General features: G+C 68.5%; 46 protein-coding genes (2 of these 46 cut by a window edge). 31 read left to right on the top strand and 15 right to left on the bottom strand.

The window, feature by feature from the left end:
- Positions 1 to 2,416 carry the 3' portion of a S41 family peptidase gene (locus ABIB51_RS14105; RefSeq protein ID WP_354189023.1) on the top strand. It extends 1,166 nt beyond the left edge of the window, so the window shows 2,416 of its 3,582 coding nt (coding positions 1,167-3,582); the start codon falls outside the window, past its left edge; the stop codon is at positions 2,414 to 2,416.
- A gap of 94 nt (positions 2,417 to 2,510) precedes the next feature.
- Here the strand turns inward: ABIB51_RS14105 and ABIB51_RS14100 are convergent, their stop codons facing one another.
- Entirely contained in the window at positions 2,511 to 2,939 is a 429-nt protein-coding gene (locus tag ABIB51_RS14100) for an OsmC family protein (RefSeq protein ID WP_354189021.1), read from the bottom strand.
- Between the two features lie 126 nt (positions 2,940 to 3,065).
- Here ABIB51_RS14100 and ABIB51_RS14095 point away from each other — a divergent pair, with 126 nt between their 5' ends.
- On the top strand, positions 3,066 to 3,203 hold the full coding sequence (locus ABIB51_RS14095; RefSeq protein WP_354189019.1) for a hypothetical protein: 138 nt from the start codon (positions 3,066 to 3,068) through the stop codon (positions 3,201 to 3,203).
- 72 nt (positions 3,204 to 3,275) lie between these two features.
- On the opposite strand, the gene ABIB51_RS14090 is transcribed toward ABIB51_RS14095, so the two are convergent.
- The 4 genes from ABIB51_RS14090 to ABIB51_RS14075 form a co-directional block, all read right to left on the bottom strand.
- A complete protein-coding gene (locus tag ABIB51_RS14090) occupies positions 3,276 to 3,626 on the bottom strand; it encodes a hypothetical protein (protein WP_354189017.1) in 351 nt (116 codons plus the stop codon).
- Positions 3,627 to 3,779: 153 nt separating this feature from the next.
- Entirely contained in the window at positions 3,780 to 5,516 is a 1,737-nt protein-coding gene (gene sucB, locus ABIB51_RS14085) for a 2-oxoglutarate dehydrogenase, E2 component, dihydrolipoamide succinyltransferase (RefSeq protein WP_354189015.1), read from the bottom strand.
- 126 nt (positions 5,517 to 5,642) lie between these two features.
- The gene (gene lpdA / locus ABIB51_RS14080) at positions 5,643 to 7,028 is read right to left on the bottom strand and encodes a dihydrolipoyl dehydrogenase (RefSeq protein ID WP_354189013.1); all 1,386 of its coding nucleotides are present in this window, start codon (positions 7,026 to 7,028) and stop codon (positions 5,643 to 5,645) included.
- Positions 7,029 to 7,263: 235 nt separating this feature from the next.
- Complete coding sequence (locus ABIB51_RS14075) at positions 7,264 to 8,790, bottom strand: leucyl aminopeptidase (RefSeq protein WP_354189011.1); 1,527 nt, start codon at positions 8,788 to 8,790, stop codon at positions 7,264 to 7,266.
- Between the two features lie 329 nt (positions 8,791 to 9,119).
- Between ABIB51_RS14075 and ABIB51_RS14070 the strand changes: the two genes are divergently transcribed.
- The 4 genes from ABIB51_RS14070 (at position 9,120) to ABIB51_RS14055 (ending at position 14,381) form a co-directional block, all read left to right on the top strand.
- Entirely contained in the window at positions 9,120 to 10,058 is a 939-nt protein-coding gene (locus ABIB51_RS14070; RefSeq protein WP_354189009.1) for a proteasome assembly chaperone family protein, read from the top strand.
- Between the two features lie 34 nt (positions 10,059 to 10,092).
- Complete coding sequence (locus ABIB51_RS14065) at positions 10,093 to 11,424, top strand: MFS transporter (protein WP_354189008.1); 1,332 nt, start codon at positions 10,093 to 10,095, stop codon at positions 11,422 to 11,424.
- Between the two features lie 83 nt (positions 11,425 to 11,507).
- Positions 11,508 to 12,779, top strand: a complete 1,272-nt coding sequence (locus ABIB51_RS14060; protein ID WP_354189006.1) for a DUF4192 family protein — start codon at positions 11,508 to 11,510, stop codon at positions 12,777 to 12,779.
- Positions 12,780 to 13,058: 279 nt separating this feature from the next.
- Entirely contained in the window at positions 13,059 to 14,381 is a 1,323-nt protein-coding gene (locus tag ABIB51_RS14055) for an RNA polymerase sigma factor (protein WP_354189004.1), read from the top strand.
- Between the two features lie 193 nt (positions 14,382 to 14,574).
- Here ABIB51_RS14055 and ABIB51_RS14050 read toward each other — a convergent pair whose 3' ends face one another.
- The gene (locus tag ABIB51_RS14050; protein ID WP_354189002.1) at positions 14,575 to 14,796 is read right to left on the bottom strand and encodes a DUF7455 domain-containing protein; all 222 of its coding nucleotides are present in this window, start codon (positions 14,794 to 14,796) and stop codon (positions 14,575 to 14,577) included.
- Between the two features lie 223 nt (positions 14,797 to 15,019).
- On the opposite strand from ABIB51_RS14050, the gene ABIB51_RS14045 reads away from it, so the two are divergent.
- On the top strand, positions 15,020 to 17,128 hold the full coding sequence (locus ABIB51_RS14045; protein WP_354189000.1) for a DNA gyrase/topoisomerase IV subunit B: 2,109 nt from the start codon (positions 15,020 to 15,022) through the stop codon (positions 17,126 to 17,128).
- Between the two features lie 26 nt (positions 17,129 to 17,154).
- Here ABIB51_RS14045 and ABIB51_RS14040 read toward each other — a convergent pair whose 3' ends face one another.
- Positions 17,155 to 18,153, bottom strand: coding sequence for a M56 family metallopeptidase (locus tag ABIB51_RS14040; protein ID WP_354188998.1), 999 nt, complete (start codon positions 18,151 to 18,153; stop codon positions 17,155 to 17,157).
- Positions 18,154 to 18,159: 6 nt separating this feature from the next.
- Positions 18,160 to 18,546, bottom strand: a complete 387-nt coding sequence (locus ABIB51_RS14035; protein ID WP_354188996.1) for a BlaI/MecI/CopY family transcriptional regulator — start codon at positions 18,544 to 18,546, stop codon at positions 18,160 to 18,162.
- A 292-nt stretch (positions 18,547 to 18,838) separates the two neighbouring features.
- Here ABIB51_RS14035 and ABIB51_RS14030 point away from each other — a divergent pair, with 292 nt between their 5' ends.
- The 4 genes from ABIB51_RS14030 to ABIB51_RS14015 are packed head-to-tail and all read left to right on the top strand — an operon-like array spanning position 18,839 to position 26,131.
- Positions 18,839 to 20,434: a cytochrome ubiquinol oxidase subunit I gene (locus ABIB51_RS14030; protein WP_354188994.1), complete on the top strand. Its 1,596-nt coding sequence runs from the start codon at positions 18,839 to 18,841 to the stop codon at positions 20,432 to 20,434.
- A 36-nt stretch (positions 20,435 to 20,470) separates the two neighbouring features.
- Positions 20,471 to 21,520: a cytochrome d ubiquinol oxidase subunit II gene (gene cydB / locus ABIB51_RS14025; protein WP_354188992.1), complete on the top strand. Its 1,050-nt coding sequence runs from the start codon at positions 20,471 to 20,473 to the stop codon at positions 21,518 to 21,520.
- A 6-nt stretch (positions 21,521 to 21,526) separates the two neighbouring features.
- Complete coding sequence (cydD, locus tag ABIB51_RS14020; RefSeq protein ID WP_354188990.1) at positions 21,527 to 25,102, top strand: thiol reductant ABC exporter subunit CydD; 3,576 nt, start codon at positions 21,527 to 21,529, stop codon at positions 25,100 to 25,102.
- A 21-nt stretch (positions 25,103 to 25,123) separates the two neighbouring features.
- Positions 25,124 to 26,131 (top strand): GNAT family N-acetyltransferase, encoded by a 1,008-nt coding sequence (locus ABIB51_RS14015; protein ID WP_354188988.1) that lies wholly within the window; start codon positions 25,124 to 25,126, stop codon positions 26,129 to 26,131.
- A 15-nt stretch (positions 26,132 to 26,146) separates the two neighbouring features.
- Here the strand turns inward: ABIB51_RS14015 and ABIB51_RS14010 are convergent, their stop codons facing one another.
- Positions 26,147 to 26,665, bottom strand: coding sequence for a DinB family protein (locus ABIB51_RS14010; RefSeq protein ID WP_354188986.1), 519 nt, complete (start codon positions 26,663 to 26,665; stop codon positions 26,147 to 26,149).
- 152 nt (positions 26,666 to 26,817) lie between these two features.
- Here ABIB51_RS14010 and ABIB51_RS14005 point away from each other — a divergent pair, with 152 nt between their 5' ends.
- On the top strand, positions 26,818 to 27,201 hold the full coding sequence (locus tag ABIB51_RS14005; protein WP_354188984.1) for a VOC family protein: 384 nt from the start codon (positions 26,818 to 26,820) through the stop codon (positions 27,199 to 27,201).
- Between the two features lie 76 nt (positions 27,202 to 27,277).
- On the opposite strand, the gene ABIB51_RS14000 is transcribed toward ABIB51_RS14005, so the two are convergent.
- Positions 27,278 to 29,806: a DNA gyrase/topoisomerase IV subunit A gene (locus ABIB51_RS14000; protein ID WP_354188983.1), complete on the bottom strand. Its 2,529-nt coding sequence runs from the start codon at positions 29,804 to 29,806 to the stop codon at positions 27,278 to 27,280.
- Positions 29,807 to 29,873: 67 nt separating this feature from the next.
- On the opposite strand from ABIB51_RS14000, the gene ABIB51_RS13995 reads away from it, so the two are divergent.
- The 3 genes from ABIB51_RS13995 (at position 29,874) to ABIB51_RS13985 (ending at position 34,671) form a co-directional block, all read left to right on the top strand.
- Entirely contained in the window at positions 29,874 to 32,576 is a 2,703-nt protein-coding gene (locus ABIB51_RS13995; protein WP_354188982.1) for a bifunctional acetate--CoA ligase family protein/GNAT family N-acetyltransferase, read from the top strand.
- 102 nt (positions 32,577 to 32,678) lie between these two features.
- On the top strand, positions 32,679 to 33,422 hold the full coding sequence (locus ABIB51_RS13990; protein WP_354188981.1) for a DUF5998 family protein: 744 nt from the start codon (positions 32,679 to 32,681) through the stop codon (positions 33,420 to 33,422).
- A complete protein-coding gene (locus ABIB51_RS13985) occupies positions 33,382 to 34,671 on the top strand; it encodes an alkaline phosphatase family protein (RefSeq protein WP_354188979.1) in 1,290 nt (429 codons plus the stop codon). The genes ABIB51_RS13990 and ABIB51_RS13985 overlap by 41 nt, the downstream gene beginning before the upstream one ends.
- Before the next feature lie 81 nt (positions 34,672 to 34,752).
- On the opposite strand, the gene sepH is transcribed toward ABIB51_RS13985, so the two are convergent.
- Positions 34,753 to 36,117, bottom strand: a complete 1,365-nt coding sequence (sepH, locus tag ABIB51_RS13980; RefSeq protein ID WP_354188977.1) for a septation protein SepH — start codon at positions 36,115 to 36,117, stop codon at positions 34,753 to 34,755.
- A 326-nt stretch (positions 36,118 to 36,443) separates the two neighbouring features.
- Here sepH and ABIB51_RS13975 point away from each other — a divergent pair, with 326 nt between their 5' ends.
- Positions 36,444 to 36,743, top strand: coding sequence for a DUF4193 domain-containing protein (locus tag ABIB51_RS13975; protein WP_354188975.1), 300 nt, complete (start codon positions 36,444 to 36,446; stop codon positions 36,741 to 36,743).
- A gap of 19 nt (positions 36,744 to 36,762) precedes the next feature.
- Here ABIB51_RS13975 and ABIB51_RS13970 read toward each other — a convergent pair whose 3' ends face one another.
- A complete protein-coding gene (locus tag ABIB51_RS13970) occupies positions 36,763 to 37,251 on the bottom strand; it encodes a DUF3093 domain-containing protein (RefSeq protein ID WP_354188973.1) in 489 nt (162 codons plus the stop codon).
- Positions 37,252 to 37,396: 145 nt separating this feature from the next.
- Here ABIB51_RS13970 and dut point away from each other — a divergent pair, with 145 nt between their 5' ends.
- The 4 genes from dut (at position 37,397) to ABIB51_RS13950 (ending at position 39,868) form a co-directional block, all read left to right on the top strand.
- On the top strand, positions 37,397 to 37,927 hold the full coding sequence (gene dut / locus ABIB51_RS13965; RefSeq protein WP_354188971.1) for a dUTP diphosphatase: 531 nt from the start codon (positions 37,397 to 37,399) through the stop codon (positions 37,925 to 37,927).
- A gap of 159 nt (positions 37,928 to 38,086) precedes the next feature.
- Positions 38,087 to 38,806: a DUF3710 domain-containing protein gene (locus ABIB51_RS13960; protein WP_354188969.1), complete on the top strand. Its 720-nt coding sequence runs from the start codon at positions 38,087 to 38,089 to the stop codon at positions 38,804 to 38,806.
- Positions 38,799 to 39,152, top strand: a complete 354-nt coding sequence (locus tag ABIB51_RS13955; RefSeq protein WP_354188967.1) for a single stranded DNA-binding domain-containing protein — start codon at positions 38,799 to 38,801, stop codon at positions 39,150 to 39,152. The genes ABIB51_RS13960 and ABIB51_RS13955 overlap by 8 nt, the downstream gene beginning before the upstream one ends.
- On the top strand, positions 39,149 to 39,868 hold the full coding sequence (locus ABIB51_RS13950; protein WP_354188965.1) for a DUF3159 domain-containing protein: 720 nt from the start codon (positions 39,149 to 39,151) through the stop codon (positions 39,866 to 39,868). The genes ABIB51_RS13955 and ABIB51_RS13950 overlap by 4 nt, the downstream gene beginning before the upstream one ends.
- Before the next feature lie 102 nt (positions 39,869 to 39,970).
- Here the strand turns inward: ABIB51_RS13950 and ABIB51_RS13945 are convergent, their stop codons facing one another.
- Both ABIB51_RS13945 and ABIB51_RS13940 read right to left on the bottom strand, forming a co-directional pair.
- On the bottom strand, positions 39,971 to 40,723 hold the full coding sequence (locus ABIB51_RS13945) for a potassium channel family protein (RefSeq protein ID WP_354188963.1): 753 nt from the start codon (positions 40,721 to 40,723) through the stop codon (positions 39,971 to 39,973).
- Positions 40,724 to 41,395 carry a potassium channel family protein gene (locus ABIB51_RS13940; RefSeq protein WP_354188962.1) on the bottom strand — a complete coding sequence of 224 codons (672 nt, stop codon included), beginning with the start codon at positions 41,393 to 41,395 and terminating at the stop codon, positions 40,724 to 40,726.
- Between the two features lie 131 nt (positions 41,396 to 41,526).
- On the opposite strand from ABIB51_RS13940, the gene ABIB51_RS13935 reads away from it, so the two are divergent.
- The 11 genes from ABIB51_RS13935 to ABIB51_RS13885 all read left to right on the top strand — a co-directional run bounded on the left by ABIB51_RS13935 (position 41,527) and on the right by ABIB51_RS13885 (position 56,279).
- Entirely contained in the window at positions 41,527 to 43,503 is a 1,977-nt protein-coding gene (locus tag ABIB51_RS13935; protein ID WP_354188960.1) for an APC family permease, read from the top strand.
- Positions 43,500 to 44,861, top strand: a complete 1,362-nt coding sequence (locus ABIB51_RS13930) for a class I SAM-dependent RNA methyltransferase (RefSeq protein WP_354188958.1) — start codon at positions 43,500 to 43,502, stop codon at positions 44,859 to 44,861. The genes ABIB51_RS13935 and ABIB51_RS13930 overlap by 4 nt, the downstream gene beginning before the upstream one ends.
- Positions 44,862 to 45,032: 171 nt before the next feature.
- Positions 45,033 to 47,843 (top strand): aconitate hydratase AcnA, encoded by a 2,811-nt coding sequence (gene acnA / locus ABIB51_RS13925; protein WP_354188956.1) that lies wholly within the window; start codon positions 45,033 to 45,035, stop codon positions 47,841 to 47,843.
- 146 nt (positions 47,844 to 47,989) lie between these two features.
- Entirely contained in the window at positions 47,990 to 49,963 is a 1,974-nt protein-coding gene (gene dxs / locus ABIB51_RS13920) for a 1-deoxy-D-xylulose-5-phosphate synthase (RefSeq protein WP_354188954.1), read from the top strand.
- Positions 49,964 to 50,055: 92 nt separating this feature from the next.
- Positions 50,056 to 50,613: a hypothetical protein gene (locus ABIB51_RS13915; RefSeq protein ID WP_354188952.1), complete on the top strand. Its 558-nt coding sequence runs from the start codon at positions 50,056 to 50,058 to the stop codon at positions 50,611 to 50,613.
- A 70-nt stretch (positions 50,614 to 50,683) separates the two neighbouring features.
- Complete coding sequence (locus ABIB51_RS13910) at positions 50,684 to 50,902, top strand: helix-hairpin-helix domain-containing protein (protein ID WP_354188950.1); 219 nt, start codon at positions 50,684 to 50,686, stop codon at positions 50,900 to 50,902.
- A 36-nt stretch (positions 50,903 to 50,938) separates the two neighbouring features.
- Complete coding sequence (locus ABIB51_RS13905) at positions 50,939 to 51,916, top strand: aldo/keto reductase (RefSeq protein WP_354188948.1); 978 nt, start codon at positions 50,939 to 50,941, stop codon at positions 51,914 to 51,916.
- 66 nt (positions 51,917 to 51,982) lie between these two features.
- Complete coding sequence (locus tag ABIB51_RS13900) at positions 51,983 to 52,996, top strand: nucleoside hydrolase (RefSeq protein WP_354189035.1); 1,014 nt, start codon at positions 51,983 to 51,985, stop codon at positions 52,994 to 52,996.
- A gap of 115 nt (positions 52,997 to 53,111) precedes the next feature.
- Entirely contained in the window at positions 53,112 to 53,945 is an 834-nt protein-coding gene (locus tag ABIB51_RS13895) for an ECF transporter S component (RefSeq protein ID WP_354188946.1), read from the top strand.
- Between the two features lie 16 nt (positions 53,946 to 53,961).
- Entirely contained in the window at positions 53,962 to 54,735 is a 774-nt protein-coding gene (locus ABIB51_RS13890; protein WP_354188944.1) for an energy-coupling factor transporter transmembrane component T, read from the top strand.
- Between the two features lie 8 nt (positions 54,736 to 54,743).
- Positions 54,744 to 56,279, top strand: a complete 1,536-nt coding sequence (locus ABIB51_RS13885; RefSeq protein ID WP_354188942.1) for an ABC transporter ATP-binding protein — start codon at positions 54,744 to 54,746, stop codon at positions 56,277 to 56,279.
- 162 nt (positions 56,280 to 56,441) lie between these two features.
- On the opposite strand, the gene ABIB51_RS13880 is transcribed toward ABIB51_RS13885, so the two are convergent.
- Positions 56,442 to 57,671 carry the 3' portion of a 3-hydroxyacyl-CoA dehydrogenase NAD-binding domain-containing protein gene (locus tag ABIB51_RS13880; protein ID WP_354188940.1) on the bottom strand. 948 nt of this gene lie beyond the right edge of the window, so 1,230 of the gene's 2,178 nt are visible here — the last part of the coding sequence; the start codon falls outside the window, past its right edge — the gene reads right to left on this strand; the stop codon is at positions 56,442 to 56,444.

The following is a 57,671-nucleotide window of genomic DNA, read 5'->3' as shown; positions in this document are numbered from 1 at the left end:
GCAGCAGGAAGCCGCCGACACCGGCGCCGACGCCGGCGCGGCGCTGCCGCAGCCGGTTTCCGCCGCGGCCCTCACCCGGCCCGACTCGGTTGTCCCCGTCCCCGTCCCGGTCCCCGCCGCGCCCACGGCCGCCCCCGCACGCAGCACTGATCAGGACGCTGCCGACACCGCCGGTTCCGACGCCGTCGACGCCGCGCCTGCTCCGCATGCCGCCTCCGTCGGGCTGACCAGGATCGACTTCCCCAAACCGAACCGGGCCAGCGCCATCGAGGCCAGCCCGGACGGCACCTGGCTGGCCGTCGGCACGGCCTTCGGGGATATCTACCTCGCCGACACCCGCACCGGGACCATGTCGCTGGTGAGCAGCATCGGCGAAGGCAGCATCGACGGCTTCAGCTGGTCCCCGGATTCGGCGTGGCTGGGCTGGTCCGAGCCGGTCACGTCCTTCGGCTCCCGCAGCCGGCTGCGTCTCACGAAGGTTGACGCCGCCGGTGCCGGCGCCCAGAAGCGCACCATCATCGAGGTCACCGACGGCCGCTTCCGCGACGAATCGCCGTCCTTCACCCCGGACGGCAAGTTCCTGGCCTTCCTCTCCAACCGCAGCTTCGACCCGGTCTACGACGGACACTCCTTCGACCTGTCCTTCCCCAGCCCGATCAAGCCCTACCTTGTGGCCCTCGCCGCCGACACCCCGTCCCCGTTCGGCCCCACCGTTGACCTGACGGCCGAAGCGGAGTCCGAGGATGTTCCTGCCGGGACCCCTGCCGACGGCGCCAAGGACACGGTCCCTGCCGTCCGGGTCGACGCCGACGGCCTGGCCCACCGCGTCATCTCCGTTCCGGTCCCGCAGGGCAACTACTCTGACCTCACGGCCACCGACGGTGCCCTGCTCTGGCTGGACAGCGAGCTCACCGGCGCCACCGGCGAAGGCCGCGCGAGCCTGGAGGACAAGAACGCCGCGCCGTGCCTGGTCCGGTTCGATCTGGCCAAGCGCCGCACCGCCACGATCGTGGAGGCACTGGACAGCTACCGTCTCTCCGGCGACGGGGAGAAAGTGGTGTACCTGCAGGACAAGCAGATCCGCGTCGCCCCGGCCGGGGCGAAAGCGGACGAGGAGTCCGGCCAACTGGTCAAGGTGGACCTCGGCCGGATCCGCGTGCAGCTGGAACCGCTGCGGGTCTGGGGACAGGCCTTTGACGAGACCTGGCGCCTCCAGCGGGACTTTTTCTGGACCGAGGACATGGCCGGCCAGGACTGGGATTCCGTGCACGCCCGCTACCGGCCGATCGTGGACCGGCTCGGCTCGCACGACGACCTCGTGGACCTGCTCTGGGAGCTCCACGGCGAGCTCGGCACGTCCCACGCCTACGTCCGTCCCGTCGCTCTCACCGAGAACGGCAGCAACGGCCAGGGCCGGCTCGGCGCGGACCTCGCCTTCACCGGTGCCGGCTGGGAAATCACCCGGATCCTGGCCGGGGAATCCTCCGACCCGCTGGCCACGTCCCCGCTGACCCGTCCGGGCGCGGACGCCAAACCCGGCGACGTGCTCCTGGCCATCGACGGCGTGGAGCTCACGGAAACCCGGACCCCCGCACTGCAGCTGGTCGGCGCGGCCGGCCGCGCCGTGGAACTCACCCTGCGCAACGGGGCCGGCCACGGCGCGGCGGCCGGCAAACAGCGCCGTGTGGCCGTGGTGCCGGTCAAGGACGAGGAACGGCTGCGCTACCAGGAATGGGTTGCCGCGAACCGCCGCACCGTCCGCGAAGCCTCGCAGGGCACCTTCGGCTACCTGCACATCCCGGACATGCTCGCCAACGGCTGGGCCCAGCTGCACCGCGACCTCGACACCGAAACGGCGCTCGACGGGCTGATCGTGGACGTCCGGCGCAACCGCGGCGGGCACACCTCGCAGCTCGTGGCCGAACTCATCGGGCGGAAGGTCACGGGCTGGAGCATGCCGCGCGGCGAGAAGCCGCGGACCTACCCGCACCACGCACCGCGGGGCCCGGTGGTCATCCTGACCGACGAGTTCGCCGGATCCGACGGCGACATCATCACCCAGGTCTCCAAGCTGCGGGGGATCGGCCCGGTCATCGGCACCCGCACCTGGGGCGGCGTCGTGGGCATCGACAACCGCTTCGCCCTCGCGGACGGTACGGGCGTCACGCAGCCGCGCTACGCCACGTGGTTCTCCGGCGGCGTGGGCTGGGGCGTGGAAAACTTCGGCGTCAGCCCCGACATCGAGGTGACCTTCCCGCCGCATGCGTATGCGGCCGGAACCGACCCGCAGCTCGAATACGGGATCGGCGCACTGAAGGAAATGATCGAGGAACTGCCCACGGACCGGCCGCCGCTCCGCGAGGGCTACCGGAAGGTGCGGCCTGCCCCGCTGCCCGCCCGCCGGCCCCGCAGCTAGGTCCCGGCGCCCGCGGGCGCACAAGGCCAAATGTGAAGGCCCCCGTTCCCTGACCTGCAGGGAACGGGGGCTTTCGGCGTTGGCGCGTCAGGCGCTAGGAGGCAAGAGTTGCGTCCAGGGTGATCTTGATGCCCGTGAGGGCAGCCGAGACGGGGCAGCCCACTTTGGCTTCCTCAGCGATGCGCTGGAATTCTTCTTCTGTGATCCCGGGGATCCGCGCGCTGACGGTCAGGTGGCTGTCCGTGATGCCCGTGCCGGGCACGAAGGTGACATCCGCCTTGGTGTTGACTTCCTCGGGGTTGTGGCCGGCCTGCGCGACGGCGAGGCTGAAGGCCATGGAGAAACAGGCCGAGTGCGCGGCGGCGATCAGCTCCTCAGGGCTGGTCTTGCCCTCGGAAGCCTCGGCGCGCGCCTTCCACGTGACATCGAAGTTGCCCAGTCCGGAGCTGTCCAGCGTGGTGTTGCCGGCGCCCGTCATCAGGTCGCCGTTCCATACAGTGTGTGCGGTGCGTGTTGCTGCCATGTCCACTCCTCGTCGTTGTGAATCCGCGGCCCGGCGAAGCGCCGGACCGTGGCGTGTTCAATCCTGCCGTGTCCAATCCTAGGGATTCGGCGCCGCCCGCGCACGGGTGTCCGCTCTGAGAGGATTGTGACCGCGTACAGTGCACTCACGGAAATCACTGAACCCGGTGCGGCGCCCCCGTCTCGCATCGCCACGATCATGGTCAACGCCGTGGACGTGATGCAGGATCCCGAGGGCAACGAATTCTGCATCGCCGGCGACTGACGGTCCGGCATGACGAGGGCGGCGACGCACCCGCAAGGGGTGCGTCGCCGCCGTCGTTAAGGCAGGCGGGGACTACTGCCAGAGCGTGGCGACGGCCACGTTGAGCAGTGCCAGGCCGCCGACGCTGTGGGCGAGGGCCCTGCTGACCGGCTCGTCCTTCTTGTACTTGCGGCGGCCGATGAACGCGAGCACCACGACCACGAGGGCGATCCCGAACTTGATGCCCAGCTTGGCGTAGTTGGCATCCTTGTCCAAAACCGGGATGAGCCCCATCATGACGATCCCGGTGAGGAGCTGCAGGGCCGCGCCGTCGAACTGGCGGGGGTGGACGGTGGGCTGTTTCATCTGGCCGATCCAGATGCCGACGATCATGGCGGCGCCGATGATGTGCAGGAAGACCATGACGTTATAGACGATGTTCATGGCATCAGTGTAGCCAGAGTCTTCTACGCACTGTAGTAGGACCCGCGGGGCGGTTCCGGGACGGAACAACAAAGACGGCGACGGCGGTACGGGCACTCCGGTGGTTTCCCACCGGCGCCCGCACCGCCGTCGCCGTCGGTGTGGTGTTGGACCCTAGAGGCCGAGGTCGGCTTCGAAGGCGCCTTCCTCAAGGCGGGCCTTCAGCGTCTGCAGGAAACGTCCCGCGTCGGCGCCGTCGACCAGGCGGTGATCGTACGTCAGGGAGAGGTACATCATCGACCGGATGGCCAGCGAGTCATCGCCGTTCTCGTCGGCGACCACCACGGCACGCTTGACGATCGCGCCGGTGCCCAGGATGGCAACCTGCGGCTGGTTGATGATCGGGGTGTCGAACAGGGCGCCCACGGAACCGATGTTGGTGATGCTGAAGGTTCCGCCGGAGAGCTCGTCCGGGCCGATTTTGCCGTTGCGGGTGCGGTCGGCGACGTCGGCGATCTTGCCGGCCAGGCCGGCCAGGTTCAGGTTGCCGGCGTCCGAGATGACCGGAACCAGCAGGCCCTTGTCGGTGTCCACAGCGATCGCCAGGTGCTCGGCGTTGTGGTAGGTGATCTCCTGCTTGTCCTCGTCGTAGGAGGCGTTGACCTTCGGGTGCTGCTTCAGGGCCTCGGCAACGGCCTTGGCGATGAAGGGCAGGAACGTCAGCTTGGAGCCGTTCTGGGCCTGGAAGGAGTTCTTGGCCTTCGCACGCAGCTTGGCGACCTTGGTCATGTCCACCTCGTGGACCTGGGTCAGCTGGGTGGAGATGTCCAGCGACTCGCGCATCCGGCGGGCGATGACCTGGCGGATCCGGGGAGCCTTCTGCACGGTGCCGCGGAGCGAGGGCAGGTCCGCGGAGGGCCGTGCCGCGGGTGTTGCGGACGCTGCCGGAGCTGCTGCCGCGGGGGCCGGAGCCGCCTTGGCCTCTGCTGCTGCCAGCACGTCCTGCTTGCGGATGCGGCCTCCGACGCCGGTGCCGCTGAGGGAGGAGATGTCCACGCCCTGCTGGTTGGCCAGCTTGCGGACCAGGGGAGTCACGTAGCCGGACTCGGCCGGAGCGGCAGCCGCGGGGGCTTCGTGCTTCGGGGCTTCCTGCGTGGGAGCCTCGGCCGGGGCGGCTGCCGGTGCCGGGGCGGCTGCGGGAGCCGGAGCGGCGGCGGGGGCCTCGGCCTTCGGCCGCTCAGCCTTGGGGGCTTCGGCGGCGGGAGCTGCGGCGGGGGCGGCCGCGCCGGAACCGATGACGGCCAGGACGGAGCCGACCTCGGCCGTTTCGTCCTCGTTGACGCGGATTTCCTGCAGCGTGCCGGCAACCGGCGACGGGATCTCGGTGTCGACCTTGTCGGTGGAGACCTCGAGCAGCGGCTCGTCGACCTCGACGGTGTCGCCGATGCTCTTCAGCCAGCGGGTGACGGTTCCTTCGGTCACGCTTTCACCCAACGCGGGGAGCGTGACTTCGTGGCCTTCGCCGGCCGGGGCGGCAGCCTCGGCCGGCGCAGCGGGGGCCTCGGCGGCAGGGGCCGGGGCTTCGGCTGCGGAGGGGGACTCCGCGGGGGCTTCCTCGGCCGGGGCTGCTTCGCCCGCGCCTGCGGACGGGGCAGCTTCGGCTGCGGAACCGGAGCCGTCGCCGATCCGCACGAGCGGTGCGCCGACTTCAGCGGTCTCGTCTTCGGCGACGAGGATTTCCTCGATCACGCCGGCGACCGGAGAGGGGATCTCGGTGTCTACTTTGTCGGTGGAGACCTCGAGCAGCGGCTCGTCCACCTCTACCCGGTCACCTACCTGCTTGAGCCAGCGGGTGACGGTTCCTTCGGTGACACTCTCACCGAGGGCGGGCAAGTTAACGGATTCAGACATGTCGTCCCCGTTCTCCTTATTGATCTTTAGTGCGGATGATTGCTGCCTTGGTCGAGCTTAGTGCACCCGGCATTTCGGGCCGGGTGCACTGCGCTCGGAGTTCTTGCGGTGGTGCGGGCGGAACTGCTAGCCGTGAAGGGGCTTGCCGGCCAGGGCCAGGTGCGCCTCGCCCAGCGACTCGTTCTGGGTCGGGTGGGCGTGGACCAGTGCGGCCACGTCTTCCGGGTACGCTTCCCAGTTCACGATCAGCTGGGCTTCACCGATCTGCTCGCCCATGCGGGCGCCGATCATGTGCACGCCGACCACGGGGCCGTCCTTCTGGCGGACCAGCTTCACCAGGCCCGTGGTGCCCAGGATGGAGCTCTTGCCGTTGCCGGCGAGGTTGTATTCCTGGGTCTGGATCTGGTCGTCACCGAACTTCTCCTTGGCGGCCTTTTCCGTGTAGCCGACCGTGGCGATCTCGGGATCGGAGTAGGTGACCTTGGGGATGTTGACGTCCTCGACGATGACCGGCCTCAGGCCGGCGATCTCTTCGGCGACGAAGATGCCCTGCTGGTAGCCGCGGTGCGCCAGTTGCACGCCGGGGACGATGTCGCCGATGGCGAAGATGTTGCCGACGCCGGTGTGCAGGCGCTCGTTGGTGATGACGAAGCCGCGGTCGATGGTGATGCCGGCGTCTTCGTAGCCGAGGTTCGCCGTGACCGGGCCGCGGCCGACGGCGACCAGCAGGAGGTCGGCTTCGAAGGTCTTGCCGTCCACGAGGGTGACCTTGACGCCGTCGTCGTTCTGCTCGACGCCCTGGAAGAAGACACCGGTGGAGAACTTGATGCCGCGCTTCTTGAAGGCGCGCTCGAAGGCCTTCACGATCGTTGCGTCCTCATTCGGGACCAGCGAGGGGAGGCCTTCGACGATGGTGACGTCGACGCCGAAGGACTTCCAGACCGAAGCGAACTCGACGCCGATGACGCCGCCGCCGAGGATGATCGCGCTCTTGGGGATGTAATCCATGGTGAGGGCTTCGTCGGAGGTGATGACCTTGCCGCCGATTTCCAGGCCCGGCAGGGTGCGGGAGTAGGAGCCGGTCGCGAGGACAATGTTCTTGCCCTTGTACGCGGTGCCGTTCACGACGATGGTGTCGGTGCCCTGGAGCTTGCCTTCGCCCTCAATGACCGTGATGCCCTTTTTGCCCTTGATGAGGCCCTGCAGCCCCTTGAACTTGCCGGCAATGATGCCGTCCTTGTAGGCGTTGACAGCCGTGATGTCGATGCTGTCGAGCGTGACGTTGACGCCGTACTTGGCCGAGTCACGGGCATGGTCGGCGAGCTCTGCGGAGTGCAGCAGCGCCTTGGTGGGAATGCAGCCGTTGTGCAGGCAGGTGCCGCCGAGCTTGGCCTTTTCGATGAGGCCGACGGTGAGTCCAAGCTGAACAGCCCGCAGGGCAGTTGCGTAGCCGCCGCTGCCGCCGCCGAGTACCAGGATGTCGAATTCTTGCGCAGTTGCCTGATCGGCCACTAAAACGCTCCCTCGCGTGAACGATGACACGAGAGTACGCATCATCTGGTCTTGGAACCGTCTGCCGTGATTGTGCCGGCCGGCCGGTTCCCTTTCATTTGTCACTACCAAAGTTCACCTTAGCGAACCACTAATACATGCTCCACCTTGCCATGGCGTTTGTGGTGCGCTTGTGTCCAGTGTCACGCGGCTTTGTGGCCAGGGTCATTCCCCGGCCACAAAGCAGCGCGGACGCCTAGACGGTTTTGGCCAGGACATCCTCGACGTACGCCACGAGGGTCCGCACCGTGGAGCCGGTGCCCTGCTTGTGGTTGTAGCCGTAGGGGCTGCCGTTGTTGAACGACGGTCCGGCGATGTCGATGTGCGCCCAGGGGATCTGCTCGCCATCCTTGCCCTTGCCGACGAATTCCCGCAGGAACACCGCGGCGGTCATCATGCCGCCGTGGCGTTCGCCGATGTTGGCGATGTCCGCAACCTGGGAATCGAGGCTGGCGCGCAGTTCCTCGGGCAGCGGCATCGGCCAGACCAGTTCGCCCGCGCGGTCGGCGGCGGCCTTGATCGGTCCGGTGACGGAATCGGATCCCATGACGCCGGCGGTGCGGTCGCCGAGGGCGATCAGCTGAGCGCCGGTGAGGGTGGCGACGTCGATGATGGCGTCCGGGAATTCCTGGCTCGCGGCCACGATGCCGTCGGCCATGACCAGGCGGCCCTCGGCGTCGGTGTTGAGGACCTCGACGGTCTTGCCGCCGAAGATGGTCATGACATCGGCGGGGCGCTGGGCGGCGCCGGACGGCATATTCTCGGCGATGCACAGCCAGGCGGTCGCCTTGACGGGCAGGCCCAGGCCTGCAAGGGCCAGGACTGTGTTGAGGACGACGGCGGCGCCCGCCATGTCGGACTTCATGTCGCCCATGCCCAGATGCGGCTTGAGCGAGATGCCGCCGGTGTCGAACGTGATGCCCTTGCCAACGAGCGCGATCTTGGCGGTGGCCCTGGCCGGCGCGTATTCGACCTTGACGAGGCGCGGCTGGCGGGTGGAGCCCTTGCCGACGCCGAGGATGCCGCCGAAGCCCTCCTTTTCAAGGCGCTTCTCGTCCCAGACGGTCACCTTGACGGGCAGGCCCTTGGACAGTTCCTTGGCGGCGTCGGCGAACGACTCGGGGAAGAGGTGGCTCGGGGGCTGGTTGACCAGGGTGCGGGTGGCATTGACGGCTTTGCCGATCAGCGCGGCGCGATTCAGTACCGGCGGCAAGCCCCTGTCCGTGGCGAGGTCCGTGACGATCACGACGTTCTTCACCGGGTCCTTGAGACCGTCCTTGGAGGAGCGGTGCTCGGTGAACGAGTAGGCGCCCATCGCGGCGCCTTCGGCGACGGCGGCGACGTCGCCCAGTGACGACGTCGGGAGCGCCAGGGTGACGGTTGCGACACCGGCCAGCTGGCGGACGGCGGAGCCGGCGGCGCGGCGCAGTGCCTCCTCAGTCAGAGGCTGGCCCGCGGCGAGCTTGCCGACGCCGGCGAGCACCAGTACGGCCGCTCCGGCTTCCGGCAGGCCGGGCAGTCGGTGGGCCTGGTCGGCTGCCCCGGTGATGCCAAGAACGCTCAGTGATTCCGCCAGCGCCTCGGCGGCCTTGGCCGACAAGGGGTTGCTCAGCAGCACGGGACCGTCGGGCCCCTGTCCCACGCCGATGACGAGGGCGTCACTGGGGGACTTCTTCAGCTCCCCGGCGACTGCACTAAGTTTGACTTCAGTATTCTTGACCACGAGGACAGTCCTCAATTCTCTCTGATTTTTCGGCAGGAACTGCATGTTCGGCGCCCTGCCATGGGACCTGAGCCACAGTCGGCTTGAGACGTGACCCGGGTGTCTACAAGGCCGTCAATGAGGCCAGTTCCGATCGTAGTCTCTCCCCCGCACGGGTGTTCAATTGAATGAGAGCTGGACCACACCGGAGGCAGGAATTCCACCGCGGGTCGGGGCGTTGTATGGAGTATCGGAGCCACAAACCCGCCGGGCCGTTGCCTGCGGAGGAATCCGCCGCGCCGGGCCTCGACCCGTGCCTCCCACCGCCGCTACTGAGAAAGGAACATGCCGTGATTGAACGGATATCCGGATCCTTGTTGGATCCCGAATCGCTCTATCTGCGTGATGACGCGCTGTTCCACAGCCCGGAGATGCGCGGACTGAACCTTGTCATGGGATTCACCGGCTTCGCCGACGCCGGCCACGTGGTCCAGCAGATCACCGGCGAAATGCTGGATACGCTCGACTCGGAAATGATCGCCGAGTTCGACGCCGACCAGCTGATCGACTACCGGACCAGGCGTCCCCAGGTGAGCTTCGTGGAAGACCATCTCCAGGACTACCGGGCCCCGAGCCTGGCCCTGTATCGGCTGGTTGACGGGCTGGGAAGCCCCTTCCTCCTCCTGGCCGGGTTCGAGCCGGATCTGCAGTGGGAACGGTTCGCCCGCGCCGTCGTCGGCATTGTCGAGGACCTGGAGGTCAATCTGGCCACCTGGATCCACTCCATCCCCATGCCGGTCCCGCACACGCGGCCCGTGGGCGTGACCGTCCATGGCAACCGCCCGGAGCTCATCGAGGGCATCTCGGTGTGGAAGCCGACGGTCGAGGTGCCCGCCGCCGTGGGGCATGTCCTCGAGATGCGGCTCGCGGCGGCAGGCCGCAACGTGGCCGGTTACGTCATCCACGTCCCGCACTACCTCGCGGAAGCCGAATACCCCCCGGCCGCCGTCGCCGGGCTGGAATACCTCGGCGCGGCCACGTCGCTCATGCTCCCCACGGACCGCCTCCGCGAGGCCGGCCGCGAAGTGGGCCGCCAGATCGCCGAGCAGATCGACGCCTCGGAGGATGTCCAGCAGGTCGTGTCACGGCTGGAATCCCGCTACGACGAGAAGGCTGAGGGGACCGTGCGGCGTTCGCTGCTGGCCGACGAGAACGACCAGCTGCCCAACGCCGACGCCCTCGGCGCGGCCGTGGAAGCCTACCTTGCCCGTAAAGAACCCGGGGAATAAATAATATTTGTTCCGCGGCGGGCATAATGGGGGAGTGACCTCCCCCCGCGCCTGGCTGATCTGGATCATCGGAATCTTTGCCTACCTGGTGGCGGTCTGCCAGCGCACGTCCTTTGGCGTCGTCGGCCTGGAAGCCACCGAACGATTCCACGCCAGCGCGGCCGAAATCTCCTTCTTCACCGTCCTGCAGCTCCTCGTCTACGCGGGTCTGCAAATCCCGGTGGGAGTGCTCGTGGACCGCTTCGGTTCGCGCGCCATGATCGCCGCCGGCGCGCTGCTGATGGGGCTCGGACAGCTGGAGCTGGCCTTCGCGGACAGCATCCCCGGCGGCGTCCTGGGCCGCGTGCTCGTCGGCGCCGGGGACGCCATGACCTTTATCGCCGTCATCCGGCTGATCCCGATCTGGTTCGCTCCGGCCCGCGTGCCGCTGCTCACCCAGCTGACCGGCATGTCCGGCCAGCTCGGCCAGCTCTTCAGCGTGGTGCCCTTCGCCATGATCCTGCACTCGGCGGGCTGGACGCCGGCTTTCCTGACGCTGGCCGCCATGTCCGCCCTCGCCGTCGTGCTTGTGCTGATCCTGCTCCAGGACCTGCCGGCGGGACATCCCGCCCCCGCGCCGTCCCAGGGGCTGCGCGCCACAGGAGTCTCGCTGTCCCACGCCTGGCGTCAGCCCGGCACAAGGCTCGGGTTGTGGAGCCACTTCACGGTCCAGTTCAGCGGCACGGTGTTCGCGATGACGTGGGGCTACCCGTTCCTGATCTCCGCCCAAGGCCTGGACACCGTCACCGTCTCCGGCCTCATGACCCTGTATGTGGCGGCCGCCATCGCAGCCGGCCCCCTCATGGGGACCTTCGTGGCCCGGCATCCGCTGCGCCGCTCCACCATGGTCCTGCTCATCTCCGCCGCCACGGCCGCGGCCTGGGCGGCGGTGCTGCTCTACCCGGGCAGGTCCCCGCTGTGGCTGCTGGCCGGGCTGGTGGTGGTGCTGGCCATCGGCGGTCCCGGCTCCATGATCGGCTTCGACTTTGCCCGGACCTTCAACCCGGCCCACCGGATCGGCACCGCCACGGGGATTGTCAACGTCGGCGGGTTCATCGCCTCGCTCGTGGCCATCTATGTGATCGGCCTGGTGCTCGACGTGCTGCACACGACGGACTTTTCCCAGGGGGAGCTCTACGGGCTGGACTCGTTCCGGATCGCCTTGAGCGTCCAGTTCCTTCTGCTCGCCGCGGGAGCCGGCGCCATTCTCATCACCCGCCGCAAGGTCCGCCGGCAGATGGCGGCCCAGGGCGTCGTGGTGCCGCCGCTCCGCGAAGCACTCGCCAGGCAACGCCGGCTCAACGCGGAACGCCGCCGGCTGCCCTGACGGGGTTTGTCCGCATAGCGGGTTTGTCCACATAGGACCGGTCCCCGGCTGACGGCGGGGCGCGACGGGACAAAGCTGGCGTTATGACAGCTCCCGACCACGTAAAAATCACCGGCCCCGAGGACATCCTGGGGTTCATCCCGCATTCCCTGGGGTACTGGCCCGCCCACAGCCTCGTCGCCATGACCATGCAGGGCAAGCGGCTGGGAGCCACGCTCCGGGTGGACCTCCCCGACGGCGGCCACCCCGGCGGCTCCGCCTGCTTTGCCCTGACCGTGGCCGGCTACCTGGAGGCCGACGACGAGGCGGACGGCTCGCTGCTCGCGTTCTTCACCGGGAACGACGCCACCGGAACCGGCACGGACGGCACGGACGGCACGGACGGTGCCGACTGGGCCGATCTGCTCGAAGAACTGGAGCATGCCCTGGCGGAAAGCGGCATGCCGGTGCGGGACGCGTGGTTCATCGGCGCCGAGCACTGGCGGAACGCCTACTGCAGCGATCCAACGTGTTGTGGCCCGCCCGGCCGGCCCATCGACGAGATCAGGAACAGCCCGCTCAATGCGGAGCTGGTGTTCCGCGGCAGCACCGTCGGTCCCGCCCCCGGTGCCCCCGCGTTGTTCCCGTCCCCGCTGCTGGAGGACCCGGCCGTACTCGACTCCGAGCGCGACTGGGCGCAGCTGTTCGCCGGACACGCCCGCGACCGGGTGCAGTTCGGCCGGGTGCTGGACGTCTGGGCCCTGGTGCTGGGCCCGCCGCCGGGGGAGGGGCTTCCCGTGGAGCTCGCCGGCTACCTGCGGGCAGCCTTGTGCGTTCCGGCCTGGCGGGATGCCGTCCTCGTGATGGCGGCCGCGGGCCCGGAGGCCGCCGAGCGGGGTGCCTCGGACTTCGGGATCTTCGACAGCCAGGCCCGCACCGCCAGGCTGCCTCGGATCCCGCTGCCACCGCTGACAGGTTTCCCGCCCCTGCCGCCACCCTCGGAAAGCGCCGGTGCCGGACCTGGTGCCGGACCCGGCAGGGGGCCGTCGACGCTCCCGGGATACGGCGAGGTGCTGCTCGGCCTTGCGCCGCCGGTGCCTGACTGGGCCCGGATGGCGCGCCTGGAGCGGGTTCTGATCCAGCTGGGCGAGGCCGGCGGGGAAGCCTCCGCCGCCGCACTGACCGGACGCGGCTGGATCGAATGGTGCCGCGGGAAAGGCTCCTTCGCCGATGCCCTGTTCCGCCGCGCCGAAGTCCGCTTCCCGGGGTACCGGCTCGCCGGGCTGCTGGCCGAACTGGTGAGCCGCGGAACCCTCTGCGGATGGGCTGGAAGGAGGGATGCGGCGTGGCAGCGGTTTGAACCCGGTGCCGCGTGAGGGCGGAGGGATGCAGGACTCACCACATGGCGCGGTACCGGCCGCGTGACGGCACCGATTCTGAAAACCGTGAGACAATGGTTGCCGAGACCCGGTTGGGTCCGTGTATCAGAAGCCAGTAGCGAACCTTGGAAACAGGGAACATTACGGCCGTCTCAGCAGTTCTACTAAGTGGCTCTGCTGGCTGTGGCTGCTTCTGATGTTGAACACGGACTTGACAGGGTCATAGTGGTGTTGCCCGTATGGTGATTCCACAGACCGCCGCTAGAAAGGTTTTCTGTGACCCCGTCTTCCGCGAAGAAGGAACCCGCCGACCAGGCCGAATTGTCCCCCGAGGAGAAGAAGGCGGCGACGAACGCCAAGCGCGCCGCCACGCGTGCAGCCAACAAGGCTGTCAAAGGCGCAGCCTCAGCCGACGGTGACGGCACCGCATCGGCGGTCGCCAAGCCTGAACCCAAAAAGCGCGGGCCCAAGCCCGGCGCTAAAGCCGCGGCGCAGGCCGCCGGCAAAGCCGCCCGCGGCGATGACGACGACGAAGACGTCGACCTCGACGAGGTAGCCGCCGTCGAGATCGGCGAGGACGGCGAAGAAATTCCCGCCAAGGCAGCCGCAGCCCCGACAGGCTCCGGCTTCGTCTACTCCGATGCGGACGACGACGATGCCCCCGTGCAGCAGGTCATGTCGGCCGGCGCCACTGCCGACCCCGTCAAGGACTACCTGAAGCAGATCGGCAAGGTCGCCCTGCTGAACGCCGAGCAGGAAGTGGACCTGGCCCTCCGCATTGAGGCAGGCCTGTTTGCCGAAGAGAAGATCAACGCCGACGACGGATCCATGGATCCGAAGCTCAAGCGTGAATTCGAATTCGTCATCCATGACGGCAAGCGCGCCAAGAACCACCTGCTGGAGGCCAACCTCCGCCTCGTGGTGTCGCTGGCCAAGCGCTACACCGGCCGCGGCATGCTGTTCCTGGACCTCATCCAGGAAGGAAACCTGGGCCTGATCCGTGCTGTCGAGAAGTTCGACTACACCAAGGGCTTCAAGTTCTCCACCTACGCCACCTGGTGGATCCGCCAGGCGATCACCCGCGCCATGGCCGACCAGGCCCGCACCATCCGCATCCCGGTGCACATGGTGGAAGTCATCAACAAGCTGGCCCGCGTGCAGCGCCAGATGCTCCAGGACCTCGGCCGCGAACCCACCCCGGAAGAGCTGGCCCTCGAGCTGGACATGACTCCGGAAAAGGTCGTGGAGGTCCAGAAGTACGGCCGCGAGCCGATCTCCCTGCACACCCCGCTGGGCGAAGACGGCGACTCCGAGTTCGGTGACCTCATCGAGGACTCCGAAGCCGTGGTCCCGGCCGATGCCGTGAGCTTCACCCTGCTGCAGGAACAACTGCACTCCGTCCTGGACACGCTCTCCGAGCGGGAGGCCGGTGTGGTGGCCATGCGTTTCGGCCTGACCGACGGACAGCCGAAGACTTTAGACGAAATCGGCAAGGTCTACGGAGTTACGCGCGAGCGGATCCGCCAGATCGAATCCAAGACCATGTCCAAGCTGCGGCACCCGTCGCGGTCGCAGGTCCTGCGCGACTACCTGGACTAACGTCCGGCGTCATCGCACTGCGGGGCCACTCCGTACCGTTCCTCCCCGAGTAACAGTACGGAGTGGCCCCGCAGTTGGTTAATCGCCTTGCCTGGCCGGCATGCCCGGCCTGGGTGCTTGGCGGGGCAGCGTGCTTAAAAAGGACCAGGCCCCTCCGATTCGGAGGGGCCTGGTCTGCTAAAGAGTAAAGGGACTACTCGACGGGAAGCGGTGCTTTCTCGTGAAGGCGTCCGGTCTCATCGTGCCAGTCAGAGCTGAGCGGCCTGAGCGTCGGTTCTACGGCGCGTGCGTGGTGGCCGCAGAAGAGAAGCTCACCACCGGAGGCACCGAGAACAACCCGGACATATGCCTGTGCTCCGCAACGATCGCACCGGTCAACGGTGGTGAGTGTGCGGTCCGCAACTGCTGCTGTCATGTTCGGCCTCCTTGGTAGTTCGGTATACCTATATAACCAGCATTCGAAGCCAAAGCATGGCAAGGATGGACCACTTTCGCTGTCCGCGTATCACGTCTCGATAACGGGGGGCGGCATCGTGCCTCGGACGGGAGTGGCAACCCGGTGCGCGGCGGCACTGCACTACCCTAGGAAGAGCGCTCAATCGCCCTGCCTGTTCCGTCCCTGAAGGAGTTTCCGCCCCGTGGCACCAAGTTCTGATTACACCGCCCGGCATCTCTCAGTGCTGGAAGGCCTCGAGGCCGTCCGCAAGCGCCCGGGCATGTACATCGGCTCCACGGACTCCCGGGGGCTCATGCACTGTCTCTGGGAGATCATCGATAACTCCGTCGATGAGGCCCTGGCCGGATTCGGCCACGACATCAAGATCATCCTGCACGCCGACAACTCGGTGGAAATCCACGACGACGGCCGTGGCGTTCCGGTGGACATCGAACCGAAAACCGGGCTGTCCGGCGTCGAGGTCGTCTTCACGAAACTGCACGCCGGCGGCAAGTTCGGCGGCGGCTCCTACACCGCTTCCGGCGGCCTGCACGGCGTCGGCGCGTCCGTGGTCAACGCCCTGTCCGCCCGGCTGGACGTTGAAGTGGACCGCGGCGGCAAGACCTACAAGATGTCCTTCCGCCGGGGGGAGCCCGGCCGGTTCAAGGATCCGGGAACCAAGCCGGACCCGGCGACCCTCTTCGAGCCGTTCATCGACGGGTCCGTGCTGGACATCGTGGGGAAGGCCAAGCGCGGCGTCACCGGCACCCGGATCCGCTACTGGGCGGACCGCCAGATCTTCACCCCGGACGCCAAGTTCTCCTACGACGAGCTCGCCGCCCGCGCCCGGCAGACCTCGTTCCTGGTCCCCGGCCTGAAGCTGACGGTCCGGGACGACCGCAGGGTGGCGGGCACGCCGGGGGAGTCCGGCCCGCACGAGGAGGTCTTCCACCACGACGGCGGCCTCTCCGAGTTCGTCGAATTCCTCGCCGCCGATCCCGCGGTGACTGACATCTGGCGGCTGCACGGCGCCGGCAAGTTCAAGGAAACCGTTCCTGTCCTGGACGAGAGGGGCCACAGCCAGCTCGCCGAAGTGGAGCGCGACTGCGAAGTCGATGTGGCGCTGCGCTGGGGCATTGGCTACGACAGCACCGTGCGCAGCTTCGTCAACATCATCTCTACGCCCAAGGGCGGAACCCACCAGGCGGGCTTCGAGCAGGCCCTCCTCAAGACGTTCCGCAAGGCCGTGGAAAGCAACGCCCGCAAGCTCAAGGCGGGCAGCGACAAAATCGAAAGGGACGATATCTTCGCCGGACTCACCGCCGTCCTGACCGTCCGCCTGGCCGAGCCGCAGTTCGAGGGCCAGACCAAGGAGATCCTGGGCACGTCCGCCGTCCGCGCCATCGTGGCGAAGGTCGTGGAGCAGGAAATCAACGCCAAGCTGAACTCCGCCAACCGCAACGACAAGGCCCAGTCCGCGCTGCTGCTCGAAAAAATCGTCAGCGAGATGAAGTCGCGCATCTCGGCCCGCGTCCACAAGGAAACCCAGCGCCGCAAGAACGCCCTGGAAACCTCGTCCATGCCCACCAAGCTTGCGGACTGCCGCACCGACGACGTCGCCCGCTCGGAACTGTTCATCGTGGAAGGCGACTCCGCGCTGGGTACGGCCAAGCTGGCGCGTTCCTCCGATTTCCAGGCGCTGCTGCCGATCCGCGGCAAGATCCTCAACGTGCAGAAGGCCTCCGTGGGGGACATGCTCTCCAACACCGAATGCGCCGCGCTCATCCAGGTGGTGGGCGCCGGCTCCGGCCGGAGCTTCGACATCAGTGCCGCCCGCTATGGCAAGGTCATCCTCATGACCGACGCCGACGTCGACGGCGCCCACATCCGGACCCTCCTGCTGACACTGTTCTTCCGCTACATGCGCCCGATGATCGATGAAGGCAGGGTCTTCGCCGCCGTGCCGCCGCTGCACCGGGTGGAGGTCATCAACGCCGGCCAGAAGGCCAACGAGATGATCTACACCTACTCCGAGGCTGAGCTGCACGTGCTGCTGGCCCGCCTCGCCAAGGACGGCAAGCGGTACAAGGAACCGATCCAGCGCTACAAGGGCCTCGGGGAAATGGACGCGGAGCAGCTGGCCGAGACCACCATGGACCCGCGGCATCGGACCTTGCGCAAGGTCGGGATCGAAAACGCGAAGCAGGCCGAAGAGACCTTTGACCTGCTGATGGGCTCCGACGTCGCGCCCCGCAAGGACTTCATCATCGCCGGGGCCGCCGGCCTGGACCGGGAACGCATCGACGCCTGAGCTCCGGCGGCGTTTCCGCCGGCAGGTCAGCCGAGCAGGCCCGGAACGACCAGCAGGGCGGTGGGCACCGCTAGCAGCAGCAGGCAGGCAGCCAGCACGGCAAGCCGCAGCGGCTCAGGCAGCGGCGGCTGCGGGGAGAGCAGGCGGGTGACCCGGGACGCCGTCGTGCTGGCAGACGCCGTTCCGCCCGTTCCGCCGGTGGCGCCGGGCAGCCCGGCGTCGGCGTCGGGCAGTTCCGGCTCACCGAACGCCAGACGGCCGGCAGGGGCGGCGGGGAAGCCACTGGCAACGATCGCGATCGCCCTGATCAGCGTCGCCTTGCTTTCGGTCTTCAGCGCGACATCGTCGGCCAGCATTTCGATCAGCGAATTGACCGCCTCCTGCGCCAGCCGCGTGGTCGGCAGCCACGGCAGCGCCTGGCGCCAGGCCGCGAAAGCCCAGAGCAGGAGATGATGGCGCTGGCTGAGATGCGCGTTCTCGTGGATCAGGACCGCGCGGAGCTCCGCGGGTTCCAGTGCCGCCATGAGTCCGTCGGACAGTACAGTGACCGAGCGCGCACCGCCCGGCAGGCAGTACGCCACCGGCGAGTCGAGGTTGAGCACCATGGTCTTCGGGCCGTCAGCGGACGGCGAGGCGAGCAGGGCCAGCAGTTCCCGGTGGCGGTGCCGCTGCCGCTGGATCTTGTAATAGGTCAGCAACAAGGTGAAGACGAGGTGCGCCGTCAGCAGGGCTGCCGCAGAGAGGGCAAATATATGCCAGAAACCCAGCACGGTGGTGGGGGCGTTGTTGAAGACCATGCCGGCCAGGGACTCAAGACCCGCCAGCAGGTTATCGCCGGCCGGCTCCAGCCCGTAAACGAGCATGGCGCCGATCATCGACAGGCCACCGGCAAGGGCAATCGCCTGCCAGAGCAGCATGGCCGTGAACGGGGACCGGGCCGGCCACTGGGCGCGCGAGAGCAGGATAGGCACCGGCCAGGCCAGGACTATCGCGAGGACCGCCAGAAACCATGAGGTCCAAAACATCGGGCGCTAGCTGAGGCCCAGCAGTTTGCGCAACGTTTCCGCTTCAGTGTCGGTGACGGAACCGATGAAACGCGCCAGCACGGCCTCGCGGTCCGGTGCGGACCCCAGGACCTCGTGCATAAGCTCAGCGGTGTGGTCGGCCCGGCTGGATACGGCCTGGTAACGGTGCGGCCGGGTGCCGCGTTCGCGCTCCACGAGGCCCTTGCGCTCGAGGCGGGAGAGCACGGTCAGCACCGTGGTGACGGCCAGGTCCTTGCCTTCGTGTCCCGTCGTGCCGCCTTCCGTGCGGGTGGTCTGCGCAAGCAGATCCCGCAGGGTGTTGGCTGTTGCGGCCTCCTGGCCTGCCCAGAGCAGATCCATCACTGCCCGTTCCAGTTCACCGAGACTAGCCATTCCGTACGTCCTTTGTGACGGCCGCCCGGGTGGCTCGTTGCCCGCCGGGTGGCGTAGTTAAATCTTCCGCACTAAATTTACCGCGTTTTGCGCATTCTTTCTACATGAAGTAGAACAGTCGGTCCCGGCGAGTCGCCTGTACTGCCCGAAGCCGCCGGCCGGTCCATTGCGGGCCGTGCGACGCCGTGGGAGTCTGGGGATGCAGGGAGGTGCCCGTGTGTTCTACACTCTGTAGAAGAAACATTTCTACGTTACGTAGAAGTATCCCGCCGAGCCAAAAGTAGGGACTGCCTTGGACGCCTTGGAAATCGCACGCTGGCAATTCGGAATCACGACCGTCTACCACTTCATGATGGTGCCGCTCACGATCGGCCTGGGCCTGGTTGTGGCCGTCATCCAGACGCTCTGGCACCGCACCGGCCGGCCGGAGTACCTCCGGATGACGAAGTTCTGGGGCAAGCTCTTCCTGATCAACTTCATCATGGGTGTTGCCACCGGCATTGTGCAGGAGTTCCAGTTCGGCATGGCCTGGAGCGAATACAGCCGATTCGTCGGCGACGTCTTCGGGGCACCGCTCGCGATGGAAGCGCTCCTGGCCTTCTTCGTGGAATCGACGTTCCTGGGCCTGTGGATCTTCGGCTGGAAGCAACTCAAGCCCGGCATCCACCTGGCCTGCCTCTGGATCGCCGTCATCGGCTCGGTTTTCTCCGCGTACTTCATCATCGTGGCCAACAGCTGGATGCAGCACCCCGTCGGCGTCGAAATGGTCAACGGGCGTCCCGTCATGACGGACGCCTGGGCGGTCTTCACCAACAACACCGCCCTCGTCGCCGTCCCACACACGCTCTTCGGTGCCCTCGCCGTCGCAGGGGCGTTCCTGCTGGGCATCGCCTGGTACCACCTGTGGCGCCGCCGCCACGACGGGATCGACACGGTCGGAACCGACGGCATGGTCGTCCCCGGCGAATCCGCCGTCCCCGGACGGGACCGCGCGGACCATGCCGTCTGGATCCGCTCGCTGCGGATCGGCGCCGTCGTCGCCATGATTTCCTTCGCCGGGACCGCATTCACCGGCGACCTGCAGGGCAAGCTCATGTTCGAGCAGCAGCCCATGAAGATGGCCGCGGCCGAGGCGGCCTGCCACGACGGCACCGGCTTCTCCGTGCTGAGCGTGGGCAACCTCGGCACCAAGAACTGCGATGACATCGTCGCCGTGATCGAGGTCCCCGGCATCCTGTCCTTCCTGGCCAAGGGAGATTTCACCACCGAGGTCAAAGGCGTGAACAGCCTCCTGGAGAAGTACAAGGCCGACTACGGCACGCACCTGCCGGACAACCCCATCTACGGGGACCGGGCCGGCCAGGAAATCCAGTACGTACCGGTCATGGAAGTCACCTACTGGGGTTTCCGGATGATGATCGGCTTCGGCGGGCTGGCAGCCCTCGCGGCGCTGGCAGCACTGTGGTTCACCCGGAAGGGCACCGTCCCGGCCTCCCGCGGGCTCATGCGGCTGGCCGTGGTCGGGATCCTGGCACCCTTCGGGGCCAACGCCGCCGGCTGGATCTTCACCGAAATGGGACGGCAGCCGTTCGTCGTCGCCCCGAACCCGGATCCCAGCGGGATCGACCAGGTCTTTATGTTCACCGCCGCGGCGGTCTCCCCGGGCGTCTCTGCCGGGGAACTGATGACGTCCCTCGTGGTACTGACCGCCGTGTACGCGTTGCTGCTGGTGGTGGAGGTCAAGCTGCTGGTCAAGTACATCCGGGGCGGCGTGGCCTCGGCCATGCCGGAGCTGGTGCACGCCCCCGTTGATGAAAACGAGGACGGCACCCCCAGGCCGCCCGGTACCGGGAAACCCGAAGACGACGTCCTGGCGTTCGCCTACTAAGCCCCCGCCACCAACGAAACGCAGAGGATACTCAGCATGGAACTGCTTCCCACCATCTGGTTCATCGCCATCGCGGTGCTGTGGACGGGCTACCTCTTTCTCGAGGGCTTTGACCTCGGAGTCGGCATGCTGATGAAAGTGTTCGCCAGGAACAACACCGAACGACGAGTCCTGCTGAACACGATCGGCCCGGTGTGGGACGGAAACGAAGTCTGGCTCCTGACTGCCGGCGGGGCCACGTTCGCGGCCTTCCCGCTCTGGTACGCCTCCCTGTTCTCCGCGCTGTACCTGCCGTTGCTGCTGGTCCTGGTGGCGCTCATCTTCCGCGCCGTGGCCTTCGAATACCGCGGCAAGGTGGACACACCGCAGTGGCGGGCCCGCTGGGACTGGGCCATTGCGGCCGGCTCGTTCGTCGCCGCGTTCGGGGTCGGCGCCGCGCTGGCCCTGACCACCACGGGACTGCCGTTGAACGCCAACGGTGACCGGGAGGGCGGTCCGTTCGCGTGGTTCAGCGCCTATGCCGTCCTCGGCGGACTCGCCGTCGTCGGATTCTCCCTCCTGCACGGCCTCGCCTTCCTGTCCCTGAAAACCGACGGAGAGGTCCGGCACCGCGCCCGCCAGTGGTTCGTCCGGCTCCTGCCGGTGCTGCTGCTGCCGATCGCAGGGTGGGCTGTGAGCCTGCAGTTGCTCAGCGGCGAAGCCTGGACCGTCGCCGCAGTGGCCGCCGCAGTGGTAGCCGCCGTCCTCGCGTGGAACTTCGCCCGCAACGGTGCGGAGGGCAGGGCATTCCTGGCCCTCGGTGCCTTCCTGTTGCTCGGCAGCGCGTCGATCTTCGGTGCCGCGTTCCCGGTGGTGCTGCCCTCAACGCTCAACCCCGCGTTCGACCTGACGGTCTCCAACGCTTCCTCCTCCGACTACACCCTCGGGCTGATGAGCATCGTCGCATGTATCGGGCTCCCGCTCGTGCTGGCCTACCAGGCCTGGACATACTGGGTGTTCCGGCGCCGGGTGAGTGCCGCGCACATCCCGGAGGCCCACAGTTTCCTGCCCGCGATCGCGGCCAAAGCGCTGGCACCCAAGGACTAACACCCGATGAGACCGCAGTTCCCGTCCGGCCCCGCTACCCGCTCCGCCCTCTACCTGCTGGGCCTCCTCGCTGCCCTGAAAGCGTTGTCCCTCGTCCTGATGGCACAGGCGGTCGCGTCCATGCTCGCAGGACTGATGGCCCACAACCCGGCCTGGGGCGAGCAACTGGCCTGGGGACTCGCCGGGGTTGTCCTGCGGTCCCTGACGGTATGGGCCCAGGCCGTCGCGTCGCGGCGGGCCGCACTGGGCGTCAAGGAGGAGCTGCGCTCGCAGCTGCTCGAACGCGCACTGCGCAACGGGACCCGCACCGCGGGACCCGCCGACGGCGGCCTCGCGATCCTGGCCACGCGGGGACTGGACGCCCTGGACAGCTACTACACCCAGTTCCTGCCGGCGCTGGTGAACTGTGCGGCGATCCCGCTGCTGCTCGGGGCCCGGATTTTGTTCGCCGACTGGATCAGCGCCGTCGTGATCGTGCTGACCGTGCCCCTCGTGCCGCTGTTCATGGTCCTGATCGGGCGCTATACCGAGGACCGGGTCCGGGAGGCCCAGTCGGCGCTCGCCCGCCTGTCCGGCCACATGCTCGAACTCGCCAAAGGCCTCCCGGTGCTCGTGGGCCTGGGCCGGGCCACCGCCCAGCGCAAGGCACTGGAGGACATCTCCGAGGAGTACCGCTCCCGCACCATGGGCACCCTGCGCACGGCGTTCCTCTCGGCCCTCGCCCTGGAACTCATCGCGACGATCTCCGTCGCCGTGGTCGCCGTCTTTATCGGCGTCCGGCTGGTACATGGGGACATGGGCCTCGAGGCCGGGCTGCTGGCCCTGATCCTCGCCCCGGACTGCTACCTCCCGCTCCGTGAGCTGGGCACCGCCCACCACGCGAGCGACGACGGCCGCGCCGCGCTCGCCGAAACCACCGCCTTGCTCGACGCGCCCGAAGCCGTGCCTCTGCGCCCCGTCGCGGCCCCGTCCGCCACCCGCGCGGCCGCACATCCCGCACATTCCGCCGGGCCACCCCCGGTGACGGTGGCCGGGCTGGCCGTCCGCTACGCCGGCAGGACGGACGCCGCCGTCGGGCTGCTCAGCTTCACGGCCGCGGCCGGGAAGATCACGGCGCTCACAGGGCCCAGCGGCGCGGGCAAAAGCACCGTCCTCGGCGTGCTGGCCGGCACCATCGGCGCCGGCGGCGGAACCACCGTCGACGGACGGCTTGAAGGCTTCACGACGGCGGATGTCGCCTGGGTGCCGCAGCATCCCGTGATGGTGGCCCCCACCGTCATGGACGAACTCCGGCTGTACCTGCACGGGACCGGGGGAGCGGCAGACAGCGCTGCCGGCGGTGCTGCCGGCAGGCGGATCGATGCGGCTGCCCGCCGCTGCCTGGCAGCCTGCGCCGCGGGGCACCTCGCCGCGAAACACCCGGCGGAACTCAGCCCGGGGGAACTGCGCCGCGTGGCGCTGGCCCGCGGCCTGGCCCGGATCGAGGCCGGAGCCACCGTCCTGCTGCTCGACGAACCCACCGCCCATCTGGACCGCGCATCGGCGACCGTAGTCAGCCACGCCATCGAAGGGCTGCGCGGCAAAGTCACGGTTTTGCTCGTGGCGCACGACCGGCAGACCCGCGAACTGGCGGATGACGTGGTGCCCGTGGAACCGAAAACCGGCACGGCGGCTCATGCCGGACCGGGCGCCGCGACGGCGGGCCCGGCGCCCGCAGCACACCAGGTGGAACCGGCATCCTTCCCCGGAACCCAGTCCGGGTCGCGGCCGGAAGTGCCGGCCGGGACAGGGATGGCCGCGGACCTCGGATCCCGTGGCTCCGCCGGCACGGATAACGCGCCGGCTGCTCCGCCGGTCCGGGCAGGCACGGCGGCCCGACTCCGCCGCCTGCTGGCCCCGGTCGCAGGAAAATTCGCCGCCGCCGGAGCAGTGGGCACGCTGGCAGCCCTCTTCGCCGTCGCCCTCGCCGGGCTCTCCGGCTGGCTGATCATCCGTGCCAGCGAACAGCCGCCCATCCTCTACCTGCTCACCGCGATCGTTGGGGTGCGCTTCTTCGGCGTCGGCCGGGCTGCCCTGCGCTACGCGGAGCGGCTCCTGCTGCACGACGCCGTGTTCTCCGCCCTGACCCGGCTCCGCGGCCGGCTGTGGGAATCGCTGAGCCGCCGTGCGCTGTCCCTGCGCCGCCTCCTGCAGGGCGGCAACGTCCTGGGCACCGTGGTGGACGACGTCGACACGGTGCGGGAACTGCTGCCACGGGTGGTCCTTCCGCCGCTGACTGCCGTTGCCGTCGCCGTGGCGGCCGTGACGGGGACCGGCCTGCTGCTGCCCGCCGCGCTTCCCGCCACGATCGGTGCCGCCCTGCTGAGCCTCCTCGCCGCGCCGGCGCTGGCCCTGGCTGCGGACCGGATGTCCGCCGGCACCGAGCAACGCCTTCGGTCCGGCGTGCTGCGGAGAGTCGCGGCCGCCCTTGACGCCCGCGCCGAACTCCACGCCAACGGCGTTTCCGGCCCGGTCCTCGCCGCCATCACCACGGCCGACCGCTCCGCGACCGCGGCCTCCCAAAGGTCCGCGTGGGCCGAAGGCCTCGGCCAGGGCCTCACGGTACTGGCCTGCGGGGCCGCCGCCCTGTCCAGTGCCGTGCTGGCCGCGCCGCTGGCCCTCGGAGGGTCGGTGGAGCCCGCTACGGTCGCCGTCGTTGTGCTTCTGCACCTGGCCCTCGTGGAACCCTATGCGGCCATCACGACGGCGGTCCGGCAGTACCCGGCCCTCCGCGCCGTGCTGCGCCGGATCAGTGCGGCCGGCGTCCTGGACCGGTACGATCCGGATCCGGCGGGGGAGGCCGGCGGACTCGTGCCGGTGCCGGCGCGGCCTGCAGGCAAACCCGGGGTCGAATTGCGGGAGCTGTCCGCTGCCTGGCCCGGCGGCTGGGCAGTCTTCACCGGGCTCAGCGCCACGGCGGAACCCGGACGGTGGCTCGCAGTGACCGGCGCGTCGGGCTCCGGGAAATCCACAATGCTGGCCGTGCTTCTGGGTTTCCTTCCGCCCCGGAGCGGTCAGATCCACGTCAGTGGCACGGCAGCCTGGTGCCCGCAGGAGGCGCACTTGTTCGACTCCACCATCCGCGGCAACCTGATGCTCGGCCTCCCGGAGAGCCGGCGCGATGGCCGGCCGGGCGGGCCGGTGGAGCAGGACATGCGGGCGGCCCTCGCCGCGGTGGGCCTCGGTCCCCTCCTCGCCCGGCTGGACCGCGGCCCGGCGGGCTACATGGAAAGCGGCCCGGCAGATGGACTGGACACCCGGATCGGTCCCGGCGGGGCGCACCTCAGCGGCGGGGAGCGCCAGCGGCTCGCTGTCGCCCGCACCCTGCTCACCGGGGCGGATGTGATCCTTCTCGATGAGCCCACGGCCCACCTGGACACGGAGTCGGGCAGGGCCCTGCTGGCCGAACTCCGGCATGGGCTCCGGGACCGCACCGTGGTCCTTGTGACGCACAACCCGGAGGACATCGACGCGGGGGACAGCCGCCTGGACCTCGACGCCGCGGCTGCGGACACAGCGGACGCGGTGCTGGCACGGGGTTAAGCCGGAAGCTAGCCTGTTCCAATGAACCAATACCGAGACGCCGACGCCCGCGCCAGCCTCGACGCCAGGCTCTTGTGGCAGCCCGCCGGTTCGGCGGATCTCGACAACTGGGCCGAGTTGATCGCCAGGACCGCCGCCGTCGAACGGCCGGTCTGGTTCGAACGGCGCGCCGACCTGGCACAGATCCTCGACTCGAAGAACAACGCTGCCGCCGCGAACACCATCCTCGGCGTCGACAGTGTCGGGGTGGCCCGCGCCTACAGCCGGATCACGAAGAGCCGGTCAGGCGACAAGGCGGTCGGCTTTGGTTGCGTCGATCCGGCGTGGCAGGGCCAGGGGATCGGGACGGGCCTGCTCGGCTGGCTGGAACAGCGGACCCGGGAGCGGTTCGCCGGGGATGCGGTGTCCGGTGAGCCGGGCCCGGCGCCGAGGCTGCGGCTCTGCATGGAGCAGCAACACACCCACCAGGCGGCTCTCTTCGACAACTCCGGCTACCGGATCGTCCGCTACTACAACGAGATGCACCGGCCCCTCGACGCCGGAGTTCCCGAGGCCGCACTCGACGAGGGGCTGGAGCTCGTGGCCTTCGGACCGGAGCTGCACGAACCGGTCCGGCTGGCGCACAACGACGTCTTCCGCGACCACTGGGGCAGCGAACCGCGGGACGAGGAAGCCTGGGGCTTTGTGGTGAACGATCCGCAGATGCGCCCGGACCTCAGCGCTGTCGTGATCGAGCGGTCCAGCGGCACGGTGGCGGGCTACCAGTTGGCAAGCCACGACGCCGAAGGCGCGGATGCCCGTGGCTTCCGCGAGGGCTACACCGACCTGCTTGGTGTGCGCAGGGAGTTCCGAGGCCGGGGCATTGCCCAGGCGCTCCTGGCCGATGCGATGAGCCGTTTTGCCGCGGCGGGCATGGACAAGGCGTCACTCGACGTCGACTCGGAAAACCCCACCGGTGCCCTGGCGCTGTACACGAAGATGGGCTACGTCGCGGTCAACCACAGCATGGCCTGGGACAAGGAGCTGTAGCTAGCCGTCCACGCGCTAGCCGTCCACATCGTGGAGGTGATGGACGACGTCGTGCAGGAAGTACTGGGCAAACGTCAGCACAGTGAACCCCGAACCGTTGCTGCGGGTGCCCTTGCGGCCCCAATCCTCCTCCGGAACGCCGGCGAAGGACGCGGCTATCTGCTCGCCCTCGGCGGTCAGCCCGGCGCTGACCTCGGCCGGGTCGGAGTTGGCGTAGTCCTTCTCAAGCGCGGTAAGGTCCTGGTCCCAGTCGTTGAAACGGGCGTCGTCCTGGGTAAGCATGAGGGACAGCCGGTAGTCGAACAAGCCGAACACGTCGCGGACGTGGCAGGCGTACTCGAGCACCGACCAGGTTGCTTCGTCGGGACGGTCTGCCACGTCCGGACGCCGCAGGGCGGCACGCCAGCGTGGCAGCATGCTGGCCACGATTCCGGGCGCCGTCGCGGGCGTGGCCGCCGAGGCATCGAAACCGCACTCCGTACAGGGCCGCTGCAGCACCCAGGTCCAGTCCTTGATATCGGGGATGATAGGCATTCCGGCAGTCTATGTGCATTTCTCCCGGCCCGCTGGAGGACGTTGATCAGCCCAGGTCATCCCACTGGAAACCGGGCCCCGTCCGGCAGGGACGCGCGGTTTCCAAAGGAGTATGATTCCTTCCGGGGGGCGGGCCTGGAAAGAGAATAGCCATGCTCAAGGATAAGCAAGTCGGCGCAGTGCTGCCGGCGGCGGACATCGCCCGTGCGCGTGATTTCTACCGTGACAAGCTCGAGCTCGAACCCGAGAACCCGGATGCCGGGGACAACCTGGAGTACAAGTGCGGCTCCGGAACCGGGTTCCTCCTCTACCAGACGCCCAACGCCGGGACAGCGAAGAATACGCAGATCGGCTGGGTCGTCGATGACCTTCCCGCCGCCGTTGCCGAACTCCGGGCCAAGGGGGTCACTTTTGCGGATTACGATTTTCCGGGCCTGAAAACCGAAGACGGCATTGCCACCATGCCGGACGGGAGCGCAGCTGCGTGGTTCCTGGACACTGAGGGCAACATCTTGAGCCTCAATTACATGCCCTAGGTTGGACGCACCAAGCCCGGGCGCCTGCGGAAGCGCAGCCGCCCGGGCTTGGTGCGTCCTGTGAGCCCGACCTGGCTTAGCCGGCAGCCGGGACGGCGTCGTCCGCGGTCCAGGCCATGCTCGGCCCGATCGCGTCGACAGCCTGCGAGAGCGGGATACCGGAACCGTCGCGGCGGCCGTGCTCCCCGGGCAGCGAACGGGCCACGCCGGCCAGCGACGACGCCTTCGCCGGGCCGTGCCCGGCCCAGGCCAGCAGCAGGGTATCTTCGCCCTTGAGGAAACGGTGCGCCCTGACACCGGCTGTGGCACGGCCCTTGGCCGGATACTCCGCCAGCGCGGTGACCTTGGCCGCTCCCGGGGCGGTGCCCGGCAGGGCGCCCTCGGTCCCGGCGATGGTCACGACGACGGCGGCGTCGTCGGATGCGCCGGCGGTGCCGAAGAACACCACGGTGTCTCCGGCGGCCAGTTTGATACCGGCCATACCGCCCGCTGTCCGGCCCTGCGGGCGGACCGCCGAGGCGCCGAAGCGCAGCAGTTGCGCCTGCCGCGTCAGGAAGATGAGGTCGGAGTCCTCGGATCCGGCGGGCGCAACCCCCACCACGGCGTCCTTGTCCTTGAGGGCGATGACTTCCCAGTCCTCGCGGTTCAGCGGGTAGTCAGGCTGCACCCGCTTGACCACGCCCTGCGCGGTGCCGATCGCCAGCACCTCATCCAGCGGCGCGAAGGCCACCAGCGATTCGCCCTTGAGCAGGGTGATGAAGTCCTTGGCCGGAACGCCGCCGGCCAGGTTGGGGGTGCCCGACGTCGGCGGCAGCACCGGCATGTCCATCACCTGGAGCCGCAGCATCCGGCCCTGCGAGGTCACGGCGGCCATCTCGCCGCGCGCGGAGGTCTTGACCACGGAACGGAAGACGTCGTGTTTGGTCCGCGGGCCGGCCTCGGCGAGGCTGTCCTGGTTCGCGGTGCGGGCAATCTGGCCCGAGGCGGTAAGGATGGCCCAGCAGGGGTCATCGGCGATCTCCAGCGCCAGTGGGGCGGCTTTGCCCTTCGCCCCGGGAGCGGCGGCCAGCGCGGCAGCGACGGTGGGGGAGACCGCCTCGGACTCGAGCAGGACGGTGCGGCGCGGGGTGCCGTACTTTTCCGCGATCTCGGCCAGTTCGTCGGAAACGAGGGTGCGGAGCCGCCCGTCCGAGCCGAGGATGGCTTCCAGCTCCGCGATGTCCCGGCGCAGTTCGTCCTGCTCTTTTTCCAGTTCGATCCGGGAGTACTTGGTCAGCTGCCGTAGGCGCAGTTCCAGAATGTAGTTGGCCTGGATCTCGGAGAGGTCGTAGATGGACATCAGCCGGGTCCGGGCCGCGGCCGCCTCATCCGAGGACCGGATGATCTGGATGACCTCATCGATGTCGACGATCGCGACGAGGAGGCCCTCCACGAGGTGCAGGCGGTCCTTTTTCTTGCCCAGGCGGAAGGCGGTCCGGCGCCGTACCACGGTGATCCGGTGGTCCACGTAGACGGACAGCAACTGCAGCAGGCCCAGGGTCTGCGGCTGGCCGTCGACGAGTGTCACGTTGTTGATGCCGAAGGAATCCTCCATCGGCGTGTAGCGGTACAGCTGCTGCAGCACGGCAGTCGGGTTGAAGCCGTTCTTGAGCTCGATCACGAGGCGCAGGCCGTGCTTGCGGTCGGTGAGGTCCACGACGTCGCTGATGCCCGTCAGCTTCTTGCCGTTGACGGCGTCCTTGATTTTCTCGATGACCTTTTCCGGACCCACCATGTACGGCAGTTCCGTGACCACGAGGCCCGTCCGCCGGGCCGAGAGCTGCTCGACCTCCACCTTCGCGCGGGTCCGGAACGAGCCGCGGCCGGTGGCGTAGGCGTCCCGGATGCCGTCCAGTCCCACGATCCGTCCGCCCGTGGGCAGGTCCGGTCCCGGGACGTACTTCATGATGTCCCCGAGCGTCGCGTCCGGGCTGGCGATCAGGTGCCGGGCGGCGGCAATGACTTCGACGAGGTTGTGCGGGGCCATGTTCGTGGCCATGCCCACGGCAATGCCGGTGGCGCCGTTGACCAGCAGGTTCGGGAACGCGGCCGGCAGGACATCCGGCTGGGTCAGCTGGTTGTCGTAGTTGGGGACGAAGTCCACCACGTCTTCATCAAGGTGGTCCGTCATGGTCAGCGCCGCTGCCGCCAGCCGGGCTTCGGTATACCGCGGCGCGGCCGGGCCGTCGTCAAGGGAGCCGAAGTTGCCGTGCCCGTCGATCAGCGGCAGCCGCAGCGAAAAGTCCTGCGCCATGCGCACCATGGCGTCATAGATCGCGGTATCGCCGTGCGGGTGCAGCTTGCCCATGACCTCGCCGACGACGCGGGCGCTCTTGACATGTCCGCGGTCCGGGCGCAGGCCCATGTCGGACATCATGTAGAGGATGCGCCGCTGGACCGGCTTGAGGCCGTCGCGGGCGTCCGGAAGCGCACGCGAATAGATCACGGAATAGGCGTACTCGAGGAACGAGCCTTCCATCTCGGAAGTGACATCGATATCGACGATGTTCTCGACGAAATCCTGGCTGGCTTCCCCTGCCGGGGGCGTGGTTTGGCGGCGTGCCATAAGGCTGGTGGGTCCTTCTGAGGTGTGCTGAGCGTGTGCTGCAAAAGTTTATGACTAGGCTAAGCCTATGGTGGATCAGCCCGCGGACGGCGTATATCCGGAATATTGGGAAGCCGATGTTGTCCTTCGGGACGGCGGGACCGCGCACCTGCGCCCCATCCACCCCTCCGATGCCGACGCCGTGCAGGCCTTCCACGTGGGCCAGTCGCAGAAGTCCATCTACATGCGGTTCTTTGCGTTCAAGTCCAAACTTTCCAGCAAGGAACTCAAGCGCTTCACCGAAGTGGATTACCGGGACCGCGTTGCCCTCGTGATCACGATCGGCGGCGAGATCATGGGAATCGGCCGCTACGACCGGCTGGACGATCCGGCCGAAGCGGAAGTGGCCTTCAACATCGCCGACGCCCACCAGGGCCGCGGCATCGGCTCCATCCTGCTCGAACACCTGGCCGCCGCCGCCCGCGAAAACGGCATCCGGAAATTCAGCGCCGAGGTGCTCCCCGAGAACCGCAAGATGCTGATGGTGTTCTCGGACGCCGGCTATGACGTCAAACGCCATTTCGACGACGGCGTGGTCAGCCTCGAGTTCAACATCGACCCCACCGACAAGTCACGCGCCGTGATGGAGTCCCGCGAACACCGCGCCGAAGCACGCAGCATCCAGGAACTGCTCGCCCCGTCCTCCGTGGCCGTGATCGGCGCCAGCCGCAAATGGGGCACCGTGGGCTACCAGCTGCTCGAACACATCATTGAAGGCGGGTTCACGGGCCCGGTCTACGCCATCAACCCGGAGGCCCTGGAACTCGCCGGGATGCTGTCCTTCGCCAAACTTTCCGAGGTCCCGGGCCCGGTGAAGCTCGCCGTCGTCGCCGTCCCGTACGACGAAGTCCCCAAGGTCGTGGAGGAATGCGGCGCCGCCGGGGTCAAGGGGATTGTCGTGGCCACCGCCGGCTATGCCGACGACGGCGACCACGGCCTCGCCCGGCAGCGCGAACTGGTCCGCCAGGCTCGAGCCAACGGGATGCGGGTGATCGGGCCGGCGTCGCTGGGCATTGTCAACACCAACCCGGCCGTATCGCTGAATGCCTCGATGGCGCCGTCGCTGGCCCGCAGCGGCGGCCTGGGCCTGTTCAGCCAGTCCGCGGCCATCGGCGTCTCGCTCTACGCCGCCGCCAGCCGCCGCCGGGTCGGGATCTCCACCTTCCTCTCGGCCGGCAACCGCGCCGACGTGTCCGGCAACGACATGATGCAGTTCTGGGAGGACGACGCCGACACCACGGCCGTGGGCCTCTACCTCGAGTCCATCGGCAACCCCCGCAAGTTCTCCCGGCTCGCCCGGCGCCTGGCCCGGACAAAACCGGTCATCGTGGCCAAGTCCGATGCGATGGGACAGCACCTGCCGCCTGGCCACGCCGTCCGCACCACCCAGGCGCCACCCGAGGCGGTCGACGCCATGATGCGCCAGGCCGGGGTGATCCGTGTCGAGACCATCGAACAGCTGATGGACGTGGCCCAGATCGTCTCGAGCCAGCCGTTGCCCAAAGGTCCCGGCCTGGCTGTCTTCAGCAACTCCCGGGCCCTCGGCAAGGTGGTCGCGGACAGCGCGGCCGTGCAGGGCCTCGGCGTGGAGCGCATCGTCACCGACGTCGACCTCGACGCCGGGATGTCACTGGCGCTGCCGGCACTGCGCCGCAGCGTGCAGGAGACCCTCGCGCTGGACTCCGTGCACGCCGTCGTCGTGGCGCTGCTCCCGGCGCGCGGCCTGACGGTGGAGAAGATCGCCGGAATCCTGGCCGAATGTTCAGCGGCCGCCGGGAAACCGGTGGTGGCCGCCTTCAGCGGCATCCTGGATCCCTCCGTGTACGTCGAGGGCATGGTCGGCGCTGACAACGGAGAGCCGGCAGCCGGGGCCACCGTGCCGTGCTATTCCAACCCCGGAGCTGCCATCGCCGCGCTCGGCGCCGCGGTCCGCTACGCCCAATGGCTGGACCGGGACCACGGGCTCTTCGTGGAACCCGAAGGCTGCGATCCGGAAGGGACCCGCACGGAGCTGGAAGAGCTGCTTCGCGGCGTGGGCGGCGAGCACCTGCGCAGGCTCGACCAGGCGACGGCCGCGAGGCTGCTGGGGCACTACGGCATCCGGGTGGTGCCCTCGGAAGGCTTCGAGACCGCCGAGGAAGCCGTGGCCGCCGCGGACGAGCTCGGCTGGCCGGTGGCTCTGAAGACCACGGACCCGGCGCTGCGGCACCGGCTGGACCTCGGCGGGGTGCGGCTGGACATCCCGGACGCCGAGTCACTGCGGCAAAACGTCGGGCAGATGCGAAAGTCGCTCGAACGCTACGGCTCGCCGTCCCTGGAGGTGCAGACGATGGTGCCGGTGGGGCAGGCCTGCACTTTCCGGGCCATCGAGGATCCGCTCCTGGGCCCCGTGATCTCCTTCGGCCTGGCCGGGGACGCCGTCAACCTGCTGGACGACTGGGCACACCGGGTCCCGCCGCTCTCCGGCTCCGATGTCCACGACTTCATCCGGGGTCCGCGCGCCTCGCGGAAACTCTTCGGCTACCAGGGGCTGCCGCCCGTGGACGTACCGGCCCTCGAGGACCTGGCCGCCCGGCTCACCCGGCTTAAGGACAACCATCCGGAAATCGCGCTCGTGGAGTTCAACCCCGTCCTGGCCGGACCCGACGGCGCCTCGATCCTTGCCGCCGACGTCCGGATCGCCAATGCGGCCCAGCGCACCGACAGTGCGCGCCGGGCGATGCGCAGCTGAGCGCCGCCAGGCCGCCCGGCGCCGGACCGCAGCGGCCCTTCCGGCGCCGGACCGCCGTCGTGCGGTTAGCATGTCCTCAGCCGATCTGTGAAAATGGAGATCATGAGCACCCAGTCTCCGACACCCAAGTCCCCGGCGCCTGCCTCCGGACGGCAGGGCACCCCGCACCCCGGCCTGCATGACCACAGTGCGCAGGGTCAAAGCCTGGAAGGGGCCCTTCAGCAGGCCGGGTTCTACCCGCCGCTCGTGGCTGATGTGGTCGCCGATGCCCTGGACGGCCGCGATTGCGTGGCGCACCTGGTCCACCTCGAGACACACTTCGACCGGGCCGAGGTCCGGCGCCACATCACTGTGCTGGTGCTGACCGAGGACATGCTGGTCATCACCCACGTGGATGACCAGCAGCTCGATGAGGCCGGCGAGCAGACCGTCGCCCAGGTCTCCACAGAGTCCGTCCCCGTGACTCAGATCCGCTCCGTTGTGCTCAGCTACGTCTACGCCCAGCCGCAGGACTACAAGCCCTCGGACCCGGTCCGCGAACTGACCCTGTCCATCGCCTGGTCCGGCGGGCAGCGGCTCGACATGGGGCCGGCCAGTTGCGGCGACCCGCAATGCGAAGCGGACCACGGCTACAGCGGCACCATCGCCCAGGAAGACATTGTGCTCCGGATCAGCGCCGAGGCCGACGGGCTGCAGGCCGTCCAGGATGCGAAACTGTTCGCCCGCGCCCTCCGGGCCGTCAATACCGGATCCACGGCCCCCACGCCGCACACCGGCCCCGGACTGCCGCCCCGCGCCCGCATGGGTGTCTTCGGAAACCGCCTCAGCCGCGGCCACCAGCGCTGAGATGGTGCCGGACCGCGTGCCCGAACCGCTCTCCGTGCCGTCGGCACCCCCCCTGCCCGTGACGCTTGCCCCGGCGCTGCCCGCTCCGCCGGCGTTCGGCCACCGCTCCGTCGCCGAAGTGCTCAGCAGTGCCGCGGCCAGCATCGGCGTCCCGGGATTCGAAAACCGGCTGGACCTGCCCACGGGTAAACGGATCTGCGTTGTGCTGGCCGACGGGCTGGGCCGGAACCTGCTCAAGCAGAAGTCGGCGCACACCCCGTTTCTGCGCTCCGTTATGCAGGCAGGCCAGGACCGCGTGCCCGTGTCCCTGGATTCCGCATTTCCCTCCACCACGGCGGCGTCGCTGGCCAGCTTCGGCACGGGCCTGCCCGCGGGGCAGCACGGCATGGTGGGCTACGACGTGCTCGACCCGGACCAGGACCGCGTGGTCAACATGCTCGGCAACTGGGACGCCGGGGTGGACCCGCTGCTCTGGCAGCCCTTCCCCACAGTGTTCGAACGCGCCGCGGAGCACGTGGACGTCACCACCGTGAGCCTGCCCCAGTTCAGCAACTCGGCGATGACCCAGGCAGCGCTTCGGGGCGGCCGCTACATTACGGCGACTACCTCCCATGCCAGGACCGCCGCCGCCGCCGAGGCCATGGCCGGCGCGGGCGCCTCGCTGATGTATTTCTACGTCAATGAACTGGACAAGGCCGGGCACCGGCACGGGTGCCAGTCACCCCAGTGGGAGCACCAGCTGGAGGAACTGGACGCCACGGTGCGCCGGCTCAGCAGCACCCTTCCGGCCGGAACCACAGTGCTCCTCACCGCGGACCACGGCATGCTCGACGTGCCCGAATCGCAGCGGATTGACTACTCGGCCGAACCGGCGCTCATCGACGGAGTCAGGCACACTGCGGGGGAGCCGCGGATGGTCCACCTCTACCTCGAGGACGGGGCCGGCGAATCCGGACGTGCGCGGCTGCTCGAGGCATGGCGTGACCGCTTCGGCGACCGGATCTGGGCCTTCACCCGTGAAGAGGCCATCGCCGCAGGACTGTTCGGCGAGGTCCGTGCCGAAGTCGGCCCGCGGATCGGCGACGTGATGATCGCCGCGCGCGATGCACTGGCATTTTATGACATCCGGCGGGTGCGGCCGACGTCCATGGAGGTTGTGGGCCAGCACGGTTCCCTGACGAAGGCCGAACGGGAAGTGCCGCTGCTGTGCTTCCAGGCCGACGGCACCAAGGCGCCACGCCGCCACTAGAGAATGCTGCTCGACGGCGCCGCCGCTGGAGGGCGCCGCCACCAGGCAGCGCCGCCACCAGGCAGCGCCGCCAGGCGGGCGTCAGTCCCCGCGGGTCCCGAAGACGATGTCGTCCCAGCTGGGCACGCTGGAGCGTTTGGGCTTGGCGGGCTGGCGCTCAGGCTGCTCGGACTCGCGGTCCGGCCGGGGCCCGGTGGCAGCGTCACGCTGATGCCGGCGCGGGCTTCCGCCTCCAAGGAGTTCGTCCAGGCCCTTGCTGGGGGTCGGGCCCTGCTGGCCGACCGGCCGCAGCTGGGATGCCGCAATGGTGATCTCACGGGTTTCCGTGCTCACGCCGTCGTGTAGTTTCAAGGCGTCGTCGTCCGGGTCCTCATGACGGGGCGCCAGGGTCAGCCGGGACATGATCGACGGCCGGCCGTCGCGGCGGCGTTCCCAGATGTCCGCGCTGGCCTGGGGCTCCGCTTCTGCCGGGGTGTCCTGATGCTCCGGTTCCGGGTCGCCGGGCACGTCGTCGGCTGAATCAGCTTCCGCCTCCGCGGCGGCCCCGGCCAGGACCTCGGAGGGCCGCGGGTGGGCGGCCGGGACTCCGTTGGTCAGCAGCAGGGCGAGGGCGTCGTCGGCGTCTTCATCCACGCCGAGGCGCTGGCCGCGGCGGGAGCGGAGCATATCCAGCAGCCCGTCCGCTTCCTGTTCCTGCTGGAGCTGGAGGTGCTGGATGACGTTATGCTGGGCGGTCGCCGTCCTGGCCGCCGCATCGGCGTCGGTCTCGAAATCGAAGGGCCGGTCCGACACGGCCGAGAGCCGGCGTGCCGGGACCGGGCCGTCGAGGGGTTCCAGTTCGCTGAGCTGCTGCGCCCAACGGTTGGCGTTCTGCAGGGACTTGCGGGCCGGGTTGAACGTCCACATCGCGGGAGGTTCCTCGCCGATGCCGGAATGGCCGGGCTCCTGCTCGAAGCGCGCCACGACGTTCCAGGCGCCGTCCGGACGCCGCCAGGAGTCCCACTCGACCGTGGAGGGCTCAATGCCGTGCGCGCTCAGGCGGTGCGCCACCATCTCGCTCAGGGACGCGGGATTGTCGCCGAACACCGAGCGGTACATGTCCTGCCCGGGGGCGGGGGCGGCAACCTCCACCTTGCGTGCCTGCTGCGCGACGTGTTCGCGTTCGGCGAGCACCGGACCTTCGTAGCGCTGGACTTTGGCGAGCGGAATACCCGAGAGCTCAGCCACCTCGGCCGCCGTCGAACCGCTGCGGATCCGCGACTGGATATCGCGCGGAGACATCGCAATAGGCGCGGCGCCCGCGCCGGAAGAGCCCTTCGCCGACGTCCGGCTGGCCGCGACGCGAAGTGCTTCATCGATTGGCAGCTGGAACATCTCGCCGCCGGCGCCGCTCAACAGGAGATGCTCCCCGTCGTCGTGGACGCCTACAAGCCGTAGATCCTGCATACAAATCCTCCACCCTGGCATTACTAACAATCGAAACTCTGCCACCCGGAGGGCACATATGGGGTGAGGACGAAGGGCGCGCCGCGAAATTCCGCGACTATTCGCGACTTTTCGACCCCTTGGCGGCCATCCGCCGGGCGGACGAACACTTGCCTCTGGCTTTCACCAGACGCTTAAGCAAAAATGACCCGACATCGGGCACAAAAACCGCGTGGCCGGTGTTGACATCGGAGAACCGGGCCAGAAGCGGTCCCGGGCCACAAGCCCGGCAGGACCGACCGTGGCCCGGCGAACCAATCGATCAAGCGGAGTGTGAGCAACAAATAATGGCGACAGACTACGATGCGCCACGCAAGACCGAAGAGGACCTCAACGAGGACTCCATCGAGGAACTGAAGACGCGGCGCACGGACAAGCCTTCCGCAGTGGTGGATGAAGATGAAACCGAGCTGGCGGAAGGCTACGAACTCCCCGGGGCAGACCTGTCAGGGGAGGAACTCCTGGTCCGGGTCATGCCGGCCCAGGCGGATGAATTCACCTGCGCGTCGTGCTTCCTCGTCCGCCACCGTTCGCAGATCGCCCGCGAAAAAGACGGGCTCATCTTCTGCAAAGACTGCGAGGGCTAGGGCAACCGGACGCGGAGATTCAGCTGCGGGACTCCAAGGCCGCGAGCAGCCGGTCCGGGTGCTTGGTGGAGGTCAGCCAGTAGGGGGTGCGGTCCGACGGGTCCGTAATCTCGATCCGGACCACAGGATCCACCCAGCCGCGGATGCACATAAACGCCAGGCCGTTGAGCCGGGTGCCGCGCTCCGCCGTCGCTTCCTTCCCTTCGAAAGCCTCAGCGCTGCCGACGAAGCGGCGTTCGATCATGGCCCGGCCGACGCGCAGGGTGGAGCCGGTCACGGTGATGGACGGCGTGGACAGGATCAGCAGTACGGAGATGATCACAAAGAGCACAACGGCGGCCGTGATTCCGGCGCCGATGCTGATGGGGGCGAAGACCAGGATCCCGGCGCTGGACAGTCCTGCCGACACCAGCCAGATCCAGAAATTCGGCCAGAGTTTCTCCTGGTAGAGAACGGCGGAGTCACTGGGGGTGTTGGAGGCAGGCACAGCTGCACTGGATTCGGGCATGAGCCCAGCTTTCCACTTTTCCCGGGCTATTTCACCTTGGCCGCCGGCCGCGGTCCGGACCGGTACGCACGCCGTGCGCTGCGGTGCCCGCCGGAGGCGCCCGCGGCTAGGCCGAAGCGCAGGCCGGGCGATAGAGTGAGGGACTGTGACTGAAGAAAACACCGCCGTGACCACCCGCCCGGACGCACCCGCGGAAGCCGGCAGCCCGGAGTACGGGACCCCCACCCTGACCGTGCAGTTGAAGATGCTCGACGACGGCCTCGAACCGCCGTCGTATGCGCACCCGGGCGACGCCGGCGCGGACCTGCGTGCCCGCGAAGACGTTGTGTTGGAGCCGGGGGAGCGCCGGCTGGTGCCGACCGGGGTGTCGATCGCCCTCCCTGACGGCTTTGTTGCCCTGATCCACCCGCGTTCCGGCCTGGCCACGAAGCACGGGCTGACTGTTCTCAACGCGCCCGGAACCGTTGACGCGGGCTACCGCGGAGAAATCGCCGTGACCTTGCTGAATACTGACCGGCACGAGGCGATCGAACTCAAGCGCGGCGATAGAATTGCACAAATGGTTATCCAGCGCGTCGAGTACGCAACGTTCCTTGCCGTCGAGGAGCTGAACGGCTCGGTCCGCGGTGGCGGCGGCTTCGGATCCACCGGCGGCTTTGGCGCCCCCACAGCCTGAACCGCTTCGGGCTGCCGGCACTTCGCAGCGACAGCCTGCGGCGCGGTGACGGTTAGTTGGGCGGAGGCCGTTAGCATTGCGCAGTGGCCGGTACACGGGCCAGACGCCACGCGGACGCAAAGCGGCGCGGCGGCACATCACAACTAAGGAGAAAACCCGATGGTTTTTGGGCGTGGCAGGAAAGCCAAGCAGGAACAGCTGACCGAGCCCGGGGAAACCCCGGGGTCAGCTGCTGAAGTCTCTGCCGCGGGCCCCGCCGGCGGAGCGGTCCGTGGCTCTACCGGCCCCTTCGATGTGTCGGAAATCGAGAACCAGGACGGGTACGTGGACCTCGGTGCGCTCCTGATCGCGCCGCAGGAAGGACTCCAGCTCCGGCTCGAGGTCGAGGAGGCCACGCAGCGCGTCGTCGCCGTGACCATGGACCTGGACGGCTCGAGCCTCCAGCTGCAGGCGTTTGCCGCGCCCCGGTCCGAAGGACTCTGGGAGGAAATCCGCGAACAGATCGGGCAGTCGGTCGGCAGCCAGGGCGGCCAGGTCGAGGAGATCCAGGGACACTTCGGCACCGAACTCCTCGCCAAGCTTCCCGCCAGCGGCGGGGACGGCAGCCAGGGCTACCGCGTCGCACGCTTCATCGGCGTCGACGGTCCGCGCTGGTTCCTCAGGGGCGTCCTGGGCGGAGAGGCTGCTGTGGACCGCGAGGCCGCCGCCAAGCTCGAAGGGCTGTTCCGGCAGATCGTCGTCGTCCGCGGCGAGAACCCCATGCCGCCGCGTGACCTGTTGCAGCTGCGCCTGCCCAAGGACTCCGCTGCGCCGGCGCCCAAGGCTGCGCCGGACCTCGAACAACCCGAACGTGGACCGGAGATCACCCAGATTGGCTGATGCCGCCCGCAAAGAAACTGCCGCACCGCTCTCCGTCCGCGGACTGCCGGGCCGCGGCCACGTGCTCTGCCAGGGGTTCATCGAGTCCGTAACCTACGCGCCGGCAATCCATGTGGCGGCCTTCACCGCCATCGTCGTCGACCACGACACCCCGCGGCCGGCGGTCAAGGCCGCGGGCCAAGGCTCCAAAAGCCGCCTACGGGTGATCTGGCTGGGCCGGCGGCGCATCCCCGGCGTCGACGCCGGCACGGAGCTGCGGCTCGAGGGCATGGTCACCGTCCGTGACGGCCTGCCCACCATGTTCAATCCCCGTTACGAAATACTCTCCCGCCAGGAGGAGCAATGACCTTGCCCGAGAAGCCCGCATCCGGGGCCGAGCAGCCCACCATGGCAGAGCTGGCGGAGGGGTACGCGAGCAAGGCAGGACTGCACCGCTCCAGCAACGGCAACATTGACGTGCTCAAAAGCGCCGGCGGCGTGCAGGGCATCGCCGAAAGCGTGCTGCCCGGGCTCGTCTTCCTCGTTGCCTTCACCATCACCCGGGACCTGCCGGTTGCCCTCATCGGCTCCCTCGCGACGGCCGCGGCGTTCACCATCGCCCGGCTGATCCAGCGCCGGCCGCTGACCCAGGCACTCGCCGGGGTCGTCGGCGTCGGGCTCTCCGCCTGGCTTGCGAACTCCACCGGCAAGGCCGAGGACTTCTACGTCCTCGGCTTCTTCACCAATGTGGCGTACATCCTGGCGATGGCGCTGTCGATTGCCTTCCGCTGGCCGTTCGCCGGGCTCATCTTCGGGTTCATCCGGAATGAAGGGCTGGAGTGGCGCAAGCACCCCGCCCGGATGAAGGCCTACAAGATCGGGACGTGGGTCATCATCTCGGTGCTGGTCCTCCGCCTGGTGGTCCAGGTGCCGCTGTACTTCATGGGCGAAGCCGGCCTGGCCGCGCTGGCGACGACGCGGCTCCTGATGGGGGCGCCGCTCTACATCCTCGGCGTCTGGGTGGCGTGGCTCCTGACCCGGCCCGCCCCTGCTCCGGCCGACCCGGGAACCGAACGCAGCTAGTCCGCACCTGGCCTGCCCCCGGCTCCGGCCCCCGTTGCGCTATCAGTTGGCGTCGTTCCCAGCGCTCAGAACGACGCCAACTGATAGCGCAACCGCGGCGGATCAGCCGTCGAAGCCGTCATCCTCGGACTGGTGGTTGCCGTTGCCGTGCCGGTCGGAGGTGACCGGGTGCTGCTCGTCGTGGGGCGACTCCGGCGACTCCGGCGACAGCAGGGCCCGCAGCTCGTCCTCGGCGACGATTGTGGTCACGAAGAACAGCTCGTCCCCGCCGTCAATCACGTCGTCACGACTCGGGGTGATGGGCGCCTGGTCCCGGAGGATTGCGACCAGGGTGGCGTCCTCGGGCCATTCGATGCCCCCGACCGTCAGGCCGATGACATGCGAGTCGTGCGGAACCGTGAACTCCACCAGCGAGGACACGCCGGTCTGCAGGGTGAGGAGCCGGACGAGGTCGCCGATCTCCACAGCCTCCTCGACGAGGGCGGTCATAAGCTGCGGGGTATTGACGGCGACGTCGACCCCCCACGAGTCATCGAACATCCAGTCGTTCTTGGGGTTGTTGACCCGCCCCACCGTGCGGCCCACGCCGAACTCCGTTTTTGCCAGCAGCGAGACCACAAGGTTGACCTTGTCATCACCCGTGGCGGACACCACGACGTCGGCATCCTCCAGCTTCGCGTCCTTGAGCGTGCTCAGTTCGCAGGCATCGCCGACGAGCCAATGGGCGCCCCGGAGGCCGCTGCGCCCGATCACCTCGGGCTTGAGGTCGATCAGCAGGATTTCGTGTTTGTGGGCCAGCAGTTCACGGGCGATGGACGAACCGACACTGCCTGCCCCGACGATGACAACTTTCACTTAAGACTCCTTGGCGGGGGACTTGGCAAGAATGTGGGCGACTTCGGAGCTGCGGTCCACGTCCAGCATCGCGTGGACCGTGTCACCGTCCTGGTAGGAGGTGCTGGCCGCGGGCAGGATTCCCTCGCCGAACCGGGTCAGGTACGCCACCCGGACCCCGGCAGCCTTCTCGATGGATGCCACGGTGTGCCCGATCCAGCCGGCCTCCAGGTCCACCTCGGCAAGCGCCAGCCGGCCCGACGGATCGCGGAAATCGCCGGCGAGGTGCTGTTCGGGCAGGATCCGGCGGAGCACCTGGTCGGCGCTCCACCGCACGGCCGCGACCGTGGGGATGCCGAGTCGCTGGTAGATTTCCGCGCGGCCGGGATCGTAGATCCGGGCCACAACGTGCGGAACGTGAAAGGTCTCGCGGGCCACCCGGGTGGCGAGGATGTTGGAATTGTCCCCGCTGGAGACGGCGGCGAAGGCGTAGGCCTCCTCCACGCCGGCCTGCTTGAGGGTTTCCCGGTCGAAGCCCACACCCGTGACCTTGCGGCCGGCGAAGCCGGTGCGGAGGCGCCGGAAGGCACGGTCGTCCTGGTCGATGATGGCCACCGAGTGACCGGCGTCCTCAAGCGTGTGCGCCAGGGTTGCCCCCACCCGGCCACAACCCATAATGACGAAGTGCGCCACTCGTGCCTCCTAATGCTTCGCTGTCTGCTGCTGCGTAAAACTCTACCGGCCACGAGGCGCCCGGCAGCCAGCGTCGCCGCAGGACACCGGGTTGTCATGACATCGCGTGAGAATGCGACTAGCTTTGTGTGGTGCTGACAATATTCAATGCCGTGAAGCGGGTGCTGGTAGGCAAGCCCTTCCGGAACGACAGCCTGGCCCACACCCTGCTCCCGAAGCGGATCGCCCTGCCCATTTTCGCCTCCGACGCGCTGTCCTCCGTGGCCTACGCGCCGGACGAAATCCTCCTGACCCTGGCCCTGGCCGGGGTCAGCGCCGTCGCCTTCTCGCCCTGGGTGGGGCTGGCCGTTATGGTGGTCCTCCTGACCGTCGTCGCGTCGTACCGCCAGAACGTCCACGCCTACCCCTCCGGCGGCGGCGATTACGAGATCGCCAACGAAAACCTCGGCAAGTACGCCGGCCTCACCGTCGCCTCCGCGCTGCTCGTGGACTACGTGCTGACCGTCGCCGTGTCCATGTCCTCGGCCGCCACGTACCTGACTACCGCCGTCCCCGCGCTGCACGGCCAGCAGGCCGCCATCGCGACGATCGGCGTGATAGTCCTGGCGCTCGTGAACCTGCGCGGCATCAAGGAGGCCGGCAGCGTCTTCGCCGTACCGACCTACATCTTTATGGCGTCCATCCTGGGCATGGCCGGCGTCGGCATTTTCCAGGCCGCCACCGGGCAACTGGGCCAGGCGCCGTCGGCGGCCTTCGCGATCGTGCCCGCGGAAGGCTTCGACGAAGGCCTCGTCGGGCTCGCCGGCGCCTTCCTCCTGCTCCGGGCCTTCTCCTCCGGCGCCGCAGCCTTGACCGGCATTGAGGCCATCAGCAACGGCGTGCCCAACTTCCAGAAACCGAAGAGCAAAAACGCCGCGACGACCCTGCTGCTCCTCGGGGTGATCGCCGCCTCCATGCTGGCCGGGATCATTTACCTCGCCAACGCCACCAAGGTGCACATCGTGCTGGACCCGGCCAAGGAATTCCTGCTGGACGGGAAACCGCTGCCCGCCGACTACATCCAGAGCCCGGCCATCAGCCAGATCGCGCAGACCATCTTCGGCGCCGGCTCCATCCCGTTCTACGTCGTGGTCGCCGCCACCGGCGTGATCCTGGTGTTCGCCTCCAACACGGCGTTCAACGGCTTCCCGGTCCTCGGCTCGATCCTGGCCCAGGACGGTTACCTGCCCCGCCAGCTGCGCACCCGCGGGGACCGGCTGGCCTTCAGTAACGGCGTCCTCGCGCTGGCCGCCGGCGCCCTGGTGCTGATCATCGCCTTCAACGCGGACGTCACAAAACTCATCCAGCTCTACATCGTGGGCGTCTTCATCTCCTTCACCATCAGCCAGCTCGGCATGATCCGGCACTGGGGCCGGGAGCTCAAACTCGCCAAGGACCCGGCGGTGAAGCTGCGCATGGTCAAGTCCCGCACCATCAACACCATCGGCTTCGGCATGACCGCCCTGGTGCTGGTGATCGTGCTGATCACCAAGTTCCAGCAGGGCGCCTGGATCGCGCTGCTCGCGATGTTCGTCCTGTTCCTCATCATGTGGAGCATCCGGGCGCACTACGACAATGTGGCCAAGGAACTCGCCGTGGACGCGGACTCCTCGCCGCGGGCCCTGCCCACCCGGGTGCACGCTGTTCTGCTCGTCTCGCACGTCCGCAAGCCCGTGCTGCGTGCCCTGGCCTACGCCCGCGCCTCGCGTCCCTCCCGGCTGGACGCCATCACCGTGGACATCAGCACCGAGGAAACCGAGCAGACCGTCGCTGACTGGGAGAAACTGGAAATCCCGGTACCGTTGACTGTGCTGGCCAGCCCGTTCCGCGAAACGGTGACGCCCATCATGGAGTACATCACCAACATGCGCCGCGACTCACCGCGTGACCTGATCGTCGTGTACATCCCGGAGTACGTGGTCGGCAAATGGTGGGAGCAACTGGTCCACAACCAGACCGCCCTCCGAATCAAAACCCGGCTCCACTTCGAGCCCGGAGTCATGGTTGCCAGCGTCCCGTGGCAGCTGAAATCATCCGAAGAAGCCAAGAAACTGCAGGATATCCAATGAGCCCCGAAACAGTGACGCACCCCCACACCGACCTCATCGTCGATGTCGGCCCGATAGCCCATGGCGGCCACTGCGTCGCCCGGCATGAGGGCCGCGTGGTGTTCGTCAGGCACGCGATCCCGGGCGAAAAAGTCCGGGTCCGCCTGACCGACTCCGGCCCGGACGCCAAGTTCTGGCGCGCCGACGTGGTGGAAGTCCTGGAGGCATCCCCGGACCGGATACCGCATTTCTGGGACCTGGCGGATTCCGCGCGTTCCTGGTCCCACCGCCACCCGCCCCTCGGCGGTGCCGAACTCGGCCACGTGGCGCTGGAACGCCAGCGCAGCCTCAAGGCCGAGGTGCTGGCCGAACAGCTGCAGCGCCTCGCCGGCGTCGAGCTTTCACCCGTTGTTGAGGCAGTGGGGGAGCCGGCGGGAACAGCGGACGACGGCGGCCGGCCCGCCGGCCTCGGCTGGCGGACCCGCACCGGCTTCGCCGTCACCCCCGGCGGGAAGCTCGGCATGCACGCGCACCGCTCCGACACTGTCCTGCCGGTCCGGGAGATGCCGCTGGCGGTCGAGGGCATCAACGCCCTGCGGCTCTGGGACATCGACCTGCAAGGCATTGAGCGGGTGGAGGTGACGGCACCGGCCAACGGCTCCCGCCCGCTGGTGCTCCTGGTCCCGGCGCCGGGCACCCGGGCCAAACGCCTCAGCGCCATCCTCGCGCAACTCCCCGACGACGTCTCCGTCGCCAGCATCGATCCGGTCAAGGGCGAGGTCCTGCAGCTGCGCGGCCGGACCTATGTCCAGGAGACCGCGGCGGGCCACGAGTTCCGCGTCACGGGCGACGGTTTCTGGCAGATCCACCGCGCCGGACCGGAAACCCTCGTGGGGGCCGTCACGGGTTTCCTGCACGACGGCGGGTTCCTCGAGGCCGGAGGGGTTGTGGCGGATCTCTATGCCGGAGCCGGGCTCTTCACCGCGCCCCTCGCGGACGCGGTCGGCGTGACCGGATCCGTACTGTCCGTGGAGGGGGCGCCCGGCACCAGCCGGGATGCCCGCAAGAACCTGCACGGCGCTTCCCAGGTCGAAATTGTGCAGGGGAAGGTGGAACGCGTGCTGCGCCACAATCCGCGGAATTTCGACGCCGTCCTCCTGGACCCGCCCCGGGCCGGTGCCGGCAAGGCCGTTGTGAACCAGCTGCTCGGCGCGGGACCGCGGGCCGTGGCGTATGTCTCCTGCGATCCGGCGTCGTTTGCCCGCGATCTTGGCTACTTCCAGCAGGGCGGCTGGGAACTCTCGGGGCTGCGGGCCTTCGACCTGTATCCGCACACCCACCACATGGAGACAGTGGCGCTACTGACTCCCCGGCGCTGATCCCACTAGGATGGGCGGAGTAGTCCGACGTCGCGCTCCGTAATCACGGCTGACCTCTTGCAATCCCCACTGATCCTCGTCCCGACGAGGCCCGGTACTAGTTAGGCTCGCCTAACTAGCAAGGGGTCTGCGGCGCGACAAAGATGAAACTGTTGCGAGAGGAGTCCTGCGATGAGCATTGTGGACAGCTTCGGTTCAAAAGGCAAACTTAATGTAGCCGGTACCGAATACGAAATTTTCCGGTTGAACTCCGTTGAAGGTGCAGAAAACCTTCCGTTCAGCCTCAAGGTATTGCTTGAAAACCTGTTGAGGACCGAGGACGGCGCCAACATCACGGCCGACCACGTCCGAGCACTGGCCGGCTGGGACCCCAGCGCCGAGCCCGACACTGAAATCCAGTTCACGCCGGCGCGCGTGATCATGCAGGACTTCACTGGCGTGCCCTGCGTTGTGGACCTTGCCACCATGCGCGAGGCCGTCAAGGAACTCGGCGGAGACCCCAAACGGGTCAACCCGCTGGCACCGGCGGAAATGGTGATCGACCACTCGGTGCAGATCGACGCCTTCGGCAACTCCGGCGCACTGGAGCGCAACATGGAGATCGAATACCAGCGCAACGGTGAGCGCTACCAGTTCCTGCGTTGGGGCCAGACCGCGTTTGACGACTTCAAGGTCGTCCCGCCGGGAACCGGCATCGTGCACCAGGTCAACATCGAGTACCTGGCCCGCACGGTCATGACCCGCGAAATTGACGGCGTCGTCCGGGCCTACCCGGACACCTGCGTCGGCACCGACTCGCACACCACCATGGTCAACGGCCTGGGTGTGCTGGGCTGGGGTGTCGGCGGCATCGAGGCCGAGGCCGCCATGCTGGGACAGCCCGTCTCCATGCTGATCCCGCGCGTCGTGGGCTTCAAGCTGACCGGGTCCATCCCGGCCGGCGCCACCGCCACCGACGTCGTCCTGACCATCACGGAACAGCTGCGCAAGCACGGTGTGGTCGGCAAGTTCGTCGAGTTCTACGGCGAAGGCGTGGCCGCTGTGCCGCTGGCCAACCGCGCCACCATCGGCAACATGAGCCCGGAGTTCGGCTCCACGGCTGCCATGTTCCCGATCGACGACGTCACCCTCGAGTACCTGCGCCTCACCGGCCGGTCCGACGAGAACGTGGCCCTGGTGGAGTCCTACGCGAAGGAACAGGGCCTCTGGCACGATCCCTCCCGCGAGATCAAGTTCTCCGAGTACCTCGAGCTGGACCTGTCCACGGTTGTTCCCTCCATCTCCGGCCCGAAGCGTCCCCAGGACCGCATCGAGCTGACGGATGCCAAGGAGCAGTTCCGCAAGGACATCCACAACTACGTCACGCTCGAAGACGGCAGCGTGGACGAGTCGCTGGACGAGTCCTTCCCCGCCTCGGACCCGCCCTCCTTCACGCACGCCGATTCCCACACCACGGAAATCGAGCGCGTCGTGTCGGCAGCGAACGGCGCAGCCGGACGTCCGAGCAACCCGGTGCACATCAAGACCGAGGACGGCCGCGAGTTCGAGCTGGACCACGGGGCGGTCTCCATCGCCTCGATCACGTCCTGCACCAACACGTCCAACCCGTCCGTGATGCTGGCCGCCGCACTGCTGGCCCGCAACGCCGTCGACAAGGGCCTGACGTCCAAGCCGTGGGTCAAGACCTCCGTGGCGCCCGGTTCCAAGGTTGTCACCGACTACTACAACAAGTCCGGCCTGACCCCGTACCTGGAGAAGCTCGGCTTCTACATCGTGGGCTACGGCTGCGCCACCTGCATCGGCAACTCCGGCCCGCTGGACGCGGAGATCTCCGAGGCCATCGCGGCCAACGACCTCTCCGTCACTGCCGTGCTGTCCGGTAACCGCAACTTCGAAGGCCGGATCAACCCGGACGTGAAGATGAACTACCTGGCCTCCCCGCCGCTGGTCATCGCCTACGCCCTGGCCGGTTCCATGGACTTCGACTTCGACACCGACTCGCTCGGCAAGGACGAGGCCGGCAACGACGTCTTCCTGAGGGACATCTGGCCGAACCCGGTCGAGGTCCAGCAGGTCATCGATTCCTCGATCGACAAGGACATGTTCGCCCGCGGCTACGAGGGCGTCTTCGACGGCGACGCACGCTGGAAGGCGCTCGACACCCCGGCCGGCGACACGTTCGCCTGGGACCCGAAGTCCACCTACGTGCGGAAGCCCCCGTACTTCGATGGCATGAAGGCCGAGCCGGATGCGGTCACCGACATCAGCGGCGCCCGCGTGCTGCTCAAGCTCGGCGATTCGGTCACGACCGACCACATCTCCCCGGCCGGTTCCTTCAAGTCGGACACCCCGGCCGGGCAGTACCTGCTGGCCAACGGCGTGGAGCGCAAGGACTTCAACTCCTACGGCTCACGCCGTGGCAACCACGAGGTCATGATCCGCGGCACGTTCGCGAACATCCGGATCAAGAACCAGCTGCTCGACGGAGTCGAGGGTGGATTCACCCGCGACTTCACGCAGGCGGACGGCCCCCAGGCCTACGTCTACGACGCCGCGCAGAACTACCAGGCAGCCGGCACCCCGCTGGTGGTCCTGGCAGGCAAGGAGTACGGCTCCGGCTCTTCCCGCGACTGGGCTGCCAAGGGCACCGCGCTCCTGGGCGTCAAGGCGGTCGTGGCCGAAAGCTACGAGCGCATCCACCGCTCCAATCTGATCGGCATGGGCGTGCTGCCCCTGCAGTTCCCGGCCGGCGAGTCCGCGGCCACCCTGGGCCTGACCGGCACGGAAACGTTCGCTGTTGAGGGCGTCACCGCCCTCAACGACGGCACCACGCCGAAGACGCTCAAGGTCACGGCCACAGCGGTTGACGGCTCCGCCAAGTCCTTCGATGCGGTCCTGCGCATCGATACCCCGGGCGAGGCGGACTACTACCGCAACGGCGGCATCCTGCAGTACGTGCTGCGCCAGATCTCCGCCAACTAGCGGAGGTCCCCTCCCTCGCGGGAGGAACAGCACGGAAGAAGGCCCCGGCCGGTCATTGACCGGCCGGGGCCTTCGCGTTCCGGCACCGGGGCTCCTCCGGAGGCGTTAGAGTTAAAAGGCATGTCTACCAGTCGAAGGAGGGGCCGTTGGGAATCTTGGAGACTATCCGGAATCCGCAGGACCTGAGCAAGTTGTCCGAGGCGCAGCTGGATCAGCTCGCAGCCGAGGTCAGGGCATTCCTGATCGGCAACGTCTCCCAGACCGGAGGCCACCTCGGCCCGAACCTCGGCGTCGTCGAACTATCCATCGCGGTGCATCGGATCTTCGATTCCCCCCGGGACAGCATCGTCTTCGACACCGGCCACCAGTCCTACGTGCACAAACTCCTCACCGGCCGGCAGGACTTCAGCACCCTCCGCCAGCAGGGCGGCATGTCCGGCTACCCTGACCGCGCCGAGTCCGAGCACGACATCGTCGAAAGTTCCCACGCCTCCTCCTCGCTGTCCTGGGCCGACGGGATCTCCCGCGCCCGGCAGCTGACCGGCGACGGCGACCGCTACGTCATCGCCGTCGTCGGCGACGGCGCCCTGACCGGGGGCATGGCCTGGGAAGCCATCAACAACATCGCCGCGGACAAGAAGCGCCGCGTCGTGATCGTCGTCAACGACAACGGCCGCTCCTACGCCCCGACCGTCGGCGGCTTCGCCGACTACCTGGCCTCGCTGCGCCCCACCATCGATTCCTTCCGCGCCCAGCCCTCCTACGAGGGCGCGCTGGAGTGGTGGCGCCGGAAGCTGCAGAACGGCGGCACCGCGGGCCAGTTCGCCTACCGCAGCCTCCATGCCATGAAGAAGGGCATCAAGGACTGGTGGGCCCCGCAGGGCATGTTCGAGGACCTCGGCATGAAGTACATCGGACCGGTGGACGGCCACAACCTCCAGGCCATGGAACATGCCCTGTCGACGGCCAAGAATTACGCCGGACCGGTGATTGTCCACGCGATGACCGAGAAGGGCCACGGCTACGCCCCAGCCCGCGCGCACGAGGCGGACCAGTTCCACGCCGTGGGGATCATCGACCCTGAAACCGGCGAACCCACCGAGGCCGGCGGCGCGAAGTCGTGGACGTCCGTCTTCGCCGATGAGATAGCCGACATCGCGGACGAGCGCAAGGACATCGTCGGCATCACCGGCGCCATGCTGATCCCGGTCGGGCTGCACAAGTTTGCCGCACGGCACCCCGAGCGGGTGTTCGACGTCGGCATCGCCGAGCAGCATGCCCTCACCTCCGCGGCAGGCATGGCTTTCGGCGGGCTGCACCCCGTCGTCGCGGTCTACGCCACCTTCCTCAACCGCGCCTTCGACCAGCTGCTGATGGACGTGGCCCTGCACAAGGCCGGCGTCACCGTGGTCCTGGACCGCGCCGGCGTGACGGGGCCCGACGGCGCCAGCCACCACGGCATGTGGGACATGGCCATGGTCCAGATCGTGCCGGGACTGCACCTTGCCGCACCGCGCGACGCGACCCGCCTCCGCGAGGAACTGCGCGAGGCCGTTGCGATCGAAGACGCGCCCAGCGTCATCCGATACTCCAAGGGCAGCGTCGGAGCCGAGGTGGACGCCGTCGAACGGCTAAGCGACGGTGTGGACGTGCTCGCACGCCGCCCCGCCGGCTCAACCGAAAACGACGTCCTGATCGTCAGCGTCGGCGCGATGTCCGAACTAGCGCTGGACGTCTCCAACCGGCTCGGCGCCCAGGGTATCAGCTCGACGGTGGTGGACCCGCGGTGGCTGCTGCCGGTCCGGAAATCCATCATCGCCCTCGCCTCCCACCACCGCCTGGTCATCTGCATCGAGGACGGCGTACGGGCCGGGGGCGTCGGCTCGCGGATCCGCCAGGAAATGCGGGCCGCGGGGGTGGACACGGCACTGAACGAGGTTGGCCTCCCGGTGGAATTCCTGGACCACGGATCCCGCAGCCAGGTCCTGGAGCGCGTCGGCCTGACCGCCCAGAAGATCACGCACGACGTCGTCGCCCAGGTCCTTGGGACCAAGGTGCCGTTCGCCCGCCCCTTGCCCGGGCAGGAACACCCCAGCACCGGCAGCCTGCCGCTGCTTTAGCCAGAACATCTGAACAGCGAATCCAAGAAGCAACACCGTCCGACGCCGCTACTTAGGCGCCGTTGCAGCACGGTCCAGGAAGGAACTGGCACATGAGCGGAATTATCCGGGTCTACAAACGCAACGACGAAGGGGCCCTCGAATTCCGGGAGGCCTGGTTTGACGAGGACTACAGCCAGTTCGTGATGAACCACGGCGTCGTCGGGCACCAAAGCAAAACCGATGAAACCGACGTCGCGGACGCGTCCGCCGCGGAAAGGCTCATGGATGCTTTCGCCGTGCAGTGCGCCGAGGACGGCTACGCCGAAATCCCCGACGAGGAGCAGTTCTGGGTGGTAGCCCAGTACGCCCTGAAGACCAAGGACGGCACGGACCGCGACCGCTACCTGGAAGAAAAGGCCAAGGACGCACTCATCAGCCATCTGGCCTGGCGCGGGCTGGGGATCGTGGACCGCTCCGAATTCAGTGACGCCAAACTGAACATTTTCTGCCTCACCCCGGACGTCAACAAGGCCGTGAACGCCATCAAGGTCTGTATCCGGGGCGAGGACCTCGACTTCACCAAACTGAGCATCGGTGCCGCACCGTACGGTGAGACATCCTTCAAGCTCAAGCACTCACCGAAGCCGGCCAACAGCTTCAGCCTGTAGTTCCGCATTACCTGTAGTTCGCATTAAAGGGTCACATCCGTTTGGGGCAACCAACTGGAAGGCAACCGCAATGACGCAGAAATCCCGTGAACCAGGCCGCACCCCGCTTCCCCGGGGGATCGCGGCACCCGCCCGCAAGTCCCTTGCGCATGCAGGCGTGGAAACCCTGGAACAAGTCGTGCAGCTCGGCGAACGCCGGCTCGCCGGCATGGCGGGGGTCTGCCCGCGGACCATGGCCCAACTGCGGGACGCCCTGGACGACCACGGACTGGAACTGCGGGCGGGCTGAGCGGGGAGCCCCGCTGGCCGTTATAGGCTGAATCCCATGACTGAATACCGCCGCGTGGGCAATTCCGGACTGACCGTCTCTGCCGTTGGGCTTGGCTGCAACAACCTGGGTCGTTCCACCACCGCGACAGAGTCGCAGGAGGGCACCGACGCCGTCGTGCATGCGGCCCTGGACGCCGGCATCACCTTCTTCGACGTCGCCGACAGCTACGGCCGCGAGCCGGGCCTCAGCGAGACAATGCTGGGCAAGGCCCTCGCCGGGCGCCGCGATGACGCCGTCATCGGCACGAAGTTCGGCCTGGACATGCGCGGGACCAATGGCAACGACTTCGGCGCCCGCGGCTCCCGGCGCTACATCATCAAAGCCGCCGAGGCATCCCTGCGGCGGCTGGGCACGGACTGGATCGACCTGTACCAGTTCCACACGCCGGACCCGCTGACTCCCATCGATGAGACGCTCGCGGCCCTGGACGAACTCGTGACGAGCGGCAAGGTCCGCTACATCGGCCACTCCAACCGCGCCGGCTGGCAGATCGCCGAGGCCGAGTACGTGGCAAGGAACCGCGGGGGAGCGCGCTTTGTTTCCAGCCAGAACCACTACAACCTCCTGGACCGCCGGGCCGAACTCGAGGTCACACCGGCCGCCGAAGCCTACGGACTCGGCGTGCTGCCTTACTTCCCGCTGGCCAACGGCCTGCTGACCGGCAAATACGCCAAGGGCGCCGCCCCCGAGGGGTCCCGGCTCAGCCACACCCGCACCAACCTGGTCCACGACGCCGACTGGGAACAGCTGGGCGCCTTCAGCGCCTTCGCCGCCGAGCGTGACCTCAACGAAATCCAGGTCGCGTTCTCCTGGCTCGCCGCCCAGCCCTCCGTCAGCAGCGTCATCGCCGGCGCCACCAGGCCGGAACAGGTCCGGCAGAACGCCGCCGCCGTGGCCTGGATCCCCAGCGCCGCCGAGCTGGCCGAACTCGACGACCTCTTCCCCCGGACGCCGAAGGTCGCGCTGTTCTAAGTGGACCGTGCGCCTGACCTGAATGAGCCTGCCGTGGGTGAGCCTGACTCGCGGCATACCGTGCTGATGGACGTCGATACCGGCATCGACGACGCCCTGGCCCTCGTGTACTTGTTGTCCCGGCCGCAAGTGCAGATCCGGGCCATCACCTGCACCGCCGGCAACGTCGGTGCCCGCCAGGTGGCGCTGAACAACCTGGCCCTGCTGGAGCTGTGCGGCCGGCAGGGCGTCGAGGTCGCCCTCGGCGCCGAGGTGCCCCTGGAGATCCCGCTCGTGACCACCGAGGAAACGCACGGGCCGCAGGGGATCGGCTACGCCGAACTGCCGGCGCCCGCCCAGCCGATCTCGGCGCGCCACGCCGTCGACGTCTGGGTGGAAGAAGCCCGTGCGCACCCGGGGGAGCTGACCGGGCTCATCACCGGGCCGCTGACCAACTTCGCCCTCGCCCTGCGCCGGGAGCCGGAGCTGCCGCGGCTGCTCAAAGGCCTGGTCATCATGGGCGGGAGCTTCAACTACCAGGGCAACACAACACCGACTGCCGAGTGGAACGTCTCGGTGGACCCGCACGCCGCGAAGGAGGTCTTTGCGGCCTACCGAGGCCTGCCCGAGGACAAGCTGCCGCTCGTGTGCGCGCTGGAATCCACCGAACGCATCGAGATGCGGCCGGAGCACCTGCAAAGCCTCGCGGAGGCTGCCGGTTCCGGGCCGGAACTGGTCCTGCCGGAACAGCCCCACGGCCAGCCCAGCGCCTCGGCCAATCCGTTGGTCGCGTGCCTGTCCGACGCGATCCGGTTCTACATGGAGTTCCACCGGCAGTACGACCAGGGCTACGTCGCCCACATGCACGATGCCTTCGCGGCCTGCGCCGCCATCGGCCGGACCGCCGTCACGACGCGGCTGGCCACGGTCGACGTCGAAACCTCCTCACCGCTGCTCATCGGCACCACGGTAGCCGATTTCCGCGGCCTCTGGGGGCTGCCGCCCAACGCCCGGATCGTGGCCACCAACGATCCCGGGCAGTGCTTTGACGAGCTGATTTCCTCCGTCGGCGCCCTCGCCCGCGGGATCGGCCACCGGTAGCCTGCACCGTCCGCGGCACCGTGGTCAGCGGAGAGCCGGCTGCTCGCTAGGATGGTAGCTGCGCCGAGGTGACATAGGCGGATGTTGCAGCTATCCCAGCCGAAGGACCATCCCCATGCCACAGCACCCCCTGACCCTCCCTGCCTCCGGCCACGCTCCTGGACAGGCGGCCGGCCGAGGCCGCCGCCTGCTCGAACTTGCCGGCGCCGCCGCCATCGCCGGCACCTACATCTTCCTGGTCCTCACCCAGCCAGCGGACATCGCCAACGGCCCGGCAAGCTTCTCGGCGCTCGTCGCGCTCGGCGGTTTCCTGCTCGGCGCCGTGCTGCTGATCCTCGCCGTGCTGCCGGTGCTGCCCACCTCCACCCTGGTCCTGATGCCCGTGGCGCTGGTCCTGAACGTGGTCCTCGGCCAGCTCATGGGCGCCACCGGCCTGCCGTTCTACTTTGATGCCATCGGCACCGTCCTGATCGCCGTCCTGGCCGGTCCTGCGGCGGGCGCCGCCACGGGTGCGCTCAGCAGCATCGTGTGGTCCTTCTTCAACCCCACCGTCCTGCCCTTCGCCGCCGGTGCCGCCCTGATCGGTTTCCTGGCCGGCCTCGCTGCCCGCAGCGGACTGTTCCGCCGCTTCTACCTCGCACCGGTGGCCGGTTTTGTCACAGGTATGCTCGCCGGCGTCGTGTCCGCCCCGATCGCGGCCTTCGTCTTTGGCGGCACCTCCGGCGTCGGCACCGGTGCGATCGTGAGCGCCTTCCGGGCCATGGGCGACACCCTGCTGGCGGCCGTCACCAAGCAGGCCCTGATTTCGGATCCGATGGACAAGGCGATCGTCTTCGCCATCGCCGCGCTGCTCGTCTACGCCATGCCGCGGCGCACCACCTTCCAGTTCCCCTTCGTCCGTCGCTTCCGCGTGCTCGCCGGCAAGGCCCCGGCCACGCCCGGCGCCTGAGCCGGATCCACGCACCGTGCCCGACTCGCCGGCCCTGCCGCCGCTGCATCCGCTCACCGCGCTGACCCTGGCCGGCTGCGCGGCCGTCATCACGACGGCGGCGGCCAGCTGGCCGTTGTCGGTGGCAGTGGCACTGACCGCGTCACTGCTGGCAGGACGTGCCGGGGTGGCCCGCCGGGTTCTCGCCGCCGCGGCGGTCATCCTGGTCCCCTTCGGGCTGTCGTTGCTGATGCTGCACGGCTTCTTCTTCACCGAGGGCCGCACGGTCCTCGCCGCCTGGGGACCGGCGAGGGTCACTGCGGAAGGACTGGGCTTCGCCCTGGAGGCCGGAACCCGCACCGCCGCCTGCGTGCTGATGCTGCTGCTGTTCTCCTTCACCGTCAGCGTCCCGGACCTGGTCACCGCCCTCACGGCGCGCCGGGTGCCGCGGCAGTTCAGCTTCGTCCTGGCCTCCACCCTGACCCTCCTGCCGGCCATTGCCGCCAGGCTCGGCCGCATCCGGCAGGCGCAGCAGGCCCGCGGGCTGGTGCTGGGCGGCGGACTGCTGTCCCGGCTGGTGGGTATCCGGCTGCAGATGGTGCCTCTGGTGCTGGGCCTGATCGACGACGCCGGCAGCCGCGCCCAGGCCCTAGACGCCCGCGGTTTCGGCGGGCAAGGTCCGCGGACCAGCTACCGGACACTGACCGACCCGGAGGCGCAGCGGTGGATCCGCCCGGCAGCATTGCTCCTGGCCGCAGTGGCCGTCCTGCTCCGCGTGGCGGCCTCCTGGCCCGGGACCGGCAACGCATGAACAGTCCGGTGCTGAGCGCTGACATCACAGGCTTCACCTTCCACGGCGAGGACGTCCCGGTACTGCACCACCTCGGGATCGGCGTGTCCGGAGGCACCCTGACGGCGGTCCTGGGCGGATCCGGAAGCGGCAAATCAACGCTCGGGAAGCTTCTGGGCGGCTGGCTCCGGCCGGGGGACGCCGGAGTCCTGAACGGACGGTTGGCACTGGCCGGCACCGTGCTGGACTTCCGGGCCGGATCCGGTGATCCGCGGATCGACCCGGCGGCGTGGTCCCGGCGCGTGGCCTACGTCCCGCAGGACGCCGCATCCATGCTCTCCACGGTGAGCGCCACCGTCGCGGAGGAACTGGCGTTCGGCCTGGAAAACCGGGGCACGCCACGGCCGGAGATGCTGAGCGAAGTGCACCAAACTGCCGGACTCGCCGGCCTCGCCGGGCTGCTGGACCGCAACCCGGCCACGCTGTCCGGCGGGGAGCTCCGCCGGCTGGCCCTCGGATGCGCCCTCATCACCCACCCCGACGTGCTGGTCCTGGACGAACCCCTCGCGTCCCTCGACGCCGCCGGTGCGGCGCAGCTCCGCGAGCTCGTCCGCGGGCTGACAGCCGCCGGGACCGCCGTCGTACTGCTCAGCCAGCGGGCGGACACGCTGGCTGGTTCGGCCGGGCACTGGATAGTGCTCGACGCCGGAACCGTTGCCGCCGCCGGGAGCCCCGCGGACGTGGCAGCGTCGCCGCAGCTCGCGGCGACGGGCGTCGTCGTGGAAGCCGGCGTGGACACTGCCCCGGGTGTGGGTTCCGCGGTGCGCTACGTCCCGGCACTGTCTGACACCCTGCCTGTGCACTACACCCAATCCCGGCGGGCGGCCCGGGACCGTGCCCCGCTGCTGGAGATCGAGAACCTGGCCTTCAGCTATCCCACCGGCGGACTCTCCGCCCCCGAGCCGCTCCTGGCCGGCCTGGACCTCGGAGTGCGGGCGGGGGAGACCGTGGCCATTACCGGTCCCAACGGGGCAGGCAAATCGACGCTGCTGCGCCACCTCAACGGGCTGCTGCGTCCTGCCGCCGGAACCGTGCGGGTCCGCGGAAACAACATTGCCGGAGTTGCGCCAGGGATGGTCGCGGCCTCGGTGGGGCTGCTGTTCCAGCACCCGCGGGACCAGCTTTTTGAACGGACGGTGCTGCGGGAAGTCAGCTTCGGACTCCGCAGGCTGGTCGGAGCAGAACAGGCGGCGGCCCGCGCCGGCGAGGCCCTGGCCGCCGTCGGGCTGTCCGGGGCCACCGGGACACACCCGGCCGGACTCCCGTCCTCGCAGCAGCGGCTGCTTGCCCTGGCCACAGTGCTGGCCCGTGAGCCCGCTGTGCTGGCGCTCGACGAACCCACCGTCGGACTGGACCGCCACGGCCTCGACGCGTTGCAGCGCGCCGTGGTCCGCGCCGCCGCACGGGGCGCCGCCGTGGTCATGGTCACCCATGACCTGGGCTACGCCCGGGCGAACGCGGACCGGGTGCTGGAACTCAAGGGCGGCCGGCTGTCGGAGCTCTGACCCGCCGGGGGGGGGGGGGGGCGGGGGGGCCCCCCCCCCCCCCCCCCCCCCCCCCCCGGGGGGGGGGCCCCCCCCCCCCCCCCCCCCCACCCCCCCCCCCCCCCCCCCCCCCCCCCCCACCCCCCCCCCCCCCCCGCCCCCCCCCCCCCCCCCCCGCCCGCATCAGGCCGGTTCGGACGCGACCCCGGGCGCCAGGAACTTCCTGCCGGTGACCCGCTCGGAGGCACCCACCCGGTCCAGGTAGGGGGTGATCCCGCCGAGGAACATCGGCCAGCCGGCGCCGAGGATCATGCACAGGTCAATGTCCTCGGGTCCCGCCACGACGCCCTCCTCGAGCATCAGGCCGATTTCCTCCGCCAGCGCGTCCTGGGTGCGGCGCAGCACCTCCCCGCCGGTGGACGGTGTGCTGCCGAACGACATCAGTGCCAGGGTTTCCGCCGGGATGAACGGTTTGCCGTCCGGACCGTTCTCCGGCGCCCAGATGGACCGCACGCCGTTGTCGATCAGCTGCTGCAGGTTCTGCGAGACCGTGAAGCGGCCAGGGAACGCGGCGTGCAGCGATTCCTGGACGTGCTGGGCCACGGGCAGGCCCACCATGGCACCGAGCACAAAGGGAGTCATGGGCAGGCCCATCGGGCGCAGCGCGTTGTCCGCCACGTCGGCGGGCGTGCCCTCGTCGAAGGCTGCCGTGACTTCGCCCATGAGGCGCAGCAGGAGGCGGTTGACCACAAACGCGGGGGCGTCCTTGACCAACACGGCGGACTTCTTCAGCCCCTTGGCGAGCTCGAACGCGGTGGCCAGCACGGCGTTGTCGGTCTTCGGGGCGCGCACGATCTCCAGCAGCGGCATCACGGCCACCGGGTTGAAGAAATGGAAACCGACCAGGCGCTCCGGGTGCTCGAGGTCCTCCGCCATCGCGGTGACGGACAGCGACGAGGTGTTGGTCGCGAGGATGCACTCGGGCGAGACGATCGCCTCGACTTCCTTGAAAACCTGCTTTTTGACGTTGAGTTCCTCGAACACGGCCTCGATGACGAAGTCGGCGTCGGCGAAGGCCTCCTTGGAAACAGATCCCGTGACCAGCGCTCGGGTGCGGTTGGCGGCGTCCGGGCTGATCCGTCCCTTCGCCAGCAGCTTGTCCACCTCGGAATGGACGTAGCCCACGCCCTTGTCCACACGGGCCTGGTCAACGTCCGTCAGTACCACCGGAACCTTGAGCCGGCGGGCGAAAAGCAGGGCCAGCTGGCCCGCCATCAGCCCGGCGCCGACGACGCCGATCTTCGTGACCGGGCGGGCGAGCTTGCGGTCCGGGGCGCCGGCGGGGCGCTTGGAACGCCGCTGCACGAGGTCCAGGAAGGCGTAGACGGTGGAGCGGAACTCGTCGGTCTGCAT

The sequence above is a fragment of the Arthrobacter sp. UYCu712 genome, assembly GCF_040547005.1.
Lineage (GTDB): Bacteria > Actinomycetota > Actinomycetes > Actinomycetales > Micrococcaceae > Arthrobacter.
Note: the sequence above shows the minus strand (reverse complement) of the source record. Positions and strands in the feature narration are given on the sequence as shown.

Excerpts from the sequence above, each read along its gene's own strand:
- ABIB51_RS14100 (WP_354189021.1), bottom strand. The coding sequence starts at position 2,939 with ATGGCAGCAACACGCACCGCACACACTGTATGGAACGGCGACCTGATG.
- ABIB51_RS14090 (WP_354189017.1), bottom strand. The coding sequence starts at position 3,626 with ATGAACATCGTCTATAACGTCATGGTCTTCCTGCACATCATCGGCGCC.
- sucB (WP_354189015.1), bottom strand. The coding sequence starts at position 5,516 with ATGTCTGAATCCGTTAACTTGCCCGCCCTCGGTGAGAGTGTCACCGAA.
- ABIB51_RS14060 (WP_354189006.1), top strand. The coding sequence starts at position 11,508 with ATGACAGCTCCCGACCACGTAAAAATCACCGGCCCCGAGGACATCCTG.
- ABIB51_RS14050 (WP_354189002.1), bottom strand. The coding sequence starts at position 14,796 with ATGACAGCAGCAGTTGCGGACCGCACACTCACCACCGTTGACCGGTGC.
- ABIB51_RS14040 (WP_354188998.1), bottom strand. The coding sequence starts at position 18,153 with ATGTTTTGGACCTCATGGTTTCTGGCGGTCCTCGCGATAGTCCTGGCC.
- ABIB51_RS14035 (WP_354188996.1), bottom strand. The coding sequence starts at position 18,546 with ATGGCTAGTCTCGGTGAACTGGAACGGGCAGTGATGGATCTGCTCTGG.
- cydB (WP_354188992.1), top strand. The coding sequence starts at position 20,471 with ATGGAACTGCTTCCCACCATCTGGTTCATCGCCATCGCGGTGCTGTGG.
- cydD (WP_354188990.1), top strand. The coding sequence starts at position 21,527 with ATGAGACCGCAGTTCCCGTCCGGCCCCGCTACCCGCTCCGCCCTCTAC.
- ABIB51_RS14015 (WP_354188988.1), top strand. The coding sequence starts at position 25,124 with ATGAACCAATACCGAGACGCCGACGCCCGCGCCAGCCTCGACGCCAGG.
- ABIB51_RS14010 (WP_354188986.1), bottom strand. The coding sequence starts at position 26,665 with ATGCCTATCATCCCCGATATCAAGGACTGGACCTGGGTGCTGCAGCGG.
- ABIB51_RS14005 (WP_354188984.1), top strand. The coding sequence starts at position 26,818 with ATGCTCAAGGATAAGCAAGTCGGCGCAGTGCTGCCGGCGGCGGACATC.
- ABIB51_RS14000 (WP_354188983.1), bottom strand. The coding sequence starts at position 29,806 with ATGGCACGCCGCCAAACCACGCCCCCGGCAGGGGAAGCCAGCCAGGAT.
- ABIB51_RS13995 (WP_354188982.1), top strand. The coding sequence starts at position 29,874 with ATGGTGGATCAGCCCGCGGACGGCGTATATCCGGAATATTGGGAAGCC.
- ABIB51_RS13990 (WP_354188981.1), top strand. The coding sequence starts at position 32,679 with ATGAGCACCCAGTCTCCGACACCCAAGTCCCCGGCGCCTGCCTCCGGA.
- sepH (WP_354188977.1), bottom strand. The coding sequence starts at position 36,117 with ATGCAGGATCTACGGCTTGTAGGCGTCCACGACGACGGGGAGCATCTC.
- ABIB51_RS13975 (WP_354188975.1), top strand. The coding sequence starts at position 36,444 with ATGGCGACAGACTACGATGCGCCACGCAAGACCGAAGAGGACCTCAAC.
- ABIB51_RS13970 (WP_354188973.1), bottom strand. The coding sequence starts at position 37,251 with ATGCCCGAATCCAGTGCAGCTGTGCCTGCCTCCAACACCCCCAGTGAC.
- ABIB51_RS13960 (WP_354188969.1), top strand. The coding sequence starts at position 38,087 with ATGGTTTTTGGGCGTGGCAGGAAAGCCAAGCAGGAACAGCTGACCGAG.
- ABIB51_RS13950 (WP_354188965.1), top strand. The coding sequence starts at position 39,149 with ATGACCTTGCCCGAGAAGCCCGCATCCGGGGCCGAGCAGCCCACCATG.
- ABIB51_RS13930 (WP_354188958.1), top strand. The coding sequence starts at position 43,500 with ATGAGCCCCGAAACAGTGACGCACCCCCACACCGACCTCATCGTCGAT.
- acnA (WP_354188956.1), top strand. The coding sequence starts at position 45,033 with ATGAGCATTGTGGACAGCTTCGGTTCAAAAGGCAAACTTAATGTAGCC.
- ABIB51_RS13915 (WP_354188952.1), top strand. The coding sequence starts at position 50,056 with ATGAGCGGAATTATCCGGGTCTACAAACGCAACGACGAAGGGGCCCTC.
- ABIB51_RS13910 (WP_354188950.1), top strand. The coding sequence starts at position 50,684 with ATGACGCAGAAATCCCGTGAACCAGGCCGCACCCCGCTTCCCCGGGGG.
- ABIB51_RS13905 (WP_354188948.1), top strand. The coding sequence starts at position 50,939 with ATGACTGAATACCGCCGCGTGGGCAATTCCGGACTGACCGTCTCTGCC.
- ABIB51_RS13900 (WP_354189035.1), top strand. The coding sequence starts at position 51,983 with ATGGACGTCGATACCGGCATCGACGACGCCCTGGCCCTCGTGTACTTG.
- ABIB51_RS13895 (WP_354188946.1), top strand. The coding sequence starts at position 53,112 with ATGCCACAGCACCCCCTGACCCTCCCTGCCTCCGGCCACGCTCCTGGA.